At 40.4% G+C, this 47,706-nt stretch carries 34 protein-coding genes and 2 pseudogenes; 8 read left to right on the top strand and 28 right to left on the bottom strand.

Annotated features, from left to right (window positions below):
- Window positions 1-112: 112 nt before the first annotated feature.
- The 4 genes from preA to I2483_RS15940 all read right to left on the bottom strand — a co-directional run bounded on the left by preA (window position 113) and on the right by I2483_RS15940 (window position 5,473).
- Entirely contained in the window at window positions 113-1,375 is a 1,263-nt protein-coding gene (gene preA, locus I2483_RS15955) for an NAD-dependent dihydropyrimidine dehydrogenase subunit PreA (RefSeq protein WP_186670948.1), read from the bottom strand.
- Between the two features lie 12 nt (window positions 1,376-1,387).
- Window positions 1,388-2,731: an NAD(P)-dependent oxidoreductase gene (locus tag I2483_RS15950; protein ID WP_207278089.1), complete on the bottom strand. Its 1,344-nt coding sequence runs from the start codon at window positions 2,729-2,731 to the stop codon at window positions 1,388-1,390.
- A 27-nt stretch (window positions 2,732-2,758) separates the two neighbouring features.
- Entirely contained in the window at window positions 2,759-4,162 is a 1,404-nt protein-coding gene (hydA, locus tag I2483_RS15945; protein WP_207278088.1) for a dihydropyrimidinase, read from the bottom strand.
- Between the two features lie 63 nt (window positions 4,163-4,225).
- Window positions 4,226-5,473, bottom strand: coding sequence for a Zn-dependent hydrolase (locus I2483_RS15940; protein ID WP_207278087.1), 1,248 nt, complete (start codon window positions 5,471-5,473; stop codon window positions 4,226-4,228).
- Between the two features lie 338 nt (window positions 5,474-5,811).
- Here I2483_RS15940 and I2483_RS15935 point away from each other — a divergent pair, with 338 nt between their 5' ends.
- Window positions 5,812-7,173, top strand: a complete 1,362-nt coding sequence (locus tag I2483_RS15935; protein WP_207278086.1) for an aspartate aminotransferase family protein — start codon at window positions 5,812-5,814, stop codon at window positions 7,171-7,173.
- Window positions 7,174-7,195: 22 nt separating this feature from the next.
- Complete coding sequence (locus I2483_RS15930; RefSeq protein WP_207278085.1) at window positions 7,196-8,716, top strand: CoA-acylating methylmalonate-semialdehyde dehydrogenase; 1,521 nt, start codon at window positions 7,196-7,198, stop codon at window positions 8,714-8,716.
- A 325-nt stretch (window positions 8,717-9,041) separates the two neighbouring features.
- On the opposite strand, the gene I2483_RS15925 is transcribed toward I2483_RS15930, so the two are convergent.
- On the bottom strand, window positions 9,042-9,404 hold the full coding sequence (locus I2483_RS15925) for a hypothetical protein (RefSeq protein ID WP_207278084.1): 363 nt from the start codon (window positions 9,402-9,404) through the stop codon (window positions 9,042-9,044).
- Between the two features lie 162 nt (window positions 9,405-9,566).
- Complete coding sequence (locus I2483_RS15920) at window positions 9,567-9,983, bottom strand: DUF3888 domain-containing protein (RefSeq protein ID WP_207278083.1); 417 nt, start codon at window positions 9,981-9,983, stop codon at window positions 9,567-9,569.
- A 352-nt stretch (window positions 9,984-10,335) separates the two neighbouring features.
- Between I2483_RS15920 and helD the strand changes: the two genes are divergently transcribed.
- On the top strand, window positions 10,336-12,672 hold the full coding sequence (helD, locus tag I2483_RS15915) for an RNA polymerase recycling motor HelD (RefSeq protein ID WP_207278082.1): 2,337 nt from the start codon (window positions 10,336-10,338) through the stop codon (window positions 12,670-12,672).
- A 395-nt stretch (window positions 12,673-13,067) separates the two neighbouring features.
- Here the strand turns inward: helD and I2483_RS15910 are convergent, their stop codons facing one another.
- Window positions 13,068-13,754 (bottom strand): VCBS repeat-containing protein, encoded by a 687-nt coding sequence (locus I2483_RS15910; RefSeq protein WP_218624985.1) that lies wholly within the window; start codon window positions 13,752-13,754, stop codon window positions 13,068-13,070.
- Window positions 13,755-13,802: 48 nt separating this feature from the next.
- A pseudogene (locus I2483_RS15905) lies at window positions 13,803-16,409 on the bottom strand (cation-translocating P-type ATPase).
- A 283-nt stretch (window positions 16,410-16,692) separates the two neighbouring features.
- Between I2483_RS15905 and I2483_RS15900 the strand changes: the two are divergent.
- Window positions 16,693-17,757 (top strand): M24 family metallopeptidase, encoded by a 1,065-nt coding sequence (locus I2483_RS15900; protein WP_207278081.1) that lies wholly within the window; start codon window positions 16,693-16,695, stop codon window positions 17,755-17,757.
- 233 nt (window positions 17,758-17,990) lie between these two features.
- Here I2483_RS15900 and I2483_RS15895 read toward each other — a convergent pair whose 3' ends face one another.
- From I2483_RS15895 to I2483_RS15885, 3 genes are all read right to left on the bottom strand, one after another.
- Entirely contained in the window at window positions 17,991-19,289 is a 1,299-nt protein-coding gene (locus tag I2483_RS15895; protein ID WP_207278080.1) for an MFS transporter, read from the bottom strand.
- Window positions 19,290-20,100: 811 nt separating this feature from the next.
- The gene (locus I2483_RS15890; RefSeq protein WP_207278079.1) at window positions 20,101-20,514 is read right to left on the bottom strand and encodes a universal stress protein; all 414 of its coding nucleotides are present in this window, start codon (window positions 20,512-20,514) and stop codon (window positions 20,101-20,103) included.
- A gap of 13 nt (window positions 20,515-20,527) precedes the next feature.
- A complete protein-coding gene (locus I2483_RS15885; RefSeq protein WP_207278078.1) occupies window positions 20,528-21,937 on the bottom strand; it encodes a SulP family inorganic anion transporter in 1,410 nt (469 codons plus the stop codon).
- A gap of 120 nt (window positions 21,938-22,057) precedes the next feature.
- Between I2483_RS15885 and I2483_RS15880 the strand changes: the two genes are divergently transcribed.
- A complete protein-coding gene (locus I2483_RS15880; RefSeq protein ID WP_207278077.1) occupies window positions 22,058-22,621 on the top strand; it encodes a recombinase family protein in 564 nt (187 codons plus the stop codon).
- Between the two features lie 231 nt (window positions 22,622-22,852).
- Here the strand turns inward: I2483_RS15880 and I2483_RS15875 are convergent.
- From I2483_RS15875 to I2483_RS15805, 15 genes and pseudogenes are all read right to left on the bottom strand, one after another.
- Window positions 22,853-23,475 (bottom strand): annotated as a pseudogene (locus I2483_RS15875) (O-methyltransferase).
- Window positions 23,462-23,797, bottom strand: a complete 336-nt coding sequence (locus I2483_RS15870) for a hypothetical protein (RefSeq protein WP_207278076.1) — start codon at window positions 23,795-23,797, stop codon at window positions 23,462-23,464. The pseudogene I2483_RS15875 and the gene I2483_RS15870 overlap by 14 nt, the downstream one beginning before the upstream one ends.
- Before the next feature lie 408 nt (window positions 23,798-24,205).
- Entirely contained in the window at window positions 24,206-24,721 is a 516-nt protein-coding gene (locus tag I2483_RS15865) for a hypothetical protein (protein WP_207278075.1), read from the bottom strand.
- A 38-nt stretch (window positions 24,722-24,759) separates the two neighbouring features.
- Complete coding sequence (locus I2483_RS15860) at window positions 24,760-26,148, bottom strand: plasmid pRiA4b ORF-3 family protein (RefSeq protein WP_207278074.1); 1,389 nt, start codon at window positions 26,146-26,148, stop codon at window positions 24,760-24,762.
- A gap of 165 nt (window positions 26,149-26,313) precedes the next feature.
- Window positions 26,314-27,096 carry a YqhG family protein gene (locus tag I2483_RS15855; protein ID WP_186670932.1) on the bottom strand — a complete coding sequence of 261 codons (783 nt, stop codon included), beginning with the start codon at window positions 27,094-27,096 and terminating at the stop codon, window positions 26,314-26,316.
- A gap of 29 nt (window positions 27,097-27,125) precedes the next feature.
- A complete protein-coding gene (locus I2483_RS15850; RefSeq protein WP_207278073.1) occupies window positions 27,126-28,658 on the bottom strand; it encodes a DEAD/DEAH box helicase in 1,533 nt (510 codons plus the stop codon).
- A gap of 239 nt (window positions 28,659-28,897) precedes the next feature.
- A complete protein-coding gene (locus tag I2483_RS15845) occupies window positions 28,898-29,680 on the bottom strand; it encodes a SurA N-terminal domain-containing protein (RefSeq protein WP_207278072.1) in 783 nt (260 codons plus the stop codon).
- A gap of 581 nt (window positions 29,681-30,261) precedes the next feature.
- Complete coding sequence (locus I2483_RS15840) at window positions 30,262-31,254, bottom strand: ABC transporter substrate-binding protein (protein ID WP_207278071.1); 993 nt, start codon at window positions 31,252-31,254, stop codon at window positions 30,262-30,264.
- A gap of 49 nt (window positions 31,255-31,303) precedes the next feature.
- Window positions 31,304-32,362, bottom strand: a complete 1,059-nt coding sequence (locus I2483_RS15835; RefSeq protein WP_207278070.1) for an NAD(P)/FAD-dependent oxidoreductase — start codon at window positions 32,360-32,362, stop codon at window positions 31,304-31,306.
- Window positions 32,363-32,699: 337 nt separating this feature from the next.
- On the bottom strand, window positions 32,700-34,415 hold the full coding sequence (locus tag I2483_RS15830; RefSeq protein ID WP_207278069.1) for an ABC transporter transmembrane domain-containing protein: 1,716 nt from the start codon (window positions 34,413-34,415) through the stop codon (window positions 32,700-32,702).
- Window positions 34,416-34,540: 125 nt separating this feature from the next.
- Window positions 34,541-35,524 (bottom strand): ABC transporter substrate-binding protein, encoded by a 984-nt coding sequence (locus tag I2483_RS15825; protein ID WP_255550480.1) that lies wholly within the window; start codon window positions 35,522-35,524, stop codon window positions 34,541-34,543.
- Window positions 35,525-35,664: 140 nt separating this feature from the next.
- Window positions 35,665-36,648, bottom strand: a complete 984-nt coding sequence (locus tag I2483_RS15820) for an iron-hydroxamate ABC transporter substrate-binding protein (protein WP_207278068.1) — start codon at window positions 36,646-36,648, stop codon at window positions 35,665-35,667.
- A 106-nt stretch (window positions 36,649-36,754) separates the two neighbouring features.
- Complete coding sequence (locus tag I2483_RS15815; protein ID WP_207278067.1) at window positions 36,755-37,792, bottom strand: FecCD family ABC transporter permease; 1,038 nt, start codon at window positions 37,790-37,792, stop codon at window positions 36,755-36,757.
- Entirely contained in the window at window positions 37,789-38,844 is a 1,056-nt protein-coding gene (locus I2483_RS15810; RefSeq protein ID WP_207278066.1) for a FecCD family ABC transporter permease, read from the bottom strand. Before I2483_RS15810 ends, I2483_RS15815 begins: the two co-directional genes overlap by 4 nt.
- A gap of 55 nt (window positions 38,845-38,899) precedes the next feature.
- Window positions 38,900-39,694 (bottom strand): ABC transporter ATP-binding protein, encoded by a 795-nt coding sequence (locus I2483_RS15805; protein ID WP_207278065.1) that lies wholly within the window; start codon window positions 39,692-39,694, stop codon window positions 38,900-38,902.
- Window positions 39,695-40,951: 1,257 nt separating this feature from the next.
- Here I2483_RS15805 and I2483_RS15800 point away from each other — a divergent pair.
- Both I2483_RS15800 and I2483_RS15795 read left to right on the top strand, forming a co-directional pair.
- Complete coding sequence (locus tag I2483_RS15800; RefSeq protein ID WP_207278064.1) at window positions 40,952-41,938, top strand: iron-siderophore ABC transporter substrate-binding protein; 987 nt, start codon at window positions 40,952-40,954, stop codon at window positions 41,936-41,938.
- A 738-nt stretch (window positions 41,939-42,676) separates the two neighbouring features.
- Window positions 42,677-43,198, top strand: coding sequence for a cupin domain-containing protein (locus I2483_RS15795; protein ID WP_186670921.1), 522 nt, complete (start codon window positions 42,677-42,679; stop codon window positions 43,196-43,198).
- Between the two features lie 325 nt (window positions 43,199-43,523).
- Here I2483_RS15795 and I2483_RS15790 read toward each other — a convergent pair whose 3' ends face one another.
- Together I2483_RS15790 and I2483_RS15785 are read right to left on the bottom strand one after the other, a co-directional pair.
- Entirely contained in the window at window positions 43,524-44,501 is a 978-nt protein-coding gene (locus I2483_RS15790) for a 2-hydroxyacid dehydrogenase (RefSeq protein WP_255550479.1), read from the bottom strand.
- 210 nt (window positions 44,502-44,711) lie between these two features.
- Window positions 44,712-46,448, bottom strand: a complete 1,737-nt coding sequence (locus I2483_RS15785) for a sulfate adenylyltransferase (protein WP_207278063.1) — start codon at window positions 46,446-46,448, stop codon at window positions 44,712-44,714.
- A gap of 382 nt (window positions 46,449-46,830) precedes the next feature.
- Here I2483_RS15785 and I2483_RS15780 point away from each other — a divergent pair, with 382 nt between their 5' ends.
- On the top strand, window positions 46,831-47,385 hold the full coding sequence (locus I2483_RS15780) for a DoxX family protein (protein ID WP_207278062.1): 555 nt from the start codon (window positions 46,831-46,833) through the stop codon (window positions 47,383-47,385).
- The last annotated feature ends 321 nt before the right edge of the window (window positions 47,386-47,706 follow it).

The raw sequence follows: 47,706 nt of genomic DNA, 5'->3' as shown, positions 1-47,706 counted from the left end.
GCCACATAGCTGGATTGCTTATGACCCGAGCGGCTGGCGCCTGGAGTCTAGACACTGCTCCAAGTCTAAAAACGTATACTTTCTTATCTACAAAAAACAATTGACCTCTTTTTTATCGATCAAAACTGCTGATAAGTGACTGACGTTCGTTCCAAGTCATTGGCGCAATAGTGGACATTCTTTCGACCATCGAAATCGCACCGTCTACAGGGCACACAATCGAGCATAAATTACAGCCTACACAATCTTGTTCACGCACCTTTAGCATTGGACGACCACTCTCTGTGTACATGTCAATACATTGATGTGACGTATCTTCACACGCAATATGGCATTTATTGCAATTAATACACACATCATTATTAATTTCAGCAACAACTTTGTAGTTTAAATCTAAGTCACCCCAGTTAGAATAGCGTTGGACCGACTTACCGACTAAATCCATGACCGAGGCAATGCCCTTTTCATCCAGATAATTATTAAGTCCATCAATCATATCTTCGACAATACTAAATCCGTGGTGCATCGCTGCTGTACAAACTTGTACGCCTGTTGCACCCATCAGCATAAATTCCGCAGCATCCTGCCAATTAGAAATGCCACCAATTCCGGAAATTGGTACATTGACGAAAGGATTCCGCGCACATTCTGCGACCATATTTAGCGCAATCGGCTTGACAGCAGGCCCACAATATCCGCCATGTGCGCCCTTCCCAGCAACATGCGGAACCGTATTCCATGAATCTAAATCGACACCCGCTAAGCTGTTAATCGTATTAATCATACTAACGGCATCTGCCCCGCCACGCACTGCCGCTTCTGCCGTCATCGTAATATCCGTAATGTTTGGCGTTAGCTTGACGATAACTGGTGTACGTGCAACTTCCTTCGCCCAGTGTGTTTGCTTTTCAACCAAATCAGGGACTTGACCAGAGGCAGCCCCCATTCCCCGTTCTGCCATTCCATGTGGACAACCAAAGTTAAGCTCAAGACCATCAACGCCCACAGCTTCTACTTTTTTGACAATCTCATGCCATTTTTCCTGCTGTGGCTCTACCATTAATGAAGCGATAATGGCATGATTAGGAAACCTTTTTTTCGTTTCAAGAATTTCCTGTAAATTAACTTCTAACGGACGATCCGTAATAAGCTCAATATTATTAAAGCCCGCTACTCTTTGTCCGTTAAAGCTTACAGCCGCAAAGCGCGATGAAACATTTAAAATTGGTTCCCCCAATGTTTTCCAAACTGCGCCACCCCAGCCCGCTTCAAATGCACGTTGCACTTGATAGCCCGAATTAGTCGGTGGTGCCGATGCTAACCAATATGGATTTGGTGATTTAATCCCCGCAAAGTCAATTCGTAAGTCTGCCATGCTACATCCCCCCTATGCGATCTCGCTCGGTTTTCTTAAACGCTCATGAATGATGTAAGCAGCATCTTTCCCTTGCTGTGCAGCTGTTACCACCATTGCTTCCCCTTGGCCATTGCCGAACACGACATCTCCACAGGCAAACACTTTGTCATTCGATGTTTGCATAGTCGTTTCGTCAATGTCTACTACTCCGTTCGTATGCTGTAATCCAAACGCTTCAATGAGCGAGACAAAGCGCGTTTGTCCAATTGCTTTAATGACCGCTTCCACCTCTATAATAAACTCAGATCCCTTGATTACTTCAGGTCGTTGCCTGCCGTCTGCATCCGCCTCTCCAAGCTTCATCTTGACGCATTCAAGTCCCACTACTTGCCCTGATTCATCACCGATAATTTGTTTCGGCGCTGTCAACCACTTAAATCCAACGCCATCCTGCTTGGCAAATTCATATTCAAACTGGTAGGCAGTCATCTCTTTTTCTGTTCTTCTGTAAAGAATGTCCACCTGCTCCGCACCTAGTCGCACAGCACAGGTTGCACCATCAATGGCTGTGTTACCAGCACCGATGACGGCAACACGTTTACCGATTAAATCTTCTGTCAGTGCGCCCATTTTCGTGTGCTTTACAAACTCTATCGCATCATGAACGCCAGCTAGTTCCTCACCTTTAATGCCAAGATTAGGAACGGCCCCCATACCAACTGCTAAAATAACGCTGTCATATTGCGCTAAAATTTCCTCTGCAGAAATTTCCACACCTACTGTTGTGTTTGTTCTAATGTCCACACCAAGCTTTACAACTTGCGCCACTTCCCAATCCACTACATCATTCGGTAATCGGAATGACACGATGCCGTAGTTGCCCAAGCCACCCGCCTTTGCTTCTGCTTCAAAAATTGTGACACTATAGCCGAAGCGACTAAGCTCACGCGCTGCCGATAAACCAGCCGGACCAGCGCCAACAATTGCTACCTTTTGTCCATTTGGTTGACCTTTTTTAAATAGCTCGACATCTGATTCCATCGCCCAATCTGTTGCATAACGTTGCAAGTGCCCGATTTTAATAGGCTTGGTAGAGGAATTTAACACACATGCCCCTTCACATAATTCCTCTGTGGGGCATACTCGCGCACAGCTTGCACCAACCGGATTTGCCTCCATAATCGTCATGGCCGAACCTTTCATATTATTGGAAGCAATTTTTTTGATGAAATTCGGAATTTGAATACTTGTCGGACATGCTGTAATGCAAGGTGCGTCATAGCAGTACAGACAGCGATTAGCCTCTTCTAAAGCTTCATTTTTTGTCATCCTGCTATTCATTTCCACAAAATTCCGTTCGAGTTGCGAAGACATTGAAACATTCCCCCCATGGATTGATGTTTACACGTTAATTGTTTGTGCAGTCGTCGGCTGTAGGGCACGCTTTATATATTGGCCACTGCCTAATGCTCCTACAAATTGTTTGTTTTTAATGACGTATTCACCACGTACAAGTACACTAATAGGCTCTCCTGTCACTTCCCAGCCCTCATACGGGTTGTAGTCGACATTCATATGGTGGGTGTTCGCCGAAATTTCACGTTTCACCGTAGGATCAAAAATGACGATATCCGCGTCAGAACCAATAGCAATCGTTCCTTTTTGGGGATATAAGCCGAAAATTTTTGCGGCACTTGTCGAAATCATATCGACGAAGTCATTGATGGTAATTCGCCCTTTCGCCACACCTTCAGAAAATAAAATACTAAAACGATCTTCGATAAATGGTCCACCATTTGGAATTTTAGAAAAGTCATTCAACCCTAATTGCTTTTTCCCGTTAAAGCTAAATGAACATTGGTCCGAGCCAATTGTTTGCAGTTGCTTGGCTTTTAACGCATTCCACAAATGCTCTTGATGATATTTCGGGCGAAGAGGTGGTGACCAAACATATTTCGCCCCCTCGAAGCCTGGCTGTGCTAACGCTGACTGATCGAGCGTTAAATAGGGTGGACAAGTTTCCCCATACACGTCATAGCCCTTTTCACGCGCTGCGATAATTTCATCAAGTGCCTCTTTACAAGTAACATGTACAACATAAAGCTTGGCTCCTGCGATATGCGCTAGTTCAATGGCTCGTTTCGTCGCCTCACCCTCTAATTCTGCGGGACGCGTCAGTGCGTGATAAATCGGTGCCGTCTGACCAGCTTGCTTGGCCTCCCTTACTAATTCGTCAATGACTGAGCCATTTTCACAGTGCACCATGACAACAGCGCCCACTTCTTTAGCGATTTTAAAGGCTTTGAACAGCGTACGGTCTGTCGCCTGGAATTCTTTCGCGTAAGCCATGAACACCTTGACAGACGTAATCCCTTCCTGCTCTAGTAACAACGGTAACTCAGCCTCTGTTTCAGGCGTTAAATCACTAATCATTAAATGGAAACCGTAGTCAATGGCTGATTTGCCCTTTGCTTTTACATGCCACTTTTCCACAGCCGTCGCAAGTTTTTCTTCACCCGCGGATAAGCAAAAATCTAAAATGGTCGTCGTCCCACCGAAGGCAGCCGCAATTGTACCCGACTTCCAATCATCGTCTGTCACCGTGTTGTTGAAGGGCATATCCAAATGTGTATGCGGATCAATTCCCCCCGGCATCACGTATTTACCCGTTGCATCTACAATTTCCGCTCCGTCAGCTGATAAGTTTTTGCCGATTTGCACGATTTTTCCATTCTCTATTAAAATATCTGCCTCATACATATCTGTTGCTGTCGCAATGAGTCCACCTGTTATCACTTTTTTCATACTACCCTCACCCTTCGATTATTGAATATAAAATTCAGCGAAATCTATTAATATACTGGCTAATCATGAATTTAAAGTGTATTTTTCTCCCTTGCTGAACTTCGTTTGTAGTGTCAACACGGTTTCCAGTAACACGTCTGCCCCCTTTGCACAGTCTTCAAATGTCGTTTCTTCCTCCTCGCAATGACTTTTCCCCTTGATACTTGGAACAAAAATCATTGCTGAGGGGATGATGCTTGCGATATACTGCGCATCGTGCCCCGCCCCACTAAACATTCGACGGAAGGAATAACCAAAGTCACGACATGACTTTTCCACTTCATTGCAAATAGCTACATCAAAAAATACCGTTTCCCGCCCCCATAGCTTGACCGAGCGAATGTGGCAACCGTTTTCCTCTGAAGCTAAGCCTGTCAATAGCTTCTCCACTTTGCGCATCACCTCTGGATTTTGATGACGCGAATCCATGGTAAACACTACTTCGTTCGGAATGACTGTATGAATATTAGGTGCCACGTTCATACGCCCAAATGTGAACACAAGTTTTTCGTCGATTTTGCACAGTTGCTTATGCAAAGACGAAATTATACGAGACGCCACAATCATCGGATCTTTACGCATCGACATCGGCGTTGTGCCAGCGTGATTTGATTCACCTGTCACGGTAATTTGATAGCACACCATGCCTAAAACGCCTTCGACCACACCAATTTCACGTTGCTTTGCTGCTAATACCGGTCCTTGTTCAATATGCAGCTCAATATAAGCAAGGGCTTCTGTTAAACGATTTCCTTTCTCGCCCGCGTAACCACTCTCCTGTAATGCTTCTTGAAAAGTAATGCCATTTTTATCGACAGACTGTAGCATTTTTTCTTTACTGAATTTTGAAGCAATAACACCAGAACTCATCATCGCCGGATCGAAGCGCGCACCTTCTTCATTCGTAAAATTCACAAGCATTAATGGGATCTCGAGCTCAATATCGTTTTCCTTTAACGTTCGTATCGCCTCTATTGCGGTTAAAATACCTAAGACACCATCAAACCTGCCACCTTTTTCAACCGAATCTAAATGTGATCCCATTACAATTGGTGGGCAATCTTTTTTTCCTGGTAGAATCGCATAGATATTTGCCATATCATCTACTTGTATGTCCATGCCTAACTCTATGCATATTTCACAAAAGTAGTCCCTCGCTAATACATCCTCTTTTGAAAGGGACAAACGGGTTACGCCCCCATTGGCAGTTGCGCCAAATTGACTGAACTGTTCAATTAACCCCTGCAATCGATTACTATTACATTTATACATATGCTAGTCCTCTCTTTCATAGTTATTAATTAGGAATTTAGGTTAAAAACTATCAAGTAAAGTGTATTCGGACTGTGCAGAAATAATACTAAGAAAATAGGTGCCGACGCATATTTTGGGGAGCTTGTTTATATAATAAGAGGCTGTTACGGTATGATTGGCAAAATAATAAAGGAAACTCTATTCCCAAAGTAGTTATTAGTAGTTGGACAATGCGGTTTGAATCGAAGTGGTATTTGTAGTAGCACAGAAGAATGAATTGATTTAATCATGTTTTACCTACCGAATGAATTAGTGGAGATTTACAGCATAATCTAAATGAGGAGTGATGATGTCCGATGACGAATTTAACGAGTCAAAATTGGCAAGTAAAAGATGAACAATATGTATGGCATTCCATGAAGCCCTACAACCCTAACGCTACGACAATCATTCAGAAATCCAAAGGCGCTTGGATAACGGACATTGATGGGAAACGTTATTTAGATGCCATGTCTGGTTTATGGTGTGTGAACGTTGGCTACGGTCGAGAGGAACTCGCCAAAGCCGCTTACGAGCAATTACTGGAAAATGCCTATACCCCCCTATCCATTGGGCATATCCCTGCCATTCAACTAAGCGAAAAGATCAGCGAATTATTAGGCGATGATTACGTTGTGTTTTACTCTAATAGTGGTTCAGAGGCGAATGAAGCCGCCTTCAAAATCGCACGTCAATACCATCAGCAAAAAGGTCACACAAATCGCACCAAATTTATTTCTCGCTATCGTGCCTACCACGGCAATACAATGGGGGCATTAGCAGCAACAGGGCAAGCACAGCGCAAATATAAATACGAACCGTTAGCACCCGGCTTCATTCATGTTGCACCACCAGATGCCTACCGTGCAAACGAAGATCATATTACAGAAGCAGCTGCTCTACCGTCTGTTCAGGCGATTGATAATGTCATGACGTGGGAATTTTCCGAGACGATTGCCGGCGTTATACTCGAGCCTATTATTACCGGCGGCGGCGTGATTATGCCGCATGAGGACTATTTGCGTGGGGTAAAAGCAGTTTGTGAAAAGCATGGGGCCCTGCTTATTGTTGATGAAGTAATTTGCGGCTTCGGACGTACAGGCAAAGCATTTGGCTTCCAAAACTATGGCATTCAACCGGATATTGTCACAATGGCAAAAGGCTTAACAAGCGCTTATATGCCGTTATCTGCTACAGCTGTGCGTCGCGAAATTTATGAGGCCTTTGCTGGAAGCGAGGAGTACGACTTTTTCCGCCACGTCAACACATTCGGTGGTTCTCCTGCGGCTTGTGCAGTTGCCCTCAAAAATATCGAAATCATGGAAAACGAAAATTTATTTGCTCGCTCAGAAGAAATGGGCGCAATTATCCATGCGGAACTGCAAGAAAACTTAAAGGATCATCCAAATGTCGGCAACATCCGCGGGAAAGGCTTACTGATTGGCATTGAGCTTGTGAGCGACAAAAACACCAAAGCGCCACTTGATGGTACTGCCGTCAACAAAGTCATCGCTTTATGTAAAGAACAAGGGTTAATCATCGGGAAAAATGGTATCACAGTTGCAGGCTTTAACAATACGTTAACACTCGCTCCACCACTGATTATTTCATTAGCAGAAAAAGATTTGATTGTTGAAAAACTTACGCTCGCTTTAAATGAACTGCTGCCAAAAGCGTAAAACACAAGGGGGAAATGAATATATGGTAACGAATACAGAGGTAAAAGAACTAGGGCATTTTATAAATGGTGAAATCGTTGCAGGCACAAGTGGTCATTTCTCAGATGTTTTCAATCCAAGTTCTGGGGCAGTGATTGCACGCGTCCCTATTGCAACGAAAGAGGAAGTGCAAGGCGCAATTGCAACAGCCAAAGCAGCCTTTCCAGCATGGCGCGCCCTGTCGGTTGGCAAACGCGTTGAAATTGTTATGAAGTTTCGTCAATTGATGACCGCACGTATGGATGCGCTCATCGACATCATTTGTATCGAAAGCGGGAAAACAATCGAGGATGCCAGGGGTGAAATCACACGTGGTATAGAATCCGTCGACTTGGCCATCAATGCCCCTCACCTATTAAAAGGCGAGTACTCCGTCAATGTTGGTGGGAATATTAATGCTTATTCCGCAAAAGCACCACTCGGCGTTGTTGCAGCGATTTCCCCATTCAACTTTCCAGTGATGGTGCCACTTGCCATGACTTGTATGGCGGTCGCAGTCGGCAATTCTGTCATTTTAAAGCCGTCCGAGCGCGTTCCCTGCTCCGCATTATTTTTATCGGAACTGTGGAAAGAAGCGGGTTTACCAGATGGTGTTTGGACAGTCATCAATGGGGACAAGGATGCGGTCAACGAGCTATTAGAAAACCCTGCTGTTGAAGCCATTTCGTTTGTCGGCTCCACAGCAGTCGCTGATTATATTTACACGACCGGTTCAAAATACGGCAAGCGCGTTACGGCATTAGGTGGCGGGAAAAACAATATGATCGTCATGCCTGATGCAGATTTGGAACAGGTCGCAAACGCATTTTTAGGGGCGGCTTTCGGAGCCGCTTCCCAGCGCTGTATGGCCATTTCCACAATCATTCCCGTTGGCGAAGAAACAGCGAATAACCTTGTCAAAGTACTTGCCGATAAAATCGCAAAATTGAAAGTGGGTCCATACACAGAATCTGACGTTGATTTTGGACCCGTTATTACAAAGCAATCAAAGGACGCAATCATTGGCTTTATAGACCGGAGCCTAGCAGAAGGCGCTACACTCGTATGCGATGGTCGTAATCCAGACATCGCTGAAAGTTCCAACGGCTTTTATCTAGGTCCTACCCTATTAGACAACGTTAAACCTGGCATGGAAGTTTATGAGCAAGAGGTATTCGGTCCTGCTCGTAACGTCGTTCGGGTAGATTCATTAGAGGAAGCAATCGCCTTAACCAATGCACATGAGCTCGGTAACGGTGTTACAATTTTTACGAATAACGGGGCGGCCGCTCGCAAATTCACAACGGAGATTGACGTCGGAATGGTTGGGGTAAACGTGCCAATTCCAATTCCTGTTGGTTATCATAACTTTGCCGGCTGGAAACGCTCTAGATTTGGTGAGGGGCATATGTTCGGGCCTGACCAAGTTCGCTTCTTCACCAAGACCAAAACCATTTCAGAAAAGTGGTTTGAAGAAAACAGCGAATCCGCATCAACATTTGCTTTTCCAAGTAACAACGACTGATGGTGCGCGTAAAATAAACTAACACCGGAATCCCGCCGAGTTTTGGTCGATGGATTTCCGGTGTTTTCTATTCAATTGGATGAGGTGTAAGTCTCTCAAACTTTATTTTTTCGCATCATATGTACTAACTGCTGCAGGATCATGACCTTCCTGCTTCTGTCAGAAGGTTTTATGATGTTCTATTTTCTCTTTAATCCGTTTCCAAACAATAAGCGGGATTGGATAGTTGCATGAGATCACACCGCATAATATCAAGTCAATCGTTGAACATGCTCATCTATGCACTGTTCAACTAAAGCTACCTGGGAGCTTAATAATAGTTTATTTATTCACCTGCCATATAGCCAATTACTACATTGAGATCCGGGTCAACAAGTATTAGAGGTGTACCCACTACAACATTCTCTTTGTCTTCAAATGAAACGATTAATACATCTTTTCCTTCATAAGTTTTATCCAACATTTCATAACTATTATCAGCAATCATTTTCTTCACTTTCGCGCTTTGCCAGCCTTCTTTAGCTGCGTCATTCCAACCTTTTTCTTCGATAAACTCCCAAGCAATTTTTCTAACATTTTCATAACTATCTGTATCAATGAAATTCCCTACATCTTGGTTATTCGAACAACCAACAACTAACAAGATCAAAAATGCTGTTATTTCTAAATATATAAGTTTTATCTTCATATACTTTTCACCCACTTTTCTTATTAGTCGTTAATAATTTATTAACGTTTCAGATAACCTCCCTCTTCCACTATGCAGTTATTTCAAAAAGAAAAAAGAGCTGCCTAAGCAACCCTTAGTCTATGACTAATGCACCATTTTGCTGAGTAGCAGTTGCAATTCTCACGGCGATAAATGTTTATAATCTACTAGTTCAATTTTGAATCCATGATCACATTTCAACTTATTTATCTTATCATTGTCACAGGGTGGGGAAATCCTTACCTTAACTAGGTCTTCTTTATAATCATCAGGATTTTCAGAAGGAATTTCAATTTTTATTGAAACATCATAGGAATGATTGTCATTGTAAGTTATATCCATAATTCTTTTCCATTCCCAGTCAAAAAGAGGATCTTGCCCATACTCTTTCACCACCCTATTATCAACAGTTGGGAATACAATGTCTAAAATAATATCCTCTGTCGTGGCATACATTCCTTCTTCATTTAAAACGGTTTCTGAATTAACAACTTGCGTAACAGTAAATACCAAAAATAAAAATCCTGACCCAAATAAAAATAAGTATTTCTTATTCATCAAGATTCACCTCAAATTTGTATTTACTCCTTATCCTTCCCACAATGCTATTTTTTATTAAACGCGCCGTTAGCCATACATGTAGCGCGGAGGAAGAAAATTGTCGTCAAAAAAACACCCTCTTATCTAGCGGGTGTGTGTTTCTTGCATTCAATTGGTCTATGTATGACAAAGAAGCATTAAAAATCGGCAAGTGTAAAAATCATGTCCACTACATTGAAAAAAATGAGATCCTGTGGTATATTTATATAGATATACACCTAAATATAAAGTAATGTACTATATCCCTACTTTAAATTATACAACATACTTTTTCGTTTGTCAAACCCAAATACTTCAAGGAGTGGTTGCTATGGATTCAGAATTTCAGCAGGAGCAAAAACGGGTGAACAGTGTAATAGAGACAATAACCGAGCGAATCAGCAAATTAGAGATAGAAACTTCTCGGCGTCGGAACGAACTGGTTACTATACGCAAAAATATTTGGGATGAAGTCAAAGTGAATGTTGATACTTTCGACGATTATCTTGAGACCATCATCGGGTTGAGACAAGAAGCTCAAGTTCTATCAGTAAGCCAAAGTACCGAAAGACATATATCAAAGAATTTATCCCAGCTTCGACGTATGCAGCAGGTTCCCTACTTCGGCCGAATCGATTTCATTGAAGATGGAGATTCTACTCAGGAACAAATTTATATTGGAATCTCCACACTTACGGATGCAAGTGGCGAAGAATTTCTTATCTATGACTGGAGAGCACCAGTCTCGAGTGTCTACTATGATTACCAGCCCGGTCCTGTTCAATATGCAGCACCCGGAGGCGTATTTCAAGGTACATTGGAGAAAAAGTGGCAATACCTTATCCGCGGTGGTGTACTTCAATCTATGTATGATACGAGTCTCACTATTGGAGACGAGATTTTACAGCAGGTTCTGGGCAAAGGTACTGACAAACATATGCACAGTATAGTAGCTACCATTCAACAAGAGCAAAACCGAATCATCCGTCATGATCATGGGAGACTGCTCATTGTACACGGTGCAGCTGGTAGTGGTAAAACATCGGCCGCCCTACAGCGGATTGCTTTTTTGCTCTACAAATATCGAGAAAGTATGAATGCTGATCAAATCATTCTATTTTCGCCTAATAGAATGTTTAACAGTTACGTGTCAAATGTGTTGCCAGAACTTGGCGAAGAGAATATGCAGCAGGTCACGTTCCAGGAATACTTAAACCATCGACTAAGCAAAGAGTTTCTAGTTGAAAATCCCTACGATCAATTGGAATATGTGTTAACTGCTACAAATACCCCTTCCTACAAGTCAAAGGTTGCGAGCATTCGATTCAAAGCATCACCTCTATTTTTCGAAGCAATTGAATCATATAGGAAGTCGTTAGCGTTATCTGGAATGTTATTCAAGGACATGAACTTTAGAGGAAAGCCGATTGTTACCGCGGAGCAAATAGCAGAAAGGTTTTATAGTAACGACACTTCACTCCGTTTCCATAATAGACTTGCAAAGTTACAGGATTGGCTAATTAAGAAAGTAAACAAAACCCAAAAGGATGAACTGACTAATCCGTGGGTACAGGAGAAAATCGAGCTGCTTAGCAGCGAAGATTACCATAAGGCACATACCTACTTAGCGAAGAAACACGGCTTTGAAAGAGAATCGATTGCCGACTATGTGATTGAGCCTGAAGCACTTGCCCGATTGATTGTTCAACAGAAATTGAAGCCGTTACGTAAACGAATCCAAACATTTGGTTTCATCTACTTTAAGGAGATATACAAGCAGCTTTTTGCTGATCCTGTGCAGATTAAACAGTGGATAGAGGGCGAAACACCCGCGGAGTGGGCGGAGATTTGTCAAGCGACGCTGGAAATGCTAGATGATGGCAAACTATCTTACGAAGACGCTACTCCGTTCTTACTTTTGAAAGAGCTTATTCAAGGCTTCCAAACTAACGGCTCGATAAAGCACGTACTTGTTGACGAGGCACAAGACTATTCAGCGTTTCAATTCGAATTTCTAAAGCGATTATTTCCTTCGGCAAGAATGACTGTGCTAGGTGACTTTAATCAGGCGATATTCGCCCATGCAAGTGAAATGGTTGATTTCCACACACTTATGAGCCTATACGGGCAGGCAGAAACGGAAGTAATCAATATGACACGCAGCTACCGATCCACAAAACCGATTATTGAATTTACGCGCAGACTAGTACCGAACGGCGAACAAATTATCCCTTTCGAACGCGATGGCGAGCGTCCCGTGCTGACACAATTGCTCAATCACACAGAACTGCACCGCTGCATCACATCCAAAGTCGCTGCTTTGCGAAATCTTGGTTATGAAAGTATCGCTATAATATGTAAATCATCTGCGGAAAGTAAGCGTGCATACGAAGCCTTGTCCAACATCAATGATAGTAAGCTCGTGAACAACGGCTCGATTGAATATGAACAAGGAGTTGTTGTCATCCCGTCGTATTTGGCCAAAGGCATCGAATTCGAAGCCGTCATCATTTATGACGCATCAGAGCAAGTATACGGCGATGAAAGCCTTCGAAGAGTATTCTATACCGCCTGCACCAGAGCTATGCATGATTTGCAACTTTACAGTGTAGGTGAACCGACCCCATTATTGTCAAACGTCCTGCGGGAAAGTTTCATCCAAGCTTAACTTAGTTGAAATTTTAACACACCTGTTGATTAGCCAAAAATAACCAGTGAATTACTGCTTACCTTTGCGTTGAAACACCAGGCACCCTATGTACGGTTACTGTCGGATAGCATTGGACTGAACAGCTACTACACCATTGGGGAGGAATTGCAGTTCATTCCTCCGTCGGGATTTCTTACTGCGTAGTGTTGCGACCTTGTCGGATCACTACGCAGTTTTTTCGATAATCGTATGGTTGTGTTTCATCCGTCGCTCTCCGTTAGTACAAGTAACCCATGTAAAAAATGGTTAATCAACAGAAGTGGCAGATTAAAAAAAAACGAAGAAAAGACCTATCGTATGTTCAATGAACTTGCGACAGGTCTACATATTCGAGATAATGAAGGACTTCCAAACTAATTTGTACTAGGTATAGATACTGACAACCGATTAGAAATTAATTGGGTGTCTTTCCATGTCAAAAGATTTTCAACATAGCCTAATGTATCTGCATTTGTCGGTCCGATAATACGCTGTAGGGCTACTAAATCAAAATTGTAGCTTTTGTTAGTTGTGATGATTGGATGTAAAGCCCCTAAGGCAAGAACCCCGCCCTGTACTGGATTTTTTAGTAGCCCATTATCGTTGTAATACTCCGATAAGTAATCATGGCCTTTGTTGCTGATGTCTATGGTGAACAACACATTAAGCCGAGGACTTTCAACACGTACTTTATAGAAATCCTCAAAATTTGCTTGGAATGCGTATTTTCCATTATAGTCATCGACGTTAAATAGTTCATGTAAACTATTATTTCTAAAGGAATAAATATAAAAGATGCCATATCCCCCACTACCACCCGTATCGATACTCACCATAATGTCAGGTACAGAATCTTTGTTAAAATCGCCTAGGAACAACCTTGCATTATATCCCGCGTTGTTTTTGAAATGAACGGTTGTACTTTTAGTAGATCGCCCATCTCGAATAACAAGCGTAATGTTATCGGCAAAAATACCTGGTGATCCATCGACATTACCATATAAATAGACAGTGTCCAAAACACCATCTCCGTTTACATCCCCTATCTTCCAGTCTAACAATCTCCGGTTCTTGTAAAATGCAATCCCTCCTGTTCACATTCATTGGTATTACTTTCTTCTCACGAATAACACTTTATACCACTGATTCACCAAAAACGGCATAAAGGACAAGATATAAATATAACTTAATTGTCCCCCACTTAATGTTGCGACTTCAAACACACCCGTAAGCGATGGAATAAATAATACTGCGTGTAAAGATAAAAAACCGATCAAAAATGCGAGCCAAGTAAATTTATTCGTAAATAGACCAATTGTGAAGATCGATTCTATCGATCTGGAGTTGAAGCCATGTACTAATCTTGACAAACATAATGTTGCAAATGCCATTGTGCTTGCTGTTAGCGTATCTCCCGTTGACAATCCCAGTCGAAAAGCAATGATCGTAGAAATAGCGATTAATGATCCTTCGAGCACCACTTGCGTAGTAAATGTTTTATTTAATAAAGGTGTGTTAATATCCCTAGGCTTGTCTTTCATCGTGTTTTTATTATGCGGTTCTAAACCGATTGCAATGGCCGGTAAACTATCCGTCAGTAAGTTAATAAATAAGAGATGCACAGGTGCAAAGGGAACGGGTAAACTCAATACGGTGGCATATAAAACAACGAAAATAGCGCCTGTATTTCCAGATAATAAGAATAGAATGGCGTTTTTAATATTGGTGTAGAGGCTTCTTCCATTCGAAATTGCTTTGACAATTGTTGAAAAATTATCATCCGTTAAAATCATGGAAGATGCATCTTTTGCAACCTCGGTCCCAGTTATCCCCATCGCCACACCGATATCGGCTTGTTTTAAGGCAGGTCCATCATTGACACCATCCCCCGTCATCGCAACGACATGTCCTTTTTCCTGCCATGCCTTCACTATACGAATTTTATGCTCGGGTGTGACTCGTGCGAAGACGGAGATATCTTGAACCTTTTCTTGAAGCTGTTGATCGGTTAATCCTTCAATTTCATATCCTTCAATTGCTTCTGATGGATCTTTTAAAATACCAATTTGTTTCGCTATCGCAGTTGCTGTTATTTTATGGTCACCTGTAATCATAACGGGTTTAATACCCGCTTTTATACAACTTTCAACCGCCGCTTTTGACTCTTTTCTCGGAGGATCCATCATCGCAAGTAATCCGACAAAGATTAAATCTCTTTCGTCTTCTACACCGATTGTCTGATTTTTCCTTACCCCTTTGTAAGCAATTGCTAGTACTCTTAACCCATTCATAGAAAAGTCACGATTCATTTCTTCGATTTTGTTTTGATGTTCTTCCGTAATGGCAAGTACCCCTGTTGAAGTTTCGATTTTCACAATTTGGGGTAAAAGAACATCTACTGCTCCTTTTGTAATCATGATAGTTTGCTGATTGAACTGATTCACCGTACTCATTAGCTTTCTGTCTGAATCAAAAGGAATTTCCAGCACTCTTGGATAGCGATCTCTTACGATTAACTCGTCAAGATTGTACTGCTTCCCCAATTTTACAAGTGCAATTTCGGTAGGATCACCGATTTCTTTATGATCTCTTTCCAAGGCGTTATTACACAATAGTGCTTGCAGGATAAGTTTCTTTTCAATTGCATTTTCTATATGCAGTTGATCGTGCGGAATGACTTTTTGATCAACAAATACTTGTTGAACAATCATTTTATTTTCAGTTAAAGTTCCCGTTTTATCGGAACAAATAACGGATACACTCCCCAGACTTTCGACAGCATAAAGCTTGCGTATAATGGCATTTTCCTTTGCCATTTTTTGCGTCCCAAAAGCCAGCACAATGGTAACAATTGAACTTAGCGCTTCTGGAATTGCTGCAACTGCAAGCGAAACGGCAAACATAAACGAATCTACTAGCTCGCGCCCCTTGAATAGATCAATCGTGAAAATGGCTAAACAGATTATCGTAATCCCTAAAGCTAATTTTTCTCCAAAATGATCTAGACTTACTTGTAAAGGTGTTCTCTTCTATTTCGCGGTATTCAGTAGATTTGCGATTTCTCCGATTTCTGTTTCCATTCCAATAGCGGTTACAGCGACAATACCACGTCCATTGGTGACAAAGCTTCCAGTGAAAACCATATTTTTTTTATCCCCAATGATTATTTGCCTTTCTTCGATGGGCGCGGTACTTTTCGCTACAGGCAATGATTCACCTGTCAGCGAACTTTCATTTACATGCAGATTATAGACTTCTACTAATCTGCCGTCAGCGCTGATATAATCACCAGCATCCAAATAGAGAAGATCTCCAACCACGATATCTACTGAAGGAATCTCTACTAGCTGATTATTCCGCATTACTTTTGCAACCGGAGAGGTCAAGGTTTTCAGACTGTCCAAAGACTGTTCTGCCTTCACATGCTGTACAGTGCCTAGAATTGCGTTTAAAATTACGACTATCAGAATCACAATCGTACTTTCTACTTCACCTAATAGAAATGAAATGAAAGCCGCAACCAATAAAATAATGACCAATAAATCTTTAAACTGTCCAAAGAAAACGGCGAAGGTGCTTGTCCTTTTCGCTTCCTCCAATTCATTAGTTCCGTAAACCTCTAGTCTCTTTTGGACGTCATAATCATTTAATCCTTGATTTGTCACGCCAAGCATTTCCATGACTTCAACCGATGTTTGTTGATGATATTTTGACATTCGATTCCCCTTTCTCTGCTACTAGTGAATTCACTCAACTATATTTCCGGAAAATAGCATTCGATAGTAAACAGCTCATTTTTTTCTATCTACCCTACCAATACTATTCCTTGTCCTACTCCAGTATGATAATAATCGATGTAGAAATTAGATGATTAGAATTAACAAGAAGGCGTAGACTTGAACAAAACACTATTTTTACAACAAATTATATGCCATATTAGTAGTTGGAATACTTCTATTGTATTGAACTGTTCGAAAACGACTTGATGGAGGTTTTATAATGGAAAAGTTAGTGAAGTTAAGGGGAATGTTTGATGAATTAGGGATTGACGGAATTCTAATTACGGATGCGATGAACCGAAGATACTTGACGGATTTTACTGGAAGTGCGGGGACAGTGGTCGTGACGAAGGCTGACGCGTATTTATTAGTCGATTTCCGTTATGTCAGTCAAGCGAATGCGCAAGTTACGAATTTTACTGTTAAAGAAATAGATCGAGCAATCATTTATGAGGAGATTTCTACTCTCGCGGAAAGTTTTGGGATCAAGAAGCTTGGATTTGAACAGCAGCATCAATCCTATTTTTACTATTCCCAGCTGCTTAAATCGATAAAAGCAGATTTAGTGCCCGTTTCCAACGTAGTTGAGGAGTTACGGATGATTAAAAATGAATCCGAAATCGCCATATTGAAAAAGGCAGCTGAAATTTCAGACGCTGCATTTGCGCATATAGTAACCTTTATTCGACCTGGGCGAACTGAAATTGAAATCGCGAATGAATTAGAATTTCATATGAGAAAATTAGGAGCAACGTCTTCTTCCTTTGATATAATTGTCGCATCTGGCATTCGTTCCGCATTGCCGCATGGTGTGGCGAGTGACAAAGTAGTGGAAAAAGGGGATATGATTACGCTTGATTTTGGCGCTTATTACCTTGGGTATTGCTCTGATATGACACGAACTATTGCAGTCGGAGAACCCAATCCTAAGTTGAAAGAAATCCATGCCATCGTTCATGACGCCCTAGAAAATGCGCTGTCGGGTATAAAGGCGGGAATGACTGGGAAAGAAGCGGATGCATTAACCCGTAATTTGATAAGTGATAAAGGGTACGGCGACTATTATGGGCATGGCATGGGACATGGCATTGGCCTGTATATCCATGAAGATATTTTCATGAATCCAACTTGTGAGCAGCATATAGTTGAAGGAATGGTGTTAACGGTAGAGCCGGGCATCTACATACCTGGTCTTGGCGGAGTTCGTATTGAGGATGATATTATCGTGAAAAAAAATGGAATCGAGATTATTACAAAATCTCAAAAAGAGTTAATCATTCTGTGACAAGGTCGTTATACAATTTAAAGAAAAGCACCTGAATTTAACTGTAGTGATGTAATATGAAATGAATTAATTATATTGATTCACACTCAAAAACACCGGAAGCTTGCCGACGTTTAGTCGATGGTTTTCCGGTGTTTTCTATTCAAAAGAATGAGGCGTAAGTCTCTCGAACTTTATTTTTTCGCATCACATGTGCTATCTGCTGCAGGATTACGACTTTCCTGCTTCTGTCATTAGGTTTTGTCATGTTCTTTTTTCTCTTTAAACCGTTTCCAAATAATAAGCGGGATTAACAGCAACGAAAGATACATGCCAAGAAAGCCTAAAACAGCATAGCTTGAGTAAGCTACAATGATTCCTGACATTATACTGCCTGCTGTTCCAGCTAAAGCAACCCACACATCAACAGTACCTTGTGTTTTTGCGCGTGTTGTCATATCAGTCGAATCGATGATGATCGCTGTTCCACTGATTAAGCCGAAATTCCATCCAAGGCCAAGCACTATCAAGGCTATCGTCAACCAGACGAGGGAATCACCTGGAGCAAAGGCTGCTAGTAATCCTGCAATTGATAACGTGACACCCGAAGCAATGACCATAACTGTACGACCGACTTTATCGACTAATAGACCTGTACCAAGCGACGGTAAATACATCGCCGCAATATGTAGACTAATGACCATTCCAACGACTGTCAGTCCAGATCCATGATTTTGCATATGGATTGGTGTCATTGTCATGATCGCAACCATAACGAGATGAGACAAGACGAGAACCATTGCACCAACAAAAATACCGATTCGATTTATTTTACTCTGCAGTGGTTTATTTACTACTGTACCGTCTGATTCAACTTGTTTTTCCTGCTTTATAGAAATTGCTCTGGCAACTAGAAATGGATCAGGTCGCAAATAAAAGAACAACGTTAATCCAGCTACGAGGTACGCGGCCGCCGCTAATATGAATGGCCCCGCTAGAGCCGGTATCCCCAGCGTCATTGCAAAGTTCCCCATTGGCGTCACTAAATTAGGTCCTGCCACTGCGCCTATCGTCGTTGAAACCATTGCGATGCTAATCGCAGTCGCACGCTGCTTTTCACTGGCCAAGTCTGTTCCAGCATAACGCGCCTGTAGATTTGTCGAAGTCCCTGCACCATAGACAAATAGCGAAATAAATAATAACAACACATTGTCCATAGTTGTTGCGAAAATGACACCAATCGCACCGATTCCACCTGTGATGAACCCAAGTGACAACCCGTAACGACGACCAAAACGCTGCGAAATCCTGCCAACTAAGAACGCTGCAAGCGCAGAACCAAGCGTAAACAAGGCAGCCGGCAATCCTGCAAAGCTTGCAGTGCCTAACATATCCCTAGCTATTAGTGCCCCTACGGTAATCCCAGCTGCAAGTCCCGCCCCACCAAAAATCTGTGACATCACGACAACGAGTAGCGACCGCTTATAGAGCTTTTGTTGTGCTTCTACTGAATCTACATAGTGTGCTAGCTCTAACGAGTCTTTTTTTCTCATATGAAAACTCCCCCTTCACCGACTCAAAGAAACCAATAGGACCAATCTAAAGGCTAGTCAACTAACATACTATCCGTGCCTTTATTTTAACACCCTCTGAACACTACAAGGGATTTATATAACAAATCACCACATGTGTTGAGTAACCAGGATCACAAACTGGGCGCTACCTGAATAATTGCTTTTGGTTTGCTTTGGATTAAATGTCTTCTATACAATTACCGAGATGCCTGGATGTGTAGGGATGCGACAAATTCGCATCCCTACATAGTTTTCTCGGTAATCATATGGTGGTCCTTCATCCCCCCTGCTCCAAATGCAAAAATACACAGAGCGCTAAAGCTTTTTGGGACGAAAGAATAGCTGACTTCCTACCTGGAGAAAAGCCGCCAAAGATGCAATTTTGGCGGCTGATGCTAGCTCTATGGTTTTTTCTTTTTTATTTAAAAGAAGTGTCACTTTCTATAGGGTATCACATGATTAGATGCATACTCTTTGCAAAAGCATGCAAGGAACACACTGTACAAACTACTAGAGTGGCCGGAATCGTAGTCGGCCAAATGAGGACTTTTACGCCTACCTTGCCAATATCTTATGCAAGAAAATGGTTAATCAACTGACGTGACAAATCACCTTTTATGGGTTTCAATATCCCATGTAATGACTTATTGTTCTATTAAACAATCCCACCTTGGTACGCATTATGTAGTGGCGCGGTGGGTAAAGTTGTTATTTGTTTGTAAGCGCGGGCACTCTATACACAACTTCTCACCAGTCATACTCATCATATAGCACTTGGTTTGAATTCTTTTTATTTAACAATCGTAATCGGACAATTCACATGCTTCATTACTTTGTGACTGACGCTTCCGAGTACCATTTCTTGAAAAGTATTTAAGCCGCGACTCCCAATAACAAGTTGGTCAATTTCTTCTGAATTCACATACTTTATTATTTCTTGACTTGGATTCCCTTTTAACATAGTAACCTTCGCCTTCACTCCGACGCCTTTTGCTAATTCCAAAATAGGTTGCACTTTTTGCTCTCGCTTTAATGTTAAGCTCTCAGGGCTTTGCGATAACAGCCGCTCATCTCTCGCCTTATCATAATCCGATACATAAATAACTTCTAAATGCGCCTCTGGTAAGTATTGGACGAGCGTAATCGCATGTTTTGCTGCACGTAAAGCATTTTCTGATCCATCAATTGCTACAGCAATCTTCATGTAGATTCCTCCCTCACGTTAATCGTTTATACAATTGTTCACTTGAAGAATTTAACCCTTGAATCTGCACCTTCACACCTTTTTGCTCTAGTTTCTGTTTCACTTTAACGATTGCACCGACTGCAGATTCATCCCACAGCTGACTATTTTCAAAATTAATGACGACTTCATTTTCTGTAACGTTGTCAAATGACTGAATAAATTTCGTAGTTGATGCAAAAAACAAAGGACCTTCTACCTTATATCCATCCAAATCATGCGTTACTGTCACACGAGAAATTTTTGCAACAAAGAATAGCGCACTTACTATAACACCAATGACAACACCTATTGCTAAATTATGTGTATATAAAATAATCGCCACTGTAATGAGCATAACAAGTGATTCCGATCTAGGTGCTGATTTAAGAAACTTAAACGAACCCCAATTAAATGTTGTAAAACTAACCATAATCATCACCCCGACAAGAACAGGCATGGGAATTTTGATAACTATATCACCTAAAACGATAATTAAGAACAGTAGAAATACACCCGCAGTCAATGTCGATAGGCGTCCCCGTCCACCTGATTTAATATTGATAATCGATTGACCAATCAAAGCACACCCTGCCATCCCACCGAAAAAACCAGTGACAAAATTGGCAATCCCTTGTCCACGTGCCTCTTTATTTTTATTACTCGATGTATCAGTCATATCATCCAATACTTGGGATGTAAGTAATGATTCCAATAAACCGACAATCGATAAGGCCACAGAATAAGGAAAAATAATTTTTAACGTTTCAAAGTTAAGTGGAATATCTGGAAGGAAAAAAGCCGGTAGTGAATTTGGCATCGTCCCTAGATCACCTATCGTCAGTAACTTCACACCACTTATGAGCGCAATACTTGTCATCACAACAATCGCAACAAGAGGTGCAGGAATAGCCGTGAAAAATCGAGGAATCGCGTACACTAAAATTAATGTAATAATCGCAAATACGTAGGTCATACTAGTTGACCCAAGTAAATAAGGCATTTGCGTAATAAAAATCATAATCCCTAGTGCATTTACAAATCCAAGCATGACGGAGTTTGGGATGAAGCGCATTAAATTCGCAACACCAAGTCCCCCAAGTATTAATTGAATAATTCCTGTTAAAATTGTGGCTGCAAGTACATATTGTAGACCATGATTCGCCATTAAACTGACGAGCACTAAAGCCATAGCACCTGTCGCAGCTGAAATTAAACCAGGTCGGCCCCCTACAAACGAAGTAATGACTGCAATTGTAAATGAAGCATATAACGCGACACGTGGATCTACACCCACAATGAACGCAAAAGCCAATGCTTCAGGAATGAGTGCCAGTCCTACAACGATACCTGCTAAAATATCGGCGCGCACATTGCCAAACCACTGTTGTTTTAAAGTATACATACTGTTCCCCTCTCATGATGTCTAAAATTACAAAAAAGCTTAAACCAGTGTTAGAATGTTGATATCATATCATTTCTAATCCCATAAGTGAATAGTTTTGGGAAGATTGGAGTAAAATAAATGAAATATGGATATATCCGTCCGATTGTCTCGGATCAACAATGCACCCAACAAGTAAATGAACTTGTGATTGATACATTATTTAAAGAGACACATGGACTCGCTAGGAAAAGAACAGAACTAGAACACTTATTAATGACTGTCCAAAAAGATGACGAACTATTCATCCAAAACATTGCAGTATTAGCCGATTCGCTGCAGCAGCTTTTAGATATTTTACGACTTGCAGAACGAGATCAATTCACCATTCACTTCGTCGATGAACAAATAACCAATCAAACCATACAAAAAGCTTCACTACTTCAAAGCGCTACTTTTTTTGCAGATTTACAATCTAAATTTCTAAGCCATTCTTCTACATTTTCGCTTCAGGCTGCTAAACAGCAGGGGAAATCGATTGGTCGTCCACGAAAAACAGATGAAAATTTACAGCTGGCTTTTGCAATGTATGACAGTAAGAGTTATACGCTATATGACATAAAAGAAACGACGGGAATTAGTAAGTCTACCCTATATCGTTATTTGGATGATCGCGCTACATCATTATCCGATGGCAAAGAGTAGTAGAGATAAACAAAAGATGATTAGGAAATCTTATATTGTACAACAATCCTTATACACTGATAAGCTCTTGCTAAAACTGGTGCCATTATTACTATTGAAATCATAGGAATAGCTATACACCAACAAAAAAGAGACCTATCCGATATTTCGAATAGGTCTGTGATTTACGTAGCTATTTTGTGGTTTAGTCCCCCCAATAGAGAACCCGTTAATGTCGCTTTGTGTCTTCTTTTATTTCTTCACTTTTGAAATCGTCAACCCATCCTCGATTGGAATAAGAAGCGATTCCAGTCGCGGGTGATTGGCTACCGTTTCATTGAATGTCTTCATTATTTCTGTATAGCGTTTAGGGTTCGCCTCCGGATCCACCACACTGCCGCCAGCCAGTACGTTATCCGTAACAATTAACGCACCCGCATTCGCAAGTCGAAGGCAAGCTGCCAAGTAATTTTCATAGTTTTCTTTATCCGCATCGATAAAGAAAAAATCAAATCGCTGCCCCTCGTCAACTAGTTGTTCAAGACTTTGCAAAGCAGGCCACGTCTTATACGAGACTTGATCACCAAAGCCCGCTTTAGCTAGATTTTTGGATGCTAACGTTGCGTACCTCTCCTCCAGTTCAAGAGACGTCAATTCCCCCTTACAAGACAAATTCCGCTATAACCGCCAAGCGCACCGATTTCAAGCACATTTTTAGCCCCTGAAATGGCAACTAGCATCGTGAGCAGCTTGCCAGAAGAAGGAGAAACCGATATGGCAGGCATGCCATTTTCCTCAATCGACGCAATCACTCCCTCCAACAGAGCATCTTGTTTCGTAAACACTGTATCGATATAACCGTTAATTTTTTTCATCCAACTCAATCCCTTCCTTATTAGCATCTACTGTTAGCTTGCGATCCGCCATTTCATCCTCATTGATTTCAAATAGTTGAATAAATTCACTAATGACCATATCTATCGCTTTTAATTCACCGACTAAAATCGGCTGGATTGATTGAAACTCAGGTCGATCTAGCTGCTGTTTAATAGTCGCACGCTTCAGATGCATTCGCTCCAAAAAAGCAATCGCCCTACCTCTGCGAAAAGTTTTCGCTCCACGCTGATGCGAGCCCTCTTCTCCACCGTGGGGTCTGCCGCGATGACGTCCTTCTCCCTTAATATGTTCCTCTCTCATTTGCAATCACCTTTCTTCGCACAACTCTGTATACATTTGTATACGAATCGGCATTATATTAATTGTATACAAATGTATACAATTAATATTCATTCATTTGAGTTCAATATTAAAAGCGAGCCTTACTACATTTGGGTGTAGTAAGGCTCGTCGTAAGGACCATTCACTATTAACTTCTCATTTTAACACCCCCTACACTTCTGCAAAGGCATTAGATAATAGACCCACGATTTGTGAGGTTTCAGTTTTCCGAAGGTAATGCGCTCAATCACATTTGGTATTTCAGCTTAATTTGTTTTATTAAGGAAAAAAACCCGCCTTGGTTCGCATTATAAAGAGGCGTGGCGGGTGAAGCTAGTATCGGTATTTAGCAATGCGCTATTCGGATTTTCGGGGTGCACTAGCAGGCTATAGACCAGTCAGTACTTCCAACGTTTCCAGAACATGATCTAGAAAATCTGCAATGTCGCCCATGTGTTCCTCATTCAATTTAGACTTAAATTTCACTTCAATAATGTCTAGGTAACTTGACGCTTCTTGTTCATAAACGAAGCTCAGTGTTTGCGTTAACTGAATCTCATTTTCCCAAATGGTAGTTAGTGCTTGGTCAATCAGTTCGCATTGTATGGCTACATTTTGAATACGTTTGGTAAATCGCACTAACAAGGAACAACCAAGATTCATTCCAGGTAACTCTAATATCTCCCCTGCCAAATCGTTTACAGATGCCCCTAACACAATTTCGGCTGTCACGTTGGGTTGATCGGTTAACGTAAATTGAATAGCAAAATCTCGAGCCATAATGGCAAAATCCATTCGATCAACCCGGTTAGTAATCGTGATTTTCCGATCTAAATTATCTAAATCATACACCTGATTTTCAAACGCTACTTTTAGATTTTCAAAAATTGTTGGATCATACAAATTGCTTCCTCCATATAACAACCGATTTTAGTAGTGCTTTATTTTCCGCAACATTTCTTATGTTTCTTCCCACTGCCACATGGGCAAGGTTCATTCCGGTCCGTTCTTCCGCCCTCAATTATGCTAAATGGGGTACTGGGTAGCGGCATTAAATGGCGTTTCCCCATTTGTCCAAGTTCATGAGGTGTATGACCTCTATTTTCCCAAATGCGCGTGGAGTTCGCAATCATGGCGATAACATGCATATATTCATTCATTTGCTTCATATCTTTACATTCAAAACGCACTAAAAAATCACGTACTACTGCTTGGAAATTGACGTCCACGCCTCGTAATTGACCGACCAAATTATCAATTTCATCTTTAATCATGAGCGTACTACCGCCGAAAAAGTCTTTCGCAAGCATTTTCCCAAGCCTTTCTTGATGGCTTGTCTTTTCATAATATAAATCATCTGTGTAGAGTAATAGCTCTTCTTTTGCAGGTACATAAAATGGCTTGCCTATGGTTCCTTCTATAAATGCAGAATAATTCTCGACATATTCAATGGCTTCATGGTTCAATGCCCTCTTTTGTGCAAACACACTTTCTTTCTCTAGCAGTTTTGCATAATGGGAATCTGCTAACAATGCCTGTAGTTCACTACTCGATACAGATGGCTCATTTTGAGCATTGTAAATCTCCAAAAACTTCGGATACTTAATCAATCCGTATAACTTAGTACATGCTATAGCATACTGGATAATAAGGTTTTTGTTAGCTAGCTTGTCGATATTCACCGTCTGAGCACCACGATATTTATCAGATAGAACGTAATAATTATCATGATCAATAGATTGCCATTCTGTCTTTTTGTATTTAACCATTCTTAATCGTTCATTCAACCAAGCAATGTCTAGAAGCAAATAGAACTGCTTCTCCGCCCATGCATAGGTGGATAAGTAATCTGGATGTGTCGGATCTTGATACACTTTTAGAAACGCTTCATAGCCTGACGGACCGCCAACATCCTCCGGTGGCGCCGTTCCCTCTCCTTCAAGTAATGTGGGATAGCCAAAATAATAATCCCTTACAATCTCTTCAAGCTCCACCAGAATCCGCCAGTCGTCACCAAAATCATAGTTATAAATGAAATGGCTGTGTTTTTCAAGATACGAGTCAATTTTTATACGTGCTGGCTGCTTGACCGTTTTACCATAATACGCCTTCCCTTTGTATTCATCTAAAATCGATTCATTATCAGTGATAAAATAATCATCTATCTCCACTCCAAAGGTATGGTACGGCTCAAGTGTACTTTGAAAATTTGTGACGTTTTGGATTGTTTCATGCAAGCGGTTAAATGTCGCACCTGCTGGTAAAATAATGCGCCTCCAGATTTGAGGCGTAATTCCTTCAAAGGATAGTTTTAAAATATATGCTTTCATATGTCACCCTCGTCTTTTATTTACATCTAATCTCATATTGTAGCTCTTACTAGCTATTTTAACGTAAATAATCCACTACATCGAAGAAAAGACCTTTCGCATGTTCAATGAACTTGCAAAAGGTCTTGCCTATTCGGGATCGTTTCTTGCACAACTACCTCCAATTCACTTCAAATAAAACAATCCACCATTTATAATATCAATTTTAATTCTCGCTTCGTATTGTTGGTCCATAGCTTCTTTCTCTGTTTCATAACAATCCGGCTTGTTTTCTATCCCTTCATAGAAGTACTCTAATACCTTGCGATCCTTTTGCCATCTCAACTTCGCTTCTTCAGCCCATGTGTGATCCGCCTTCTGTATGAAGTTGTCAATTATCCCATCCAATCGTTCAAGGGCACGAATGGGCTTAATAATATAGGGCAAATTAAAGGTGTTTTCCGACATGGTAGAAGTTAATTCTACCGTTCCTAACAATTCCTGAAACTCCTCTTTTACCTCGCCAGTCATTAAGTTAATACCTAACGAATATAGAATTTCTTTCGTTTGATCACTGTAATACGATATTTTATAATTAACTGCTAACCAAGGTGTTAAGATGGTTTGCGGTTCTAATTTATCTACTATCCGCTCATACATCTGGACAAATGAGCCCATCTCTTTCGTTGCTTGAAACAGTTGACTAAGCCGAGGGGAACCGAAGTGTATAACTTCCCCTTTGATATCTTCAACAAGCCTATTTTTATCCGTGATAAAAGTTAGTTGCGCTGGATTTGGCTCGCCATCAGTACTTTCTAAGTACCTCCAATAATATGGTCTGTTCATAATTTTTTTATCCATTTCAATCGTTAATTGAACGTTAATATAATGATCATTGTCATTTAATACTTGGCAATTGTTTTCATTAAAAAACTGTAGTAAATAACTGTGAATCTGTTGTGGGTACATGTAATTCCTCCTCCCCAAGTACTTTCAACTTAAATGGATTTTTTGAATGCGGATAGTATATCATCCAACTCACCCACTACTTGTTCAAAGACACCAATTTTAACATGAAGTAAATCTAATATATGGTCCTCTATTGTATTCTGAATGGCTAAATTGTAAATATGAACGTCATGCTCTTGCCCTAACCGGTGGACACGTCCAATACGTTGCTCTAACTTCATGGGGTTCCAAGGTAAATCATAGTTAATGACATGATGACAAAACTGTAGATTAATCCCTTCACTACCCGATTCCGTCGCAATTAGCACCTGCGCTTTCTCTTTAAATAACTGCTTCATCCACTCCCGTTTATTCTTGTTGAATTGGCCATTAAATGGGACGCTTGTGATTCCTTTAGTTTGTAAATACCATTGCAAGTAGGTTTGAGTTGCTCGATATTCGGTAAAGAGTATAACCTTATCACTTGCCTCTGAAATAATTTCATAAGCCTTTTCTGCTTTCGAATTAACTTCTAAAACCATCAACTTTTGAATAATTCCTTCCATATAAGAAATGTCTTCTGGTTTAATGCATTTTTGAAGCATATTAGTTAACGTCATGCATGTAGCTTCCTTACTGCTGCACATTTCCCTTTGCAACGTTATCATAGAGAAGGCATCCGAAAATACGGGACAAATATTTTTAAGGTCTGAAATCAGATCGTATACTTCTTGTTCTTCTTTAGTAAAATCAATGGGTATGATTTGAACACGACGATTTGTCCATTCAATTCCAGTATCCTGTCTTCTATTTCGCACCATCACTTGATTTACCAATTCCTTTAAATAATCATCATGTTCCACATTGTGTTTACTTACGGAAAACGACGATTGAAACGTCTCATAATTACCTAAGTGCCCTGGTTTTAGTAATGAAATGAGATAAAAGAGTTCAAATACGTTATTTTGAATTGGCGTGGCAGTTAGCAACAAACAAAACTTTTTCTTCAAGTTTTGTACGAACTCATAGTTTTTAGTTTTATGGTTCTTTAATTTATGGGCTTCATCAATGATGATTAAATCATACTCTTGATCATAGATATTTTCTTTATGTGGGCTTCTTTTTGCCATATCTATACTCATAACGACAATCGTACAATGGTTTAAATCGTAATTTTTTTTATACTGCATGGCTGGAATATGAAATTTCTGGTTCAGTTCTTCAATCCATTGATTGACAAGAGAAGCCGGGACCAATATTAACGCCTTCTTCACAAGGCCTCTTACTAAATATTCTTTCAAGATCAAACCCGCTTCAATGGTTTTACCGAGCCCCACTTCGTCAGCAAGTATTGCTTTGCCATTCATCCTTTCAATGACCGTTTCTGCCACTTTCAATTGATGGGCAAGAGGCGTAAGATTGGGTAAATACTTAGGTGATTGAAGACCATTGAAATCTGTAATCAAGTTCGTTTTAACTGCCTCATAACTCATCCTATATAATGTCCAATTATCCCACGCTTCACGATTCTCCAGTCGCTCTGTAAAGCCTTCTTTCCACTCAGATGACTTTTCAATTATCATAACGATCACCTCATTTGACTTTTTCTTTGTTATTAGGTTGTCCCAAAAAGAAGTTCCTATGTTTAATGAAGTGAAGTTCGAATTTAAACCACTATATTGCTTAAAAACTCAAAAAGACATGAAACGCTAAACCCATAAGGTTAAGCATTCCATGTCTTAATTGTTTATCAATAAAGGCTTCCGAAGTATACACCTGTTCGCAAATCCTTATTTCCAGTCCCTGTTTACACCAAATCGAGTTAAATTTTCAACTCAATTTCAGCAACCGCTTTTAACTCTTCAACATGTGTAGCAAGTAACTTCTGTTGTTGTTCTTGTTTAAGTATCCCTTGGATTTCCTCACTTACTTCTGCAAGCGGTGGCAATTCTTGTCCAGCTTCTTTTGATGCAGACGCAGCTTGATCGTAGTATTCTTTAATTTCTTTTTCCGTTACTTTTCCTGCTGGTGCTACCTTATCTTGGTACTTTTCAGCTATGATGAAATCCGCTATTTTTTCTTTAAATGTTTTTACATCCATACTTTGAGCTTTGAGAACTTTCTTAATTTCTTTTTCGCCGCCTAATTGCTTTTCAAATGCTGAATACTCTTCATCAATTTCAGATGTAGATGCTTTTATTTTCGCTTCTTTTGCTTTTTGAAGAATCAATGTCTGATTAACAAGCATATCAAGTGCTTGCATTTTTACTTGTTCCGCTGATTCTTTGCTCGATGGGTCTTGTCCCATTTGTTGCATTTGACTTTGAATTGATGTCAATGCCGCGTTATATTCCTCACCTGTAAGTTCTTCCTTATTTACAACAGCCACGATCTTGTCGTTGTCCACTTGCTGTTCAGCTAGCTTCGCTTGCATCTCTTTTGCAGATGCTTCTTGTTCCTTAGTGGCTTGGTCTTTAGTAGCTTCTTGTTTTGTTTCTGCTTGGGGATTTTTATCTGTTGCCGCTTTATCTTCTCCACCGCAAGCAGCTAAACTTAATGCTAGCGCACCTGCTAAAAACGGAACTAGTACTTTTTTTAACTTCATATCGTGTAATCCCCTTTCAAATCTGCCACTCTTTATTTCTTAAGCTTAGTTTGTATCTTAACGAACATTCATCAAAAGATAAACCCATATCCCTCCACGACACAAAATTGACACCCGGATGCACGTCTGTTGATTAACCTTTTACTTGCATAAAACACTAGTGAAAAGGGCTTACAGAAGCTGTTGCTTCAACATTTCTTGTTTCATTTTGTAACTTCGTAACAATTGGGATCATTCTCGGAAGTATGCAATCATTATTTTGAGAAAAGAAATCTCGATTTGCTGCAGAATACACATGGCTATTACTAGTAAACGGCATTCTTGTTACTAGCTTAGCCGCTGAAGAATGCTTCAGCACTTCGTGTACTAAGCATTTTGAGCGCGACGGATGAAGGATCACCATACGATTATCGAAAAAGAGCCGTCTTCAATGCCCTGCAACAGGCCTTGGAGACAGCTCTTTTTCTTCCTACGAATAAAAACGGAAAAGTATTTCTAACACTAATAATACCTACTTACTTCTGACTACCGCAAAATCCAGCCATTTTAAATCATTTGCTAACTAAATGGCTAAAATTCTACTATCGTGAAATCGTCTTCGGCATTTCATCTAATAACCAGTCCAATGTTAATGGGTCATTAAACGCCCATCTACTTTCAACAACATAGGCTTTACCGTTTCTCACAGCCGGAATTCCCTTCCAAATTGGTCCATTGATAACTTCCTCAATCATTTGTTTCGACTCTTCACTATCATCTGAAGCGATTAGGAATATTCGATCTCCGGCAAATTCAGGAAGTACTTCGAGCGATATCATTTCCCACAAAGAATCTTTTTTATCTAGGAACATTTCTTCGACCTTTGGAGGCATTATAAATCCAAGTGCATCGTACATAATCGGTCCTAACCGTTGGGGACCGTATACATATAGTTGTTTACCTTCATAGATAATAAAAGCAGAAGCTGTTTCACCGGGAGCGATTAAAGGCTTGACTTCATCACGTTTTTCTTCAGCTTTTGCCGTATAATCGGTAATCCATTTTTCGGCATTTTCAGGTTTCCCAATGATTTCACCTAATGTCTTTAGCCGGGAAATTACATCACTGCTATAATCTATTGCTACAGTTGGGGCAATTTTAGACAGTTCATCAAGATCAGATGCTTCCAAAAAGTTTGGGACGATAATTAAATCGGGGTTAAGTGCTAAAGTTTTCTCCAAATTTGGTGCTACGCCATCCCCACCGATATCTTCAATTCCTTTTAATTGTGCTTCCGTAAGTACTTCAGTCGCGTTAATAAAATTTGTACCGATAATTGGTTGATTAATGGCAATCATTTCAGATGCATAAAAATGGGCGATAATGCGTTCTGGATTGGCAGGCAACTCTACCTTACGTCCCATCGCATCCGTAAACAAGCGAGTAGAAGGTTCTTTTTGTACCGCATCTCCTTTAGAAGTTGCCTCCTCTATCTTTGCATCATTTTTACTCGATTGATTGTTAGTACAAGCAACAAGCACTAATGATAGAAGCATTATTATTAATAATTTGTAAGCTATTTGTTTTGTCCCCATCTTTTGTTCCTCCATTTTTACCTAACTGGCAATGCCTCGCTATACTAAGTTAGTTTTTCACTGCATATAAATGTTTGACTAATTCACGATTTTTCTCTTTAAAGATGTCATTATGTGAAGAGACCATTCCGTGCCCATAAGCTTCTGGCGCGATATACTGCTTTGCTTTATTCACAGCATTTGCCGCGTCCTGAAACGCCCCTGCTATTAAATGAAGCTTCCCTTCGTGATTCAAAATATCTCCTGCCGCAAAGAGCCCTGGTACAGATGTTTCACTCATGGGACTGCCTGCAATACTATATTCATTCGCCATTTCTATATCCAATCCACTACTCGAGGTCAACTCTTTATCACGATCATAGCCATGATTAATAATCACTTCATCAACAGACAGCTGAATCACATTTCCATCTTCTCCGTTAACTAACTCCACCTTCTCAATGGTTTCGTGGTCACTTGCTGCGATGAGTTTTTGGATTGATGTATTCAATAAGCACTCGACAGAACTATTGAATAGTCTTGATACTTCTGCCTCATGCCCTTTCAACATATCCTTCCGGTAAGTTAAATAGACTTTTTCCGCAATCGGTTCCAACTCATTCGCCCAGTCAACAGCAGCATTTCCGCCTCCGGAAATCAATACGGTTTTCCCTTTAAAACGTGCAAGAGATTTTACCGTATAATGCAAATTTGAAACTTCAAAACGTTCAGCGCCTTCAATTTCTAATTTTGTTGGTTTCAAGATTCCCCCACCAACAGCTAAAATGACAGTTTTGGACAAATGCTTTTGGTTCGTAGATGTCTGAATAACAAAGTTTCCATCTTCATCTTTGTTAATCGACGTCACTTTTTCACCTAATACAAGCTCGGGCTCAAAAGTTAGTCCTTGCTGAATTACTTGTTCAATCAGTCGTTCTCCTGTAACAGGTGTAAGCCCCCCAATATCCCAAATCATTTTCTCCGGATAGACATGCACTTTTCCGCCTAAATAAGGTTGGAACTCGATTATCTTTGTTTTCATTTCCCTTAAACCACTATAGAAAGCCGAAAAAAGTCCTGCTGGGCCACCACCAATAATTGTTACATCATATAATTGTTCTGAGTTCATTATGAACGCCCCTTTTTTAGGTTGTTGTTATGCTTTGTACGACTCGCCAATACTATTTTAGTACCCACTCTTTTTTAGTTGATAATGATAATCGTTCTCATTAGTTTTAGTATAAGACATAATGAACCCGTTTACAATCCTTTTCTGAAAAACTCAACTAAAATGATGTATTCTTTGATGCCCCCACTCACAGCTATTGTCACTATCCTAAAAAAGCTAACAAAGTATAAAATAACTACTTTGTTAGCTCCCTTCACGAAATCACTTCGTTTGATCTGCTCTAGTTAATAGCAAAATGTTTAGTTGAATTTCCAGAGGCACTTCTCCCGCTCCACTGTCAGACTCCAAATTGAGCTTGGTGAAGCCTGCTATAAGCTCCTTGTACATCTAACAACTCAGCATGACTTCCTTGCTCTACAATGCCATCCTCTGTCACAACAATTATCCGATCTGCATTTTTAATCGTTGCTAATCGGTGTGCAATCACAAGTGTTGTGCGCCCAATAGATAACTCAGTTAAAGCCTGTTGAATTGCGACCTCAGTTTCAGTATCAAGTGCTGATGTAGCTTCATCTAAAATAAGGATAGATGGGTTTTTCAGAAACATTCGGGCTATAGAAAGACGTTGTTTTTGTCCGCCCGAAAGTTTAACACCACGCTCTCCTATCATCGTATCCATTCCTTCCGATTGAGAAAGAATAATATCTTCCAACTGGGCTCTTTTCGCCGCTTTCCATATATCCTCTTCTGAAGCATCTAGATCGCCATATGCGATATTCTCTCGAATCGATCCGTCAAATAGAAATACATCTTGTTGGACAATTCCAATTTGGGCACGGAGAGAGGCAAGCGTCATTTTTCTAGTTTCAATTCCATCAATCAATAATGAGCCTTCCTTGATATCGTAAAACCGAGGTAACAGACTGCAAATCGTCGTTTTTCCAGCACCTGATGGTCCAACAAGGGCTACTGTTTCTCCCGCACGAATCGTTAGATTAATATTCTCCAACACATTATCTTTACCTTCATAACCAAACGATACGTCCTGGAACGTTATATCTCCTTCCAAAAGTCCGACATCCATTGCATCTGGAGCATCTGCTACATCTGGCTCTGTATCTAGCATTTCAGTAAATCGCTTGAATCCAGCAATTCCTTTAGGATACATTTCAATAACGCCATTGATTTGCTGAATCGGTCCTAAAAACACATTCGACAGTAGAATAAAGGCAAGGAACTCTCCGTATGTCATGTCTTTATTGATAACAAACCACGTTCCGCATAGAAGAACAAACAATGTGACAACTTTCATGAGAATATAGCTAATGGATGAATTCCAAGCCATAACACGATACGCAATTAGTTTTGAATCACGAAAACGAACGTTGTTTTCATTGAATTGAGCAATTTCATGATCTTCATTGGAAAATGCTTGAACGACGCGCATTCCACTCACATTATTTTCTACACGTGCATTAAAATCTGCAATATCCGTAAAAAAGCGACTAAATGCTACAGACATTTTCTTACTGAAGTACAAAGAAAGACTAATAATAAGTGGAACAATAATAAATGTGAGTACAGCTAATTCTGGGTTTATCGTGAACATAATTGCAAATGCACCAGTGAGCGTCATAAGTGCTATGAAGAAATCCTCAGGTCCATGATGTGCGATTTCACCAATATCCATTAAATCGTTTGTCATTCTAGAAACCAAATGACCTGTTTTATTATTATCAAAAAATCGGAACGATAACTTCTGTACATGCGTGAAGAGATCTTTTCGCATATCCGACTCTATATTAATGCCCAGCTTATGGCCCCAGTAAGTGACAACATAATGAAGAGCCGCACTGATAATATAAATTCCAAGTAACGAGACACATCCCCATAAAATCCAGGTCCAGTTTGAGCTAGGTAACAAATCATCCACTACACGATGGACCGCTAGTGGAAAGGCTAGCTCTAGTAACGCGGCAATGACTGCACATGAAAAGTCCAAAATGAAAAGCTTTTTATACGGTATGTAATAAGAGAAAAAACGTTTTAGCACTAGGTATCACGCTCCTTACATTATTGGTTTTGTGTAGAGCATTCATCAACAATTCTTTCGGTGAAAATGATTAGAGGCTAGGTCTGACATCAAACCCCATTCAGAACTAGCCTCTTCCATATGAATTACTGTTCTCCCTTTTTCTTAGCAACAAGCATATCCGCTACTTCTTCTGCTTGCGCTAACACGGCTATCGGATCATATGGCCAAAACCGTTTGGCATCAAGATAGAAAACATTATTCTTTTTGACTGCATCTACAGATTCCCAAACAGGATCCTCTTTATCTAACGTACCACCATGTGATTGATCGAAAAAGATATAATCACCAGCATAATCAGTTAGTACTTCAAAGGAAACTTGTTTGAATGTTTCTCCAGTATCTATTAACTCTTTTTTGATACGCTCTTGCGGAGTTAACTTAAGATGTTTATAGATTGCTTGCCCACCACGATAAATACCATCTCCATAGATATACGAGTCTTTACCGAATGCGCCGAAGATAGAAACTGTTTCGCCCTCTTCCATTACCGCCTTGACTTTATCCCTTTGTTGTTGAATTTTATCATCAAAAGTAGTCAGCCATTCTTCTGCTTCTTTTCCCTTCCCTAGCATCTCTCCAATCGCTCTTACTTCCTCGTAAGCATCACTATATGTTTCGTAAGGAATAATCACTGTAGGCGCCATTTTGGAAAATTTCTCAAATGTACTTTTTTCAGAATCCGCACTAATAATCAAATCTGGGTTTAAATTCAATATTGTTTCCACAGCACTCTCACCAGTACTCTCAATACCAACTATTAAATCTTGAATATGAACGTTCTCAAGATCTGTTTTTGTTGCGCCAACAGGTTTTTCTCCAAGTATAAGTAGTGTAGGTAAATAGCTATCTACAACAATTCTTTTTGCGTTTGTCGGTATCTCAATATCGCCGTGGATCGTTTTAACAATTCTTGTTTCTGGTTTTTCACTTTCAGCCTTATCATTCTTTGCCTCTTCCGTACCTTTCTTACTATCAGATGTTTGACTGCTCGTACTACCACAAGCGGCAATCATCATAGCTAACATAGCGAGTAACAGACAAAAAACGAGATTAGATTTATTCTTCAACGGAAATCCCCCCTCGACTGATAATGATTTTCATTCTCATTAACAAGTTAATGCATTTATCCAACTATGTCAATTTTAGTTGTCCTTGTATTAATATGAACTAGATACTGAGGTAAAGATATTCAACTCAGTAACTAGTTTTATTTGGTAAGGGATTCCACAACACCATCAATAATTTGCGTGTTTGCAATCACCCCTGAATATAACCAGCTAGTCTCAGCACCATATTCATAAATATGACCATTTTTCACGGCAGGTATATTCTTCCACACAGGGTCTTTTAACATTTCTGCGCCATTTCCTTTATCACTATTAATCAAGAAAATATGATCTGCATCAAGTTCAGCTAATCGCTCTAAGGAAATCGCCGACCAATTTCCTGTGGCGGTGCTTGAAATTTCTTTGACTACACTTGGAGTTGAAAGACCAAGATCACCATATAACACTGCCCCACTAGATACATTTTCGCTTACGATGTAAAAGTTATTATTTACGAGCCAAATAGCAGCAGCTGATTCAGAGCCAATCGAGTCCTGTATAATCTTCTTTGATTCTGTTGCTTTCTTTTCATATACTTCTAATACTTGTTTGGCTTCATCCGTCTTTTCAAAAATCTCACCTACACTTAATAACTTTTCTCTCCAATCGCTATTATTCTCTACTTCAACAACATAAGTAGGAGCAATTTTAGCATATTGATCGTATTTCGATCCTTCAACTTCTTGCGCTGAGCTCATAATAATTAAGTCCGGAGTAAAACTCGCCACGACCTCAAATGGAAGTTCTGAAGGTATCGTTGGTACATCTTTTAAATAGACTTGTAGATAATCTTGGAGCCCCGCACCATCATTAATGGACCACTGAGCAGCAGGTGTAATACCGAGTGCAACTAAATTGTCCTCCAAATAGGAAGCAATAATATGTTTCGGATTTGCAGGAATGGTCACTTCATGCCCCATAGCATCTGTTAGTATACGTTCTGTGGAAAGTTCTTCGGTTGCCGGTTTTTTTTCGTTGTCTTTGGTTTGTGTTACATTTTCACCACTATCGCTACACCCTGCTAAAGATAGTGATAGTACTAAAAAACTAGACATGATACCATTTCTTTTTTTATTATTTAACATAGTTTCATTCTCCTACTATTCGTTTTTTGTCAAAAAAAAATAAGATTAACACCGCCCTGCAATTGCCAGGTAACGAGTGGATGTTTATAACAGACGATGGGTTATATCAATCTTTCAAGCGCGATAGTAGGTAAAGGAAGTACGGCGCCCCAATCACAGCGACGACAATTCCAGCTGGAATCTCTGATGGCTGTAGTATCCAACGACCAAGTGTATCCGCTACAAGGACTAACAGCCCCCCTGTTAAAGCTGCAGCTGGTATTAAAAATTGATGTCTGGACCCGACTAGTTGACGTGCTAAATGAGGACCAATCAGCCCCACAAATCCGATACCACCACTAACTGATACGCTAGCTCCCGCTAATCCAACTGCTGCAGCAAGTAATATTCGACGCTCTTTCTCAATCGAAGCACCTAAGCCAGTAGCTGTTAAGTCTCCTAAATTTAGTACGTTTAATACACGTGCTTTCGAAAATACAAATGGAATTAAAACGAGAATCCATGGCAACAAGGACAATACAAATTTCCAATTTGACCCCCAAATACTGCCCGCTAACCAAGTAGCAACAAATTGATAGTTTTCTGGACTTAAGCGCAGTGTTAAAACAATCATGGCCGAACTAATACCGGCTGCAACTGCCACACCTGTGAGCAGTAACCGCATAGGTGAAATTCCCTCATGTCGTTTATAAGCTAACGAATAAATGATTACTGCTGTTACCCCCGCCCCTAAAAACGCCAAAACAGGAAGTAAAAAGACAGGTGTTGCTGCAGTTGATGGAAAAAAAGATATAAATAACATGACGGCTAGTCCTGCACCTGCGTTGATTCCTAATATGCCTGGATCCGCCAAAGCATTGCGGGATATCCCTTGTAATACACAGCCAGATACTGCCAGTCCCATCCCTACCAATACCGCAATAATTATACGCGGTAAACGAAATTCAAATAGAATTAGATGTTGTTTATCCGTTCCTAGTCCAAACAGCGTGCGGATCACTTCAAGCGGAGTCAATCGTATAAAGCCCGTATTCATGCTAATCATGAATGCAAAGACAATGAGCAATCCTAGAACACCGATGATTATCAGATTTTTAGTCTTTGCCCTATGTTGGGTATGAGTCCTATTATTCTTTTCTTTCATAGTTCTTTTCCTCCTTTTCGTGCAAGGTACAGGAAGAACGGTACCCCAATTAAGGCAATCAATGCGCCAATTGGCGTTTCATACGGTGGATTAATCATTCTTGCTCCGAGATCAGCTAAAACAACTAACAGACCACCAAGCACAATTGAACAAGGTATAATCCAACGATAATCATGACCAACTAGAAAACGGGTAAGATGAGGAACGATTAATCCAACAAAACCAACTGCCCCTACTACAGAAACAGCAGCTCCAGCTAGGATAAGCACGATAATCATCCCAACTAATTTAATCGTCTTTGTTCGTTGACCTAGTCCAATTGCCACCTCTTCTCCAAGGCTTAAGAGTGTGATCGAACGAGAAAGAATGAGTGCACCGATCATCGCAACGAGAATCCATGGGGACATGATTTGGAGATGAACCCATTTCGTGCCCGATACACCACCGGCATACCAAAAGGCTAAATCTTGCCCAATACGAAAATAAAGAGCAATTCCTTCGCTAAGTGCTCCTAACAATGCGCTTACTGCAGCTCCAGCAAGGACAAGTCGCATCGGTGTCAAACCGCCTCGTGACATCGAACCTACTCCATACACGATTCCAACACCTAAACCAGCACCTAAAAAGGAATACATGATTAGGTACATATATGGAAGGCCGGGTAATAAAGCAAAGCAGAGTGCAAGCATAAATGCAGCACCGGCATTCAGGCCCAAAAGACCGGAATCTGCTAGTGGATTTCGAGTCATTCCCTGCATTAGTGCACCAGATACGGCAAAACATGATCCAACTAGTGCTGCACCAAGAACGCGCGGCATACGTATTTCTCGAATAATTTGATGCTGCGTTAGATCCGGATCAAATTGAAACACAGCTGTCCAAACAGTTGCTAACTTTATGTCCGCAGCTCCAAATGAAATGGAAAGACCTATCGCAACCAGTAATGCAAACATACCTCCAAATAAAACAACTACCGCAACAATTGGATGTGAGTGTTTCTTAATTTCCGTTAACTTTTCTATCTTGGCAGAAACTTCCGCTGATGCAGACATACCTTTCCTCCCCCACAACAAACTTACAATCGGCATACTTTTTTGAGAAAAAGGACTACCGATCCTTCTGACATAATTGATACGATAGACAAATTGGATTATCACTAAATGGACAAGTTGCAATTCTGGCTTCTATGTTAAATACAAGCTGTAAATTTGGACACGTCATCACTTCTTCCGGTGTCCCCTCTTTCACTAATTTGCCGTTTTTCATGGCAATCATATAATCAGAAAAACGGGAGGCATGATTCAAATCGTGGAGCACCATGACAATTGTTCGGCCTTCCTCCTCATTAAGCCGCTGTAAGAGGAGTAAAATATCCAGTTGATGTGCTAAATCTAAATATGTAGTCGGCTCGTCGAGAATAAGAATTTCAGTGTCCTGCGCAAGCGCCATTGCAATCCAAACACGTTGCCTTTGTCCACCTGATAACGCTTCAACAGGACGATCCTTAAATTCATTTAATCCGGTTACGTCAATTGCCCAATAAATATATTCATAGTCTTCTTTTTTTAATGAACCGAATCCACTTTGATGCGGGAAACGGCCATAGGAAACCAATTCAAATACAGTAAGTCCCCCTGGTGCATTCGCCGATTGTGGCAAAATCGCCATCTTCTTGGCGACTTCTTTCGTTTCTAACTGATGAATCGCACGACCGTCAAGATAGACCGCACCGCTTTTTGTTTTCAATACTCTCGAAATAGCCTTTAATAAAGTAGATTTCCCACAACCATTTGGGCCAATAATCGTAGTTATCTTTTTTTCAGGAATAGAGACACTTAAATCATCAATAATAAGTGTGTTTGAGTAACCTATTGCAACATGATCCACTTTAATAGCTGACATTTTCAGTACTTCCTTTCCTTTTAATAATCGTATCGTTTGATTAAGGTTTCTTTCCTTCTTTTACTTTTCTAAGGACTAGTTATCCGCTAACTTTAATTGATAACGATTATCAATCTCATTTATATATTAGATACTATTTAGATAATTGTCAACAGCTTGCAGAAGTTACAGTAAGTTTAGTTTTTTGGGGTAGCATTTAATAGTAGCGGGCTTTCTTTAAATGCATGGTTACAGGAGGTGTATTCTATGTAGATTCTCTACTATTCGGATTACGTTTGAGTATATTTTCATTAATAAAAATAAGGATATCTTTGCCGTATTGGCAAGGATATCCTTATCTTAAATATATGGTGGCACCATCAGATCTTATGTATGGTGGAGACGGCGGGAGTCGAACCCGCGTCCAGAGGCTCTAACACTTAAGCATCAAAGAGATAATTAACCCCAGTTGCAAAAGCAACGGCTAATCGGAGATGTAGCTTTCCCCCCTAGAATCCTTACTTATGGCGGTCCAAGTAGATGCGTTTTACGGCAACTTGATATGTGTGGAATCAATTAATTTTAGGATCCCAATGTTAGCACAAATTCCAGTGGTTTTACCACGTACCAACCAGTATCGTTTCGTGACTGATACCAACAAGTCTGCCAATGCTGATGTGTCTAACTTCACAAGTCGCCGACTCAGCTGAGATCCACTAATAGAATCCAGATCCAATTCGATTCAGATAGCCGGTTTAGCGCTGATTACTTGTTCGATTTTCTCCCACCTTCTCCAACGAAATAGCTGCACAAGAATCATGAATTTGACTAATGCGTATTCAGATAACTTATCATAGTCATAATTCACTAATGCACAATCCAATATGCTCCGAGGCAACAGAGATAAGTATTGACGATTGACGATGTCTTGGTCTACGCAATTCATTTGTAGCGTATGGAACTGATTTGGTTGTCAGTATCTATTCTACTGAAGGAGCATTTTTCTGTAGAATCATTCAGTGTAATATACATTTATAGTTTTAAATTACTCTTATTAACTGTCGTGCAGGGCAATTGGGTACCTAAAATTAGGGCGGAAACGCTGCACACAAAGAGATTATAGGTGAAAATGACCCATATTTGGCATGACTTAGGGTAATCCCCCGTAAACGATTACCCCGAGTCATACTAGTCTTTTCTTGACTTTCTAACTGATAATGATTATCATTATTGTTTAGACTAACTTAATAATTCATAATGGAGGTTAATTTTAGTATCATGTTCAAAATCAACTCAGATCGTTCATCAGGTTCACGATTGTCAGTCATCCTATCCTTGCTGCTTCTGCTCATTTTACTTTCGGGCTGTACCTCTCCCAAAGAAGATAATTCAGTAGATAGTATCAAAGAAGCAGCATCCGCGAACACACCACAGCAGCGAGTCATTGAACATGCCGCCGGTCTAACCACTATTGTAGGAAAACCGGAGAAAATTGTCGTACTCGATTACAGACTGGCTGATCAAATGCTGGCACTTGGCATAAAACCGTATGCTTCCACTACATACATAGGGTCTTTAGAGCTTCCTTATTTGGACAACGATGCATTGTCCGGCGTCATTCCGCTTGGCGACTCCGCTAATTTGGAAGCCTTAGTGGAAATTGAACCGGATTTGATTATTTCCCGGGATTCCAAGATTAACGATGATCTGAGTAAAATCGCACCGACAGTGATCCTCGAAAATTCTGATGATTGGCGAACTGGCCTTATTAAAATGGGTGTAGTCTTGCAAAAAGAAGAGGAAGCGCAGCAATGGATCGAGCAATATGAACAAAAATTGGACGAAGCCCGAAAACTCATCGCTGCACATGTGAAACCTGGTGAAACGTTCATGTATTTACGCATTCAACCGAAAATCATCCGATTATATGGACCGAATCATGGCTTTGCGGAAATTCTGTTCTCGGGGTTGAAACTCACGCCTGCTCCTGGAATAGAGAGCATTAATAAAGCAGAACAAATTTCGCTGGAATCTCTGCCTTCTTTTAATCCAGATCATCTTTTCCTAGAAGTAGGCAACTCCGAAGAAGATTTGGAAGCGCAGACGGATCTAGAGATGTATGCCGCTACTTCTGTCTGGAAAAATCTCACCGCTGTGAAAGCAGGACAAGTCTACAGTGTGCCCCATTGGACCATCAGTGATTATCCGCTGATTAAGGAAAATTCTTTGAATTTGATCGTTAATGAGTTAACAAACGGCGAGTGACAGAGAGTTTCCAAGCTATAGAAAAAGGTGCGACAGTACGCTTTCCTTCGACATTCACATCACCTTACATCCTCATGCCAGTCCACATAATTTTGATTTTAAGGGACTGGCATGCAGGTTGTAATCATAACGTATGCAGTTCGCGAGATTAATTTGTAATTTATGAAATTAGTACTAAGCGAATGTGTTAACTTTTGATTAAGACTGCTGCTTCACTATCAATTTACTCAAACAGCATCCAATGGATCTGAAAGGGTGATCCAGTTATTTCCAATCCAATGCATTTCATCAATAAGTCGGCCAAGCAATCCGCGCAGCTCGCTTTCTCCATAGCATACCTACGCCTTCCTCAATAGAACGATTAACAAACGCCACTGAACCTTTAATTAATGATGAAAATAGAAATAGCACCATCACAAGAGAAAATACAATTCAGTACTTTTGTCCGATTTTAAATCAATCAAAAGTTTGAGTAACTTGACTAAGGTTCACTTTTTTCAGCTTTAGCTTTTTAACCTTGTTTTTATTAAAAGCTTTCATAAGAATCCTCCTCGTATCTGTAAAGGCGCTAACCCTATGTGCTGATGTCATCCCCACGCCCAATCACACATACAAAAAAGTAACCACTTAATTCTCATTGAAAAGAATCCAGGTAGTTACTCACTGTTTATTCAGCTACATCATATAGCTAGAACAAATCAAAATAATACACAATTCATAAACGAAAGGAATTTTATGATGAAGAAAATGAATGCGAATTACTGGGTATCTAAACTTGGAATGATCCCTCATCCAGAAGGTGGATATTATAAAAGAACCTTTGAATCGGAAGAACGTACGTCTGATAAAGAATTAACTAGTGATTTTGAAGGTCACCGAAAGCTCTATACGAGCATTTACTTTCTATTAACATCAAATGATGTCTCTCATTTTCACCGTTTAAAATCGGATGAATTATGGTATTATCACGCTGGAAGTTCGTTAACTATACATGTCATTGATGAAATTGGAGATTATAAAGAAATCAAACTAGGCATGGATTTAGATAATGGAGAGGTCCCCCAAGCGTTAGTCCCCCAAAATTCAATTTTCGGATCATCTGTCATGGCGGATGATACTTGCTCCCTAGTAGGTTGTATGGTTTCTCCAGGGTTTGATTTCCAAGACTTTGAACTGTTCACACAAGCTGAACTATTAACAACGTATCCTCAACACGAAGAGATTATTATGAAGCTAGCATACGAAAAAGTTCCAGAATAATATCAGAACTTCATTTCTATTTTTCCCATTTCACGCAGCATTCAAAAGTCAACCAATCCTTGATTTATGGATTGGTTGACTTTTCCATTTGTTGACTTCAATGAATTCCAAGGTGCTTGATTTGCGCTACTACCCCAAACCTCATTATTTCAAGACAAGAATAAAGCCAGAGATCATAACAATCTCTAACTTCAGGTCCTCTATACATAGTTGAGCGATACTCCGAACGAATCATTAATACCCGAAATAGTATCAGATACCTGTATAAGAACTGTCGTAAATGTCTAAACGCTCATGATTTTTTGCTGCACAGCATACCTAAGATTTAACTTCCAACAGGGTCTATGGGTTCCTTCCCCGTTAAAACAGCTACTAAATTCTCTGCCGCTCGCATCGCCATTGCGGCTTCTGTTCTCGCTGTAGCAGATCCGATGTGAGGGACTGTCACAACATTCGACATTTGAAGCAATGGATTATCTGAATCCACGGGCTCTTTTTCAAATACATCCAATCCCGCCCCATGAATCTCGCCATTTTGTAAAGCATGGATAAGCGCTTGTTCATCGACCGTCTGACCGCGAGATACATTTATGAAAACAGCTGATTTCTTCATCAATTTAAATTCTTCTTCACCAATGAGTTGGAACGTTTCAGGTGTAAGGGGCGTCATCAACACAATGTAATCGGCACGTGTTAAAAGTGATGTCAAGTCACAATACTCCGCGTCATACTTCTCTTCAGCTTCCGGTTTTCTGTTCCGATTAAAATAAAGGACATCCATATTAAATCCGAATTTTGCCCTTCTCGCAATCGCTTCTCCGATTCTCCCCATTCCAATGATGCCTAACGTGGTGCTATGTACATCTTTCCCATAGATCTCACGATAATTTGTCGTTGGTTTCCAGTTCCCCTCTTTGACGAACCGATCCAATTCAGTGATGCGTCTAGCAGTGGATAAAATGAGGGCAAATGCTAAATCCGCAACCGTTTCATCCAATACATGAGGCGTATTGGTTCCAATTACATTTCGTTTAGTCATAGCTTCTACATCAAAGTTATTGTAACCAACAGATACGTTACTAATGATTTTTAAATGAGGGGCGTGATTCAGCAACTCCTCATCAATCCTTCCAACCATACTGCTGCCCCCAGTATATAAACCTTCTACATCAGCAATTTCCTTTAACAGGATATCCCTCGGAATTCGCCCATCTCCCTGCCACTCTCGAATATCACAATACTCAGCCATAAACTCTTTCACATGTTCAGGTATCGAATATGTTGAATACACTTTTGGTTTCAATTTTCATTCCCCCTACGATTCACTAGCTTCTAACTTCATTGTTTCATATTTTACAATCACTAGCACGTGAAATTGTTAGGTACACAGGCAACTCTAAATTCAATGAGAACCCAGCATCCCAAGACATCGGATTATTACAAGAAAACAAAGCGTATCACTTATTCATCTAAGTGATACGCTTAATAGCTTTAAAATCTATAGAAGTAAAATTTACTTTTCATTAGTGTCTTCGTTGGGTTCATCACTGCCGCGATAACGATGATAAGGGAGGAGATTCCAAGTCCGGTCTTCTAAATGATCATCATCCAGCACCATCGGAATGTCCGTTAGAATCTTTTTAGCGACATCAAGTTCACGTTGAGATTCTTCCTTATCCTGATACAAGAATTCATCGGAAGCGGTAGCTGGCGCTTGTGCCACTTTCTCCTCCAAGTCCTGAATGACCATTTCCTGTTGAGCGCGCATTGAATCCCGGGCATCTGCAATCCATTCCGGCTGCAAATTGCGATTAACATCACCCACACTACTAAACTCGTCAAAAATATCCCGATAAATTCGGTCTGCATTGGTACGGACATCCAAGTTCGCCGCTTCTAAATCAAGGTTTGTTAGTTCCTCCACCGTCAATGGCGTTTTGCGTTTTCGTCCACCGAGCCTTGTCCTTGCCAAATAGAAAGGGAATATGCTTTTAAGCGTTTTGCCAACTGGTGAAATGGATCTTTCAAACTCATCAAGTCCTTTTGGCTGAACCCCCTGCATCGCAATACGAGCTGATTCTGGACGCACAATTTCCTTCGGAGGCATAATCCCATGACGAAGCATTTCACGTATACCCGTACCAGAAATATTAATCCTGTACTGTTCATCATGTGGACAGGACTGCCCTGTAGCGGGACTATCACACCGTGTGCAATAAAAGACTTCATGATACAATCGAATTTCAATCCCTAACTCTTCAGGTTTAAACTCGTCAAATATACTATGGCTCGCATACTTATCATAATAATCACCAATTCCCGCATGATCTCGCCCTATGAGCGCATGCGTACAACCATAGTTCTTCATAATTAGGGCGTGTAAAACAGTCTCCCGCGGTCCTGCAAAAATATACGTCACTCGCAAAGGAGCGAGAATGGAACGACCTTGTGGATAATACGTATCTAAAACGCTTCGATAAGACAACATACGGTATTCATGACGTGTATACTCACGTTTGGCCATCTCGACTAAAGGTTGAAGAAGCAAGCCATCTAATTCTTCCAAAGCGTTCTTATGAATATATTCATGACCCCTATGCAAGGGATTGGCCCCTGTTATAAAACCTGCCGCGGTACGAAACTTCTTCTCTTCATAAAATATACGCCACGTATCTTTTGGTTCCAGGCGAAGTTTTTCAAATGGTCCCCAATCCATTCGCCGTAATAATCGAATAGGTCCACCTAAAGAGACATCGCCCATTCTTCTATAAATTGCATCGACCCCCGGGTGGTTACGATCGGTCGTACCAAAAAGAGCAGACGCGCGCCGTTCCTTATCATACTGAAAAATATCTTCTATTTGCATAATAGCAACAGGTTCATTGTTTTCATCCGCAAGTGTCACCTCATCCCCAACCTTAAGGGACTTCACGATTTCTTTGTTCCGATTACCGATTGGGGCAAAACTTAGCGGCGCCGGCCATATTACGCCACTTGTTAACCGCCCTGACGAAAGAACAGAATTATAATCTGGTTCGTTCATAAAGCCTTCATTGGGAGATAAAACCCCCGTCGCAATCATTTCAAGCGTTATCGAAGCCTCCATGTCTACCATAATCGTTGGTAGCTGCTTGGCTCTGACCAGCTCCTCTTCCCGCTCTTTTCCCGTTACTACCTTATCCACCAATTTTCCGCCATGAGGCTGTTGTGGATAGTTCAAAAACTTGTTTTCCATTGGTACATTTACCATCTCATTCCTTCCCCCTTCAAACTATTTGTCTATATATTCAAAAAATAGGTATGCTAACACTACTATACCTGCACACTCAAAATAAATCAAATACTCTGAAATTTATTCGCGTCATGCACTTAAAAGAGGTACCTGTGTCAAACACAAAGAAAAAAATTCGCGTGTCTGAATAAACACGCGAAAAAGAATAGAAAACCACATAATGAATTACTTACTTTGTAACATTATACAGTTTTATTGCATTTACTGAATTAATACACTGACACTTAAACTGGATAAACTTGTCACACATGCTATGATTAAAATAGTACTAAGGATACTCTTACTCTATCTTTTATGTATAGTAATAATGAATAACGACATAAAAATATGGGGTGATGACATGGTTGAATTGAAGAAATCACAGTTTGGGAAGAATGTTATTATCGAAGAAAATCCTCTATCAAAATGGTTGTTTTCTAACACGACATCCTCATGGATATGGTTGGTATTAAGATTATACCTTGGTTATTCTTGGCTGATGGCGGGCATTGGAAAAGTTACTTCTGACGTATGGACTGGCGCTAATGCTGGTGTTGCAATTAAAGGGTTTATGGGGGGCGCCCTTGCCAAAACCGAGTCGGGGGACGTCGCAGGCTGGTATGCTTGGTTCCTAGAGAGCATCGTAATTCCAAACGCAGTCCCATTTTCTTATATGGTCGCTTGGGGTGAAGTGTTAATTGGACTCGGCTTAATCGTTGGTCTCTTAACTGGAATTGCAGCTTTCTTTGGTGCACTTATGAATATGTCTTTCTTATTGGCAGGTACCGTGAGTTCGAATCCCGTTATGTTTATAATTGCAGTATTCTTAATTATGGCCTGGAAAGTTGCTGGTTGGTATGGGATAGATCGTTGGGTGTTGCCTCGCTTAGGAACACCATGGTCGTCAAAGAAATGAATTGTATAAATTAGATGATATCCCGAGTTCTTTTACTTGGGATATTTTTTTGTAGCTTAGGAAACTATAAAATCACGTCCAGACTCCAGCGCCTAGAGGCTCAGAGGCCAGTGAGAGGTACCTGTCAGACACCAAGACGAGAAATTCACACTTTCAAGTAATTATACAAAAAATAAAGAATAGGTCGCATAGTAATTGATTAACTTCGTATTATTATACAACTGAATCAATTTCATAATGCGTACTTTTAAAAAATCATAAAGAAACAGAATTTGAAATGATTTCTTAAAAAAACGAATGAAATAGACGATTACGCTGTTG

The organism is Sporosarcina sp. E16_3 (genome assembly GCF_017347125.1).
Classification (GTDB): Bacteria; Bacillota; Bacilli; order Bacillales_A; family Planococcaceae; genus Sporosarcina.
The sequence above is the reverse complement of the archived record's forward strand: the minus strand, read 5'-3'. Positions and strand labels throughout refer to the sequence as shown.

What these genes read in the sequence shown, in the direction of transcription:
- I2483_RS15780 (WP_207278062.1), top strand. Translation starts at nt 46,831, where the DNA reads ATGGTTGAATTGAAGAAATCACAGTTTGGGAAGAATGTTATTATCGAA.
- preA (WP_186670948.1), bottom strand. Translation starts at nt 1,375, where the DNA reads ATGGCAGACTTACGAATTGACTTTGCGGGGATTAAATCACCAAATCCA.
- I2483_RS15815 (WP_207278067.1), bottom strand. Translation starts at nt 37,792, where the DNA reads ATGAAAGAAAAGAATAATAGGACTCATACCCAACATAGGGCAAAGACT.
- I2483_RS15925 (WP_207278084.1), bottom strand. Translation starts at nt 9,404, where the DNA reads ATGAAGATAAAACTTATATATTTAGAAATAACAGCATTTTTGATCTTG.
- I2483_RS15845 (WP_207278072.1), bottom strand. Translation starts at nt 29,680, where the DNA reads ATGAAGTTAAAAAAAGTACTAGTTCCGTTTTTAGCAGGTGCGCTAGCA.
- I2483_RS15810 (WP_207278066.1), bottom strand. Translation starts at nt 38,844, where the DNA reads ATGTCTGCATCAGCGGAAGTTTCTGCCAAGATAGAAAAGTTAACGGAA.
- I2483_RS15800 (WP_207278064.1), top strand. Translation starts at nt 40,952, where the DNA reads ATGTTCAAAATCAACTCAGATCGTTCATCAGGTTCACGATTGTCAGTC.
- I2483_RS15855 (WP_186670932.1), bottom strand. Translation starts at nt 27,096, where the DNA reads ATGTACCCACAACAGATTCACAGTTATTTACTACAGTTTTTTAATGAA.
- I2483_RS15890 (WP_207278079.1), bottom strand. Translation starts at nt 20,514, where the DNA reads ATGAAGATTGCTGTAGCAATTGATGGATCAGAAAATGCTTTACGTGCA.
- I2483_RS15880 (WP_207278077.1), top strand. Translation starts at nt 22,058, where the DNA reads ATGAAATATGGATATATCCGTCCGATTGTCTCGGATCAACAATGCACC.
- I2483_RS15895 (WP_207278080.1), bottom strand. Translation starts at nt 19,289, where the DNA reads ATGAGAAAAAAAGACTCGTTAGAGCTAGCACACTATGTAGATTCAGTA.
- I2483_RS15820 (WP_207278068.1), bottom strand. Translation starts at nt 36,648, where the DNA reads ATGTTAAATAATAAAAAAAGAAATGGTATCATGTCTAGTTTTTTAGTA.
- helD (WP_207278082.1), top strand. Translation starts at nt 10,336, where the DNA reads ATGGATTCAGAATTTCAGCAGGAGCAAAAACGGGTGAACAGTGTAATA.
- I2483_RS15935 (WP_207278086.1), top strand. Translation starts at nt 5,812, where the DNA reads ATGACGAATTTAACGAGTCAAAATTGGCAAGTAAAAGATGAACAATAT.
- I2483_RS15950 (WP_207278089.1), bottom strand. Translation starts at nt 2,731, where the DNA reads ATGTCTTCGCAACTCGAACGGAATTTTGTGGAAATGAATAGCAGGATG.
- I2483_RS15940 (WP_207278087.1), bottom strand. Translation starts at nt 5,473, where the DNA reads ATGTATAAATGTAATAGTAATCGATTGCAGGGGTTAATTGAACAGTTC.
- I2483_RS15860 (WP_207278074.1), bottom strand. Translation starts at nt 26,148, where the DNA reads ATGAAAGCATATATTTTAAAACTATCCTTTGAAGGAATTACGCCTCAA.
- I2483_RS15870 (WP_207278076.1), bottom strand. Translation starts at nt 23,797, where the DNA reads ATGAGAGAGGAACATATTAAGGGAGAAGGACGTCATCGCGGCAGACCC.
- I2483_RS15850 (WP_207278073.1), bottom strand. Translation starts at nt 28,658, where the DNA reads ATGATAATTGAAAAGTCATCTGAGTGGAAAGAAGGCTTTACAGAGCGA.
- I2483_RS15795 (WP_186670921.1), top strand. Translation starts at nt 42,677, where the DNA reads ATGAAGAAAATGAATGCGAATTACTGGGTATCTAAACTTGGAATGATC.
- I2483_RS15885 (WP_207278078.1), bottom strand. Translation starts at nt 21,937, where the DNA reads ATGTATACTTTAAAACAACAGTGGTTTGGCAATGTGCGCGCCGATATT.
- I2483_RS15805 (WP_207278065.1), bottom strand. Translation starts at nt 39,694, where the DNA reads ATGTCAGCTATTAAAGTGGATCATGTTGCAATAGGTTACTCAAACACA.
- I2483_RS15840 (WP_207278071.1), bottom strand. Translation starts at nt 31,254, where the DNA reads ATGGGGACAAAACAAATAGCTTACAAATTATTAATAATAATGCTTCTA.
- I2483_RS15920 (WP_207278083.1), bottom strand. Translation starts at nt 9,983, where the DNA reads ATGAATAAGAAATACTTATTTTTATTTGGGTCAGGATTTTTATTTTTG.
- hydA (WP_207278088.1), bottom strand. Translation starts at nt 4,162, where the DNA reads ATGAAAAAAGTGATAACAGGTGGACTCATTGCGACAGCAACAGATATG.
- I2483_RS15835 (WP_207278070.1), bottom strand. Translation starts at nt 32,362, where the DNA reads ATGAACTCAGAACAATTATATGATGTAACAATTATTGGTGGTGGCCCA.
- I2483_RS15785 (WP_207278063.1), bottom strand. Translation starts at nt 46,448, where the DNA reads ATGGTAAATGTACCAATGGAAAACAAGTTTTTGAACTATCCACAACAG.
- I2483_RS15930 (WP_207278085.1), top strand. Translation starts at nt 7,196, where the DNA reads ATGGTAACGAATACAGAGGTAAAAGAACTAGGGCATTTTATAAATGGT.
- I2483_RS15900 (WP_207278081.1), top strand. Translation starts at nt 16,693, where the DNA reads ATGGAAAAGTTAGTGAAGTTAAGGGGAATGTTTGATGAATTAGGGATT.